This window comes from Stenotrophomonas sp. SXG-1, from assembly GCF_014083965.1.
Classification (GTDB): Bacteria; Pseudomonadota; Gammaproteobacteria; order Xanthomonadales; family Xanthomonadaceae; genus Stenotrophomonas; species Stenotrophomonas geniculata.
In genome coordinates, this window is the sequence record NZ_CP046588.1 from 1033099 (window position 1) to 1087928 (window position 54830).

The window sequence follows — 54830 nt, forward strand, 5'->3', positions numbered from 1 at the left end:
ATCAGGGTGGGGCTGGCAACGCAGCTTGGCCAGTACCCGCATGCGTGGTGTCAGTGGGAACTCGAAGGTTCTGCCAAGGCGGAGTTCATGGGGGCGGACAGATAGTGCCAATCAAGGTTGGCACCCACCGAAACCAGGATCCAACCAGGATAGACAGCCACTGGAGCCAGGATCCAACCCTGGTGGGCAGCTACCGGAAGCTGTGGCTCAGCGCTTCTGCGCGAACAGCCACGCCCACATTGCCGGGTCCGCATAGGTGGCATCCCAGGCGTTGTGGTTGCCGTCGGGGTACTCGGTATAGCGTACGTCGCGTGCGCTGGCGCCCTGGAAGGCGGCGTGCAGCCTGCGGTCGTCGTCCGGCGGCACCACGTCGTCCAGCGCGCCGTGGAAGATCCAGATCGGCGTGTGCCGCAGGCGCTGCGCGATCACGGCATACGGATCGGTTTCCTGGGCGACCTGCTCGACGAACAGGGTTGGGCGCTTCGCGCGTGGTGCAAGTACCGCGCCGCACACGGGGACGATCGCGGCAAAGCGGCGCGGGTCGTCCAACGCGATGTTCCAGCTGCCGTAGCCGCCCATCGACATGCCGGTCAGGTACTGCCGTGCCGGGTCAGCGCCGAATTCGGCGATCGTCGCGTCCAGTGCGGCCACTGCCGCACGGTTGTTGCGGCCGCTCCACTCCTCATGGCCCGGTACCTGTGGGAACACCACCAGGGCGGGGAAGTCGGGATGCTCGCGCAGGTAAGGCCCCAGCCCGGCGTAGGTCTGCTTGACGCCATCGGCACCGCGCTCGCCGGAGCCGTGCAGGAACAGGATGACCGGGAGGTGGGTGGGAGCGGCGGCCTGCACGCCGGCCGGAATGAACACCTGATAGTAGGCGGTCTCCCCCTCCACCTTCACCGCACGTGCTTCGAAGCGACCACGCGCGCTGTCCGGCAGCGAAGTGCAACCGCTCATCATCAGAAGGGCCAGCAGCGGCAGCCAGCGCGACATCGAACGGACCATGGGGATTCCCGAGGCGGCAGGTATGACCGCATCGTAGTCCGCCACACGTCAATGCGGCATCGTGCGCCGCGTCACTGCGGGCGCGGGAAACTGGCGATGATGTCCAACTGCTCCTGTGCCTCGGCGTTGCCTTCGGCGGCAGCTGCCTGCACCTGTGCCATGTCCGGATGCAGCACCACCAGCAGCGGGTTCTCGCAGACCGGGCAGTCGTACTCGGTGGCGTCCTCGTCCAGCTCCATCTCCATGGCACGCGAGCTGCCCTTCCATTCGCAGGCCGGGCAGGTGTGCTGCTGGTCGCGCCAGCCGGGCTGGAAATAGTTTTCGATCGTTGTTGCCATGGGTGTTCCAGTTGGGTGGGGTCAGCGCCCCGCGTGGCGGGGGCCGATCCTCGATGCGGTCAGTGCAGCAGCACCAGCGTGGCCAGGCCGAGGAAAGTGAAGAAGCCCATCGAGTCGGTCACGGCGGTCAGGAAGATGCCACTGGCCAGCGCCGGATCGAAGCCGAAGCGCTTCAGTGTGAGCGGCACCAGCACGCCGGCCAGCGCTGCGAACAGCAGGTTGCAGGTCAGCGCGATGGCGATCACCGCAGACAGACCGGGTGAATGGAACCAGGCCAATACGATCAGGCCCAGCACCGAGCCGAGCATCACGCCGTTCAACAGCGCAACCCGGACCTCCTTCCACAACAGGGTGCGCGCGTTGGAGGCGCCCACCTGGCCCAGCGCCAGGCCGCGCACCATCAGCGCCAGCACCTGGGTACCGGCGTTGCCACCGAGGCCGGCAACGATCGGCATCAGCACCGCCAGCGCCACCAGCTTGTCGATGGTGCCCTCGAAGTGGCCGACCACGCTGGAGGCCAGGAACGCCGTGCACAGGTTGACCGACAGCCACATCAAGCGGCGGCGCATGGCGCGCCAGACCGGGCTGAACAGATCTTCGTCCTCGTCCAGGCCGGCGGCGCCCAGCGCCTGGTGCTCGGCCTGTCCACGGATGATGTCGACCACGTCATCGATGGTGATGCGGCCGACCAGGATGTTGTTGTCGTCCACCACCGGCGCGGAGATCCAGTCATGGTCGGAGAACTGGCGGGCGACCTCCTGGTCGCTTTCGCCGACATCGATCGCCGGCTGCTCGTCGTCGATCAGGCGGTTGATCGGGGTGGTGTCCTCGTGGGTCACCAGTGCCGCCAGCGACACCCGGCCGAGGTATTGATGGCGCCGGCTGACCACGAACAGGTGGTCGGTGTGGTCGGGCAGTTCGCCACGCAGGCGCAGGTAGCGCAGCACCACGTCGACGTTGACGTCGGCGCGCACGGTCACCACGTCCGGGTTCATCAGGCGCCCGGCACTGTCCTCGGGGTAGGACAGCACCTGCTCCAGGCGCTCGCGGTTCTCGCGGTCCATCGACTTGAGGACTTCGTCGATGACCGTGTCCGGCAGGTCTTCGACCAGGTCGGCCAGGTCGTCGATGTCCAGGTCTTCGACCGCGGCGATGATTTCGTCCGGGTCCATGTCCGCGAGCAGGCTCTCGCGCACGTCGTCGCCGACGTGGACCAGCACCTCGCCGTCATCTTCCGGATCGACCAGGCCCCACACCACCTCGCGCTTGCCCGGCGGCAACGATTCGAGCAGGTTGCCGATCTCGGCCGGGGCCAGGGTGTTGACCAGGCGGCGCACCGGGCCCAGCCGACCGCTGTCCAGTGCGTCGGACAGCATCCGCAGTTGGCGTGCAGTCTTGTCGTGGCGTACAGCTTCAGCCATCGCAGCTCCCGCGGGATAAGAAAAGCCGCGATCCCGGCAAGGATGCGGCAACAGGGGTGTTCAGCGCGTCATTATCGCAAGGGGATGTTTCAACGCATAGCCGCCACGCATGGCGGCCGATGGTAGTGCCGGCCGCTGGCCGGCAACCTCACGGACCTCGATGGCGGCGATTGCCGGCCAGCGGCCGGCACTGCCCTTGGCGCTCAGGCCGTTTCGGCCACCAGCGCCAGCCAGCGCTCGATGGCGCGGCGGTCGCGTGCGGCCAGCAGCTTCGGTGCGCGCGCACGCAGCGTGGCCAGGTCGGCCTCGCGGATCGCGCGGCGCACCTCCAGCAGTGTGCCGGGGTGCAGGCTGAACTCGCTCAGGCCCAGCGCCAGCAGCAGCGGCGTCATCCGCGCATCACCGGCCATCTCACCGCAGACCGCCACCGGGATGCGATGCCGCGCACCGGTCTCGATCACCATCTGCAGCAGCCGCAGCACGGCCGGATGCAGTGGCGAATACAGCTCGCCCAGTGCCTCGTTGTTGCGGTCGGCGGCCAGCAGGTACTGCACCAGGTCGTTGGTGCCGATCGACAGGAAGTCGACCAGGTCGATGAAGCTCTCCAGTGCCAACGCCGCAGCGGGCACCTCGATCATCGCCCCCAGTGGCACATGGTCGGACACCATGTGACCTTCGCCACGCAGCTGTTCGGTCAGCTTGAGCATGCGCCGGCGCACCGCCAGCAGTTCCTCGCGGGTGCTGACCATCGGCACCAGCACGCGCAGCTTGCCGTAGGCCGAGGCCCGCAGGATCGCGCGCAGCTGGGTGTCGGCCACCTTCGGCCGTGCCAGCGACAGGCGCACGCCGCGCAGTCCCAAGGCCGGGTTCTCTTCATTGCTCAGGGTCAGGCCGGTACGGTCGGCCTTGTCCGCGCCCAGATCGAGCGTGCGGATGGTGACCGGTCGCCCGCTCATGCCCAATGCGGCATCGCGGTAGGTCTGGAACTGTTCTTCTTCGTCCGGCAGCTCGTTGCGCTGCAGGAACAGGAATTCGGTGCGGTACAGGCCCAGTCCCTGCGCGCCCAGCGCATGTGCCTGGGTGACGTCCTCCAGCGATTCGGCATTGGCCAGCAGCGCGATGTCGACCTGGTCGCGGGTACGGCTGGGCTTGCTGCGCAGGCGGCCGAGCTCGCGCTGCTCGCGCGCATGCTCTTTCAGGCGCGCGCGGTAGTCGCGCAGGTTGTCGGCCTGCGGGTTGGCGGTGATGCTGCCGTCGGCGCCATCGATGATCAGCACGTCGCCATCGGCGATGCGGCTGAGCAGCTGCGGCACGTTGACGATCAGGGGCAGGTGCAGGCTGCGCGCCAGGATGGCGCTGTGCGACAGCGCGCTGCCGGCGGCGGTGACGATGCCGACCACGCCCTGCGCCTGCAGTTGCGCCAGCTCGGACGGGGCGATGTTGTCGCAGACCAGGATCTCCCCGGCCAGGCCCTTCATCACCGGCGGCCGTTCGGGCTGCAGGAAGGCGTGGATGCGGCCGATCACATGGTCCAGGTCGTCCATGCGGCTCTTCAGATAGGCATCGTCCATGCCATCGAAGACCTTGGCCAGGCGGTCACGCTGCAGGCGCAGTGCATAGCCGGCGCTGTAGGGGCCGCTGCGGATCAGTTCGTCCAGCCCGAACAACAGCTCGGGATCGTCCAGCAGCAGGGCATGCAGGTCGAGGAACTCGCCCACTTCCTGGTTCAAGGCGCCATGCAGGCGCTGGCGCAGCTCGTGCATTTCCGTGCGCGCGGCATCCACCGCCCGGTGCAGGCGGGCCAGTTCGGCCTCGATCTGATGGGCGGCGATGCGCTGCTCGGCCACTTCCAGCGCATGCGGCAGGCGCACCCGTGCCCGGCCCATCGCCGCGCCACGGGCAGCACCGTGCCCGGCCAGCAGCTGTACCGGCCGCTGGCTGGAAGGGACCTGGGCGGCACGCGCGCGTGGCACGCTCAGCTGTCCTCGTCGAAGCGGCGTTCGAACAGGCCGACCACCGCTTCCATCGCGGCGGCTTCGTCCTCGCCGTTGATGCGCACCGTGACCGGGGTGCCCTGGCCGGCGGCCAGCAGCATCACGCCCATGATGCTCTTGGCGTTGATCTCACGGCCCTTGGCGGCCATGGTCACGTTGCAGCGGAACGGCGCCAGGGTCTGCACCAGCTTGGCGGTGGCCCGGGCATGCAGGCCCAGGCGGTTGCTCACGGTGAGTTCTCGTTCAAGCATCGTCGACTATCGCTCCATTACGGGTACCCGCCGCGGCTGTGGCGGGCAGTTGATCCAGTCCCTGTTCCGGATAATTCATCACCCGCAGCAACATCGGCAGGCTCAGCGCCGACACCCGGCGAACCGGGGTCCCCAGACGGGCCAGCTGCCCGGCAAGGTTGGCGGGGCTGGCGCCGTACAGGTCGGTCAGGATCAGCACACCTTCACCGCCATCGACCCGCCGCAGAGCGGCCGAGGCAAGCGGGAGAAGAGCATCCAGGTCTGCGTCGAACGGTACTTCGAAAGCTTCGGTTTTCAGCGGCAACTGCCGCAGGAGCCGGGTCGCCACGTCAAGCAGGGCGGTGCCGACCCCGGGATGTGTTACGAGGAGAATGCCACAGGTCATTACTGCACGTTAACAGGTCAAGGTGAATTGGCGATAGCAGCAGGAGAGGGGCACTGTGTCCCGTATTCAGTGTTGCCAGGGTCAGAGCCCTTTTCCCCTGGAAAAGGGATCCGACCCCATGCGTTTTTCGATGCCTGACCGAGATTCATCCACGCATGGCGTGGATCGTGTCGACCAAGGTCGACACCCACCAACAGCACACGGAATCTGTCAGAGGCGGGGCGGTGTGGGTAGGCAGGACCGTTGGCGCCATGGATGGCGCCATCGAGCCCCCAGGGAGGGGTTCACGGGGTGTCCTGCCTGCCCACATCGCCCCGCCATCCCACGGAATGCCGCTTTTGCTTTTGCTTTTGCTGTTGCCGGCCAGCGGCCGGCACTACCGGCGGGTGCCGGGCGCAGCCCGGCCGACCCCCTCAATCCTGTTCGCGGTGGTACGTCGCCACGTCTTCCCAGCCCATCTCGCGGGCATGCCGGGCCAGGCGCTCGGCGAGGAACACCGAACGGTGCTTGCCACCGGTGCAGCCGAACGCCACGGTCACGTAGCTGCGGGTGCCATCCCCCAGCTTCGGCAGCCAGGTATCGAGGAAATCCATCAGTTGGGCCAGGTAGCGCTGCACGTCCGGCTGCGCTTCCAGGTAGTCACGCACGCCAGGCTCACGGCCGCTGAGCGCGCGCAGGTCCGGGTCCCAGTGTGGATTGGGCAGCACCCGCGCGTCGAACACGAAGTCCGCTTCGGCCGGCACGCCGCGCTTGTAGGCAAACGATTCGAACAGCAGCGACAGGCCGGTGGCATGGTCCATCGTGAACTCGGTGATGATCCGCCGCCGCAGCTGATGCACGTTGAGGTTGCTGGTATCGATCACCGCATCGGCCTCGCGGCGCAGCGGTGCGGTCAGCTCGCGCTCGCGGGCGATCGCTTCGGGCAGCGACAGGCCCAGCTGGCTCAGCGGATGGCGACGGCGGGTGTCGGCATAGCGCTTGAGCACCGTTTCATCGCTGGCCTCGAAGAACAGCACCTTCACTTCCACGCCGGCGTCGGTGGCCAGCTGCCGCCAGTCGCCCAGCTGGCTCAGGTCGGCCTGGCCGCGCACGTCGATGCCCACCGCCAGCCGACGCGGCGCGCTGCCGTCGTGGTTGGCCAGCAGGCTGCGCACGAAGTCAGGCAGCAGGTGGATCGGCAGGTTGTCCGAGCAGTAGTAGTCCTGGTCCTCGAAGGTCTTCAGGGCGACGGATTTACCCGAGCCGGACAGGCCGCTGACGATGATCAGGGTCGGGGCGGAGGGGGTTGCGGTGCTCATGGACAGGCTCTTCGAAGGGCAGGGGAATCAGGGCGTTCGCCGTTCCAGCAGGTTGCTGTGGCGGGCGATGAACATCGCCGCCGGGTCGATGCCCTTGGTACGCAGGATATGCAGGCGGGTGGCGGCTTCGGTCAGCACGGCCAGGTTACGGCCAGGCATCACCGGCAGGGTGATCAGCGGAACATCCAGGTCCAGCACATGGCGGGTGCCCGAGTCGCCGGTCAGGCGCTCGTAGCCATGCGGGGTGGGTTCGGTCATCGGCTTGGTCAGGTGGACGATCAGCCGAAGGTACTTGTTCTTCTTTACAGCTGTGTCGCCGAACATCTCGCGCACGTTCAGTACGCCCAGGCCGCGCACTTCCAGCAGGTCCTGCAGCAGCTCGGGGCAGGTGCCGTCGAGTACGTCGGGCGCGATCTGGGTGAATTCGGGGGCATCGTCTGCGACCAAGCGATGGCCACGGCTGAGCAGTTCCAGCGCCAACTCGCTCTTGCCCGATCCAGCCTCGCCGGTGATCAGCACGCCGATCGAGTAGATCTCCATGAACACGCCATGCAGGATCACCCGCGGCGCCAGCGTACGCGCCAGGTGGTAGGACAGGTGGTTGAGCAGTTCGTGGCCGCGCTTGGGCGACAGCCACAGCGGCGTGCCGGATTCATCGGCGGCGGCGCGCAGGTCTTCCGGGCAGGCCTGGTTGCGGGTCAGCACCAGCGCCAGCGGGTGCGACTGCATGATCTTTTCGATGGTCTCCCAGCGCTGGCGCGGTTCCAGCGCATCCAGCCAGGACAGTTCCTCGGTGCCCAGGATCTGCACCTTGTTGGGATAGATGGCGTTGAGGTAGCCGGCCAGCGAGGGGCGCCGCGAGACCGTGTTGCCGGCCTCCAGCTCGCGCTTCTCGCCGGACTTGCCGGCAGCCCAGCGCAGCCCCAGCCGCTCGCGCTGCTGTTCGAACAGTTCACGGGCGGTGATGCTGGTATTCATGCGGCGCTCGCAGGTGGGGTCATGTCCAGCGCCTCGCGCAGGGCCCGGGCATCGCCCGCTTCGCGCAGGGCCTGGCGGATGTCCGGCGCGGAGAACAGCTCGGCCAGCTCGGACAGCAGCATCAGGTGCTGGTGGGTGTAGTGGGCGGGGACGGCCATGGCGAACACCAGGTCCACCGGCTCGTCGCCACCGAAGTCGACCGGGGTGGCCAACCGCAGCAGGGCGCCGCGGGGGCGGTCCAGGGTTGGCGCGCGGCCGTGGGGAATGGCGATGCCGTGACCGATCACGGTGCTGCCCAGCGCTTCGCGCTGGCACAGGTTCAGATAGATCTGTTCGGCGTTGGCCTGGCGGCAGGCCAGCAACCCGGCGGCGGCCTGCAGGACGCTGTCGCGGTCGGTGGCCGTGCAGAGCTGGGTCTGCACGGCCGCCAGGAGGTCAGTCAGGGGCATGTCTGCGGGGAACGGTGGCGATCAGCCACCATTGTCGCCCACCGGCAGCGGCGCGTGCTGCTGTTTTTTCTCCTTGTGCTTGATCACCAGGCGGTCAAGCTTGTCCGCAAGCAGGTCGATCGCGGCATACATGGTCTGGGCATTGGCCTCGGCGTGCAGGGTCTGGCCGGGAATGTTGAGGCTGGCGTCGACGTGGTGTTCGGTCTTCTGCAGCTTGAGGGTCACCCGCGCTTCGCAGTGCTGGTCGAAGTGTTTGCCGATCCGGGCCAGCTTTTCCTCTACATAGGACTGCAGGGCCGGGGTGACTTCGACATCTTTGCCAAACGTTTCGATGCGCATCGGGTTTCTCCTGTGTTCGGATGTGCCAATGAACCTCTCCGCCGGGCGCGGCGGCGCGTCAAGCGATTCTGACCCTTTCGTGCGAGGCGGAAATGTTCATGGCTTCACGATACTTCGCCACGGTGCGCCGCGCTACTGGAATTCCCGATGATTTGAGCAGGTCAGCCAGCTTGGCGTCAGAAAGCGGCTTGCGCGGGTTCTCGTCGTCGATCAGGCGCCGGATCATCGCCTGGATGGCGGTGCTGGACGCCTCGCCACCGCCCTCGGTATCGATGCCGGAGGCAAAGAAGGCGCGCAGCGGCAGGGTGCCTCGCGGGGTACGCACGTGCTTGCGGGCGATCGCGCGCGAGACCGTGGATTCGTGCAGGCCGAGCTCGGCGGCGATCTCGCGCAGGGTCAGTGGACGCAGCGCCTGCTCACCGAATTCAAGGAAGCCGGCCTGCTGCAGGATCAGGCTGCGCACGACGCGCAGCAGGGTTTCGCCACGCTGCTGCAGCCCTTTCAGCAGCCAGCGCGCTTCCTGCAGCTGGGCACGCAGGTAGCCGGCATCGGCGTCGCCACAGCGTCGGATCAGCTGTTCGTAGCCGCGGTGGATCACCACCTTCGGCCCGGCATGCGCGGCCAGCGCCGCGCGCCACACGCCGTTCTGCCGCCACACCACCACGTCCGGCACCACATAGGTGTCCTGCGACAGCGGTGCGATCTGCGTGCCCGGGCGCGGGTCCAGCGAGCGCAGCAGCGCCACGGCAGTCTCGACCTCGTCCAGCGGCTGCTTCAACTCATGGGCAAGCCCGGCGACGCCGCTGCGCGGCAACCGTTCCAAGGGGCCTGCGGCAATCTGCCGCGCCAGGATCAGGCCGGGCGTGTCGCCGGCCAGCACATCCAGCTGCAGCAGCAGGCATTCGCCCAGCGTGCGTGCAGCCACACCCACCGGATCGAAGCGCTGGATGCGATGCAGCACGGCGAGGATCTCGTCCTCGTCGGCGTGGATCGCCGGCAACAGGGTTTCAGCGATGGTGGCCAGCGGCTCGCGCAGGTACCCGTCGTCGTCCAATGCATCGATCAGTGCCGCGCCGATGCTGCGATCACGCGAGGACAGATGCGACAGATGCAGCTGCCACAGCAGATGGTCGGCCAGTGTTTCGGTTTCGGCTACGCGCTCGGCAGCGCTGCCGTTGTCGTCGTCATCGTCGAAGCTGCCACCGCTGCCGGCCGCGCTCCAGTCCAGTTCGGCCGGCGCCCAATCGTCACCGGCATCGGTGCGTTCTGCGGGGGCATCACTGTCGTTGCCATCGCCGGCTTCGTTGGCGGTACTGCTGCTGTCACTGCTGTCGGCCCAGTCCAGCAGTGGATTGCTTTCCACCGCCTGCGCGATTTCCAGCTCCAGCTCGGTGGTGGACATCTGCAGCAGCTTGATCGCCTGCTGCAACTGGGGCGTGAGCACCAGTTGCTGTCCCAACGATGTCTGCAGCCGAGTCTTCATGCCTGTGCCGAAAGGAAGGAAAGGGACCCGGCGACTGCACTCACAGCTTGAAGGAATCCCCGAGGTAGACGCGACGTACATCGGCGTTGTCCAGGATCGCTTCCGGCGAACCCTGGGCCAGCACGCTGCCCTCAGCGAGGATATACGCGCGGTCGCAGATACCCAAGGTCTCGCGCACGTTGTGGTCGGTGATCAACACGCCGATGCCACGCTGCTTGAGATGGGTGACGATGCGCTGGATCTCGCCGACCGAAATCGGGTCGACACCGGCGAACGGTTCGTCGAGCAGGATCAGGCGCGGCTGCGCGGCCAGGGCGCGGGCGATCTCGCAGCGGCGGCGTTCGCCACCGGACAGGCTGGCGCCGAGCTGGTCGGCGACATGGCCCAGCTGCAGTTCGTCGAGCAGGCTGTTCAATTCGCGCTCGCGGCCCTTCGAATCGAGGTCCTCGCGCAGTTCCAGCACCAGGCGGATGTTGTCGGCCACGGTCAGCTTGCGGAACACCGAGGGTTCCTGCGGCAGGTAGCCCACGCCCTGCTTGGCGCGGGTATACATCGGATCGCCGGTGATGTCTTTGCCATCGAGCACGATGCTGCCAGCGTCAGCCGCAACCAGGCCGACGATCATGTAGAAGCAGGTGGTCTTGCCGGCGCCGTTGGGGCCGAGCAGGCCGACCACTTCACCGGCGTCGAGGGTCAACCCGAAGTCCTTGACCACTTCGCGCTGCTTGTACTTCTTGCGCAGGCCCTTGGCGACGAGCATTACTTCCTGCTCCCGGCCGGCTGCGCCGGCGTGGTGGCCTTGGGCTGTGCCGCAGGCGCGGCCGGGGTCTTGTTCTTCGGCGGGATGACGGTGCGCACGCGGCTGCCGTCGCCACCGGAGTTCATCTCGCCGGTGCGGGTGTTGTAGACCATGCGCTGGCCGGCATTGGTGCCGCGGGCGCTGGTGACCTTGTAGTTGCCGGTCAGGGTGATGATCTCGGTCTTGATGTCGTAATCGATGCGATCAGCCAGCGCGTCCATCCAGGTGCCGTCATCGAGCTGCTGCTTCATCTTGGCCTGCTTGCCGGTGAACACCACGCGCACGGCCTCGCCGTCCTTGAGGTAGATCTCGGCCTCGGACGAGCGCAGGTCCAGCGTGCCCTGGGTGATGATCACGCCCTGCGACAGCACGGTCTTGCCGTCGCCGGTGAGCATGCCCGACTGGGCGCCGGAATCGATGTGCATGTCTTCGTTGCGGTCGGTGGACTTGGCGAAGGCGGCGCTGGGGACAAGAAGACCGAGCGCGAGTACGGCGGCAAAGGGAATCTTCATCGGGGTCCGTTCTACCGGTGAGGGCCTCCCGGGCGGGCCGGGGGCGGGCGGATGGGGCTGCCGGCCCTGCGCCTGTCCGGAGACGTCGCAGGCTGGCGGCGGAATCAGTGCTTGGGCGTGTAGCGGCCCTTGGACTGGCTGAGGAAATGATACGTGTTGTTCTTCGAATCCACTTCGAAGCCGACGCCGGACTGTTCCATGCCCGGGCGGGTCATGGTCACCAGGGCGTCGGTGCGGGCGCGGTTTTCCTTCGGGAACACGTCCAGATGATCGGTGCGGAAGGTGGTCGGCACCGTGCCCGGGCCGGCCGGGCTGTCGCCGGCGACATTGCCGCGCAGCTTCATCTCGTCGCCCTTGGCACTGAGCCAGCCGGTCTCGGCACGCAAGGTCCAGTGCTTGCCATCCTTGTCCGGCATCTCGAACAGCGGCGTGGCGATGTTGATGGTCTGGTCACCGCGCTGGCGCTCCAGCAGCGGCGCACGCAGGGTGGTCGATTCCTTGCCGTGCTCATCCAGGGCGACGATCTGGAAGTCATGCAGGATGTAATCCACGCCGACTTCCTGGCCGCCACTGGCCGGGCCCTTGTCACGGTTGCGCAGCGCCGCCCAACTGCTCAGCAGGGCGGCCAGCAGCAGGCCGATGCCGAGCACGGTGCGCCAGTTCAGGGTGGGCAGGTTCATGCGCCGAACCTCGCCAGCACGGCGTCCACGTGGCCCTGGGCGGCCAGCAGGATGTCGCACAGTTCACGTGCGGCGCCCAGCCCGCCCTCGGCACGGGTCTGCCAGTGCACGCGCTCGGCGATCCACGGATGGGCGTTGGCCGGGGCCACCGCCAGGCCGACCGCACCCAGTGGCGCCAGATCGGGCAGGTCATCGCCCATGAACGCCACCTGTTCCAGGCCGATGCCGTGCTGCGCGCACAACGCCTGCACGCTGGCCAGCTTGTCGCCCACGGCGATCTGGGTGTCGATGCCGAGGTCGGCGCCGCGCTTGAGCGCGGACTGGCTGTTGCGCGCGGTGATCAGCACGGGGTGGATACCGTGCTGCTGCAGCAGTTTCAGGCCCAGGCCATCCTGCACGAAGTACGCCTTGCTCTCGTTGCCGTCCTTGTCGTAGTACAGCCGACCGTCGGTGAGGGTGCCGTCCACGTCGAAGCAGGCCAGGCGGATACGGGCCGCGGCGGCATGCAGGTGGGCGGGGAAGACGGGCAGGGGGGACCAGGGCATCAGGGCGGCAGGCTCGTTGGGGGCAGGTGCGGCGTTACAGACTGAATGGGGTCTACGGACTGTCGGTTAAACCACCCGGGCCCGCAACAGGTCATGAATGTTCAGGGCGCCGACCGCGCGGCCCTGGCCATCGACCACGATCAGGCCATTGATTTTCTGGGTTTCCATCTGCCGGGCCGCCTCGACCGCGAGCTGGTCAGCACCGATGGTGCGCGGGTTGCGGGTCATCACATCGGCGATCTTTGCGGTGCGCACGTCCAGCGCGCTGTCCAGCGCACGGCGCAGGTCACCGTCGGTGAACAGGCCGATCAGCACGCCGTCGGCATCGACCACGGCGGTCATGCCCAACCGTTTGCGGCTCATTTCCATCAGCGCTTCGCTGAGGCTGGCGTCGGCGCCCACGCTGGGCAGGTCCTCGCCGGTGTGCATCACGTCGGTGATGTGCAGCAACAGGCGGCGGCCGAGGCTGCCGGCCGGGTGCGAGCGGGCGAAGTCATCGGCGGTGAAGCCGCGTGCGTCGAGCAGGGCCACAGCCAGCGCATCGCCCATCGCCAGCGAGGCGGTGGTACTGGAGGTCGGCGCCAGCGCCAGCGGGCAGGCCTCGGCCGGCACACTCACATCCAGATGGATGTCGGCGGCGGTGGCGAGGCTGGACTGCGGGCGGCCGGTCATGGAAATCAGCATGTTGCCCTGGCGCTTGAGCACCGGCAGCAGCATCAGCACCTCGTCGGACTCGCCCGAATAGGACAGGGCGAGCACCACGTCGTCTTCGGTGATCATGCCCAGGTCGCCGTGGCCGGCTTCGCCCGGGTGCACGTAGAACGCGGGCGTACCCGTGGAGGCCAGGGTGGCGGCGATCTTGCGGGCGATATGCCCGGATTTGCCCATGCCGGTGGCGACCACCCGCCCGCGGCTGGCCAGGATCGCCTGGCAGGCCTGCTGGAAGGCCTCGCCAAGGCGGTCGGCCACGGCATCCAGCGCCTGCCGCTCGATCTCGAAGACGCGGCGGCCGCTGGCGACCAGGCCGGCAGGGTCGACGGAACGGGGGGGCAACAGGGATTCGGCCATGCGGACGCCACGCAGCGGAAGTAGAATGGACGCACATTTTATTAGGAAAGCCCGTTGGACGCCGACACCATCCGCAATCTGATCGAAACCGGCCTGCCTGGCGCCCGCGCCGACGTGCAGGGCGACGATGGCGTGCATTTCGAAGCGACCGTGGTCTACGAGGCCTTCGCCGGCAAGATGCCGCTGGCCCGCCACCGCATGGTGTATGCCACGCTGGGCGACCTGATGGGCGGCGCGATCCACGCGCTGGCGCTGAAAACCGTGACCCCGGCCGAAGCCGGCTGAACCGCAGAAGATCCCGAATACATGGCCAAGATCGTTGTGACCGGCGGCGCTGCGCTGCACGGTGAAGTGAGCATCTCCGGCGCCAAGAACGCCGTCCTCCCCATTCTCTGCGCGACCCTGCTGGCCGATGCGCCGGTGGAGATCACCAACGTGCCGCACCTGCACGACGTGGTCACCACGGTGAAGCTGCTGGGCGAACTGGGCGCCAAGGTCACCATCGACCAGGGCACGCTGTCGCGCGGCAGCGCGATCGTGGTCGACCCGCGCTCGGTCAACCAGCACGTGGCACCCTACGAGCTGGTCAAGACCATGCGCGCTTCGATCCTGGTGCTGGGCCCGCTGCTGGCCCGCTTCGGCGCGGCCGAAGTGTCGCTGCCCGGCGGCTGCGCGATCGGTTCGCGTCCGGTCGACCAGCACATCAAGGGCCTGCAGGCGCTGGGTGCCGAGATCGTGGTCGAGAACGGCTTCATCAAGGCCACCGCCAAGCGCCTGAAGGGCGGCCATTTCACCTTCGACATGGTCAGCGTCACCGGCACCGAGAACGTGCTGATGGGTGCGGTGCTGGCTGAAGGCACCACCATCCTCGACAACTGCGCGATGGAACCGGAAGTGACCGATCTGGCGCACTGCCTGATCGCGCTGGGCGCGAAGATCGAAGGCCTGGGCACCGCCCGCCTGGTGATCGAAGGCGTCGAGCGCCTGTCCGGTGGCCGCCATGAAGTGCTGCCCGACCGCATCGAGACCGGCACCTTCCTGGTCGCCGCAGCGATGACCGGTGGCAAGGTCACGGTCAACCGTGCGCGCCCGAACACCATGGACGCGGTGCTGTCCAAGCTGGTCGAGGCCGGTGCGAAGATCGAGACCACCGACGACACCATCACCCTGGACATGCAGGGCAAGCGGCCGAAGGCGGTCAACCTGACCACCGCGCCGTACCCGGCATTCCCGACCGACATGCAGGCGCAGTTCATGGCGCTCAACTGCGTGGCCGACGGCGTGGGCGTGATCAACGAAACGATCTTCGAGAACCGTTTCATGCACGTCAACGAACTGCTGCGCCTGGGCGCGGACATCCAGGTCGAAGGCCACACCGCCATCGTGCGTGGCAGCGAGCACCTGAGCGGTGCACCGGTGATGGCCACCGACCTGCGTGCGTCGGCGTCGCTGATCCTGGCCGGCCTGATGGCCAGCGGCGACACCACCATCGACCGCATCTACCACCTTGACCGTGGCTACGAGAACATCGAAGAGAAGCTGTCTTCGCTCGGTGCCACCATCCGGCGCGTGCCATGATCCTGCGCGGGAAATTCAGCCCGCGTCGCAAGGCGCTGCTGGCCCTGGTGCTGATCGTGCTGGCGTGGCTGGGCTATGCCTGGTACGCCAACATCGCCATCACCCGGGGCATCGAGCAGAAGGACATGGACTGGAACGGCGACGGTACGGTCTCGCGTGATGAAATCATCGAGTCGTTCTATGCGGTCGCAGTGAACGACAGCCAGGACGGCAACCGTCATTGCCGCACTTTCGTCTGGCGCAGCACCGGTGAGCAGATCCGCGTGGACTGCCGCACCGAGTTCAAGGCGGCCGAAGACAAACCGGCCGAAGCGAAGAAATAAGAAAACGCCCGCGAAAGCGGGCGTTTCTTTTTGGGATACACCCATCCGCGCCATGCGTGGATGACGTGGATCTCCGGTCAGTTCATCGCCTTGATGGTCAGGTCCAGCGCATCGCGGCCGCTCTCACGCTGCAGCATGCGCGCCGGCACCGGAAACTCCGGCACGATCCACGCGATCAGTTCCTTGTTGCCGTCGGCACGCGAGACCTTGGTGGCCTCGTAGCTCTTGCCGCCCACGGTGATCGACTCCTTGCCGATCACGCGGTACGTCATGTTCTTGATGCGGCCTTCGTCGACCATGCGATAGGTCAGCGGCTTGCCGGCGGCCAGGTCACGGGCGATCGCCAGGTTGATCAGCAGCGCGTCCATGTCGCCCGCCTTCAGCGCGATGGGGCCCGCACGGTCCGGCTTGATGTCGCCGGTCCAGGTGGCCTGGTTGCTGGTCCAGTTGTAGTTGGCCTGCACGTTGCGCTTCTTCACCAGCAGCGCCGAACGGTCCTGGCTGCTGAGCGGGCGCAGCTGGCCACGGACTTCCTCGAACACCGTGCTCTGGCTGAGGTCGGCCAGCTGGTTCTTCACCTGCAGGCTGTAGCGCCACTTGTTGCTGCCTTCGCTGGCCAGGGTCATGGTGCCGTTGGCCTGCATGCCCATGTAGCTGGCCAGGTAATCCGCCTTGAACGGTTCCAGGGCCATGGCCGGCAGGCTGGCCACGGTCAGGGCAGCGGCTACGATCCAGGTGAGGGGGCGGGTCAGGGTGTTCATGCTCAGACTCCTTGGTATTCGATCAGGCGCAGATCGACGCGATCTTCGCCGTCTTCGCGTTGCAGGATGCGCACCGGGGTGGGGACACCGTTGGCGATCCAGAGAATGGTTTCGTTTCTGCCGCCGTTGGTCCGGTAGACCCGCAGCGCGTTGTAGGACAGGTCGCCGACCTCGACGTTCTCGGTCTGCGGCGCGGCCTGGTAGTCGTGTTCGCGGACCTTGCCCATGTCCACGTAGCGGTAGTGCATGGCGGCGCCCGGGCGGGCATCGCGCATGATCGCCAGATTGATCAGCAGCGCGCTCTGGTCGCCCGCCTGCAGCGGGATCGGCTGCGCGCGTTCCTTCTTGACGTCACCGGTCCATTGCGCGGTGCCGGCCTGCCAGTTGTAGGTACCGACCGCCTTCTTGCCCAGGAACAGGCCCTTGCGCACCGTGCTCTGGCTGAGCGGCGCATACACGCCGCTGCGCTCCTCGAACACTGTGCTCTGTTCGATGTTCAGGCCCAGCACGCTGGCAAAGCCGCGGCGGCCGACCACCTGCATGTCCACCCGCCACTGGCTGCCGCCGGTGTGGGTGACCTGCATGCTGGCATCGCCCGCTTCCTTGCCCTTGTAGAAGGCCTGGTAGGTGGCGCTGAACGGCTGCAGCGGCGGTGGCTCCCAGGCCAGTGCCGGTGGCATCGGTACGACCGGCGCCTCGGCAGGCGGCTGCGCTGCGGGCACCGGTGCCGGCGGGGTTGCGGGCGCCGGTGCCTGTCCCCAGCCCACGCCGGGGAACACGGCAAGCGACAGCAGCAATGAAGTGGACAGCAGGGTCGTGGTCTTCATGGAGGACAGGGACCGCAGGAGGGGGCAGGATGCCAGCCCCGCAGTCAGCAGGGCGTGTGCAAGGGCGTTACCGGTTCAGGTTTCCGGCGGAATCTAGGGCCAAGGGGCTAAACAGGGGGTGACCGTCCAGCCAGGGCTGACCCTCCCGTTCAGCCAGGCGGCCCTCGCACAACAGCTGCAGGGTGGCGATCAGCAGCGGATGCTCCACCGCCAGCACGCGCTCGGCCAGGCTGTGCGCGTCATCACCTGGCTGCACCGGTACACGTACCTGCGCCAGCACGGCTCCGGCATCCAGCTCCGGCACCACCAGGTGCACGCTGGCGCCGTGCTCGGCATCGCCGGCCTGCAGCGCCCGGGCATGGGTGTCCAGGCCCTTGTGCAGCGGTAGCAGCGACGGATGGATATTGACCAGCCGGCCATTGAAGCGCTGTACGAAGGCCGCGCCGAGGATGCGCATGTAGCCTGCACAGACGATCCAGTCCGGCTGTACTGCGGCAAGCGCATCGCCCAGTGCCTGCTCGTAGCTGGCGCGGTCACTGAAGGACTTCGGTGCGTGTGCCCAGCGCAGGTTCGGTGCGACGCGCTGCAGGGCCTCCGCGGCGGGGCGGTCGGAAAACACGCCGACCACCTCGGCCGGCAGGCGGCCGCTGCCGATCGCGTCGAGGATGGCCTGCAGGTTGCTGCCGCGGCCCGAGGCGAGCACGGCGATGCGGGTTGGGGCGGTCATTGCAGGGAACTCCGGCGGATCAGTGGCCACGTCAGCAGGCTGCCGACGGTCGCCATCAGCATGTCGGCATGCGCATCCCACATGTCACCCTGCTGGCCGTTGTAGGCTTCGGCAGCATCCGGCGACAGCGCCAGCGCGATGGCCCATTCGAACCATTCGTAGACCAGGCTGGCGCACATCACCGTCATCACTGCCAGAGTGAAGGCCTGGCCCAGCCGCAGCGCTGGCCACGCATGGCGCGCCAGCTGCAGCAGCGCGGGAGTGAAGCAGACGCCGAACAGGAAGTGGATGAGGCGGTCGAAGTGATTGCGCTGCCAGCCGAAGGCCGCATTCGGCGACCAGCCGGTCAGCGCCTGCGCCCAAGCGTCGTAGGGCACGTTGGAATACAGCCAGCGCGCCGCCACGCAGTGCAGCGCGATGAAGCCACAGATGGCGATGAAAGCGCCGTTGCCCAGCCAGCCACCGCGGCGGTCGACCCACAGCAGCGCGGCCAGCCCGATCACGGTCAGGGTGCTGTGCAGGGCCTGTTCGGTAGGCCACAGCGGGTGGACCCAGCTGATGGCGAACACCGCCAGTACGGTGGCAAAGGCCAGCTTCTTGGGGCCCGAGAAGCGGTGGGTGGTGGGCGAAGTGGACGTCGGGAGGGCAGGCGCGGACATGGGAAATCGATCAGGACAGGACGGGGCGTCTGCCGGCAGGTTCAGACACTGAGGTGGTCGCCGCGGTCGAACAGCGCGGCCATTTCAGGCTTGGACAGGAACACCCAGGCATAGGCGGCCAAGGCCATGCCCAGCGGGCCTGCCAGTACGCCCAGCCAGGCTGCGCGCTGGCACCAGGCCAGCCCCGTGCGATGTGACAGCTGGCGCGCGGTGTGCAGCTGCACGAACCCCAGCACGGCGGCCAGCCCGGCGATCGACGCATAGACCGTGGTCAGCATCCAGGCATCGTCCAGCCCGCGTGACTGGGCCACCCAGCCGCTGAGGCCGAGGAACGCCACTGTGGCGACCCAATGGAAGCCGGCCAACGCGTAGAACAGCACTTTCAGCGTCTGCAGATGGCTGACCAGCTGCAGCTGCGCCAGGGTCTGATGTGGCAGCGGCGGCGGATTGCCGGAGGCAGTCATGCGGTCGTGGCGGGAAGGTCGAAGGCGGCCTTGACCTGCGGGCGCAGCAGGGTGATCAGGCTGAACACCCCCAGTGCGGTGCCGATCGGCGTGAACAGGCAGGCCAAGCCGGCCACGATCAGGCACAGCAGGTAGCGGCGGCGACGGGTCAGGCAGCGGCCGGCGTAGGCCACGAACGCGCCCAGGGTCACGCCGCCGAACACGATGACGCAGCCGACGATGGTGAACATCCAGCCGAACAGGCGTTCCTCGGCCGGCGATGACGGCTGGCCGCCGGAATTCATCGGCAGGTTGCCAGTGAGCGCGGTGATGCCCAGCACGATGTGGATGATGAAGATCAGCGAGAACAGCGCGATCAGGGCGCCGACCACGTAGTGCGCGATGGCCAGCATGCGCAGGTGATCGGCATCCTGCGCGCTGAACACCGGTACCGTCGCCAGCGGCGGCGGCACGGGGGCGGGCGACAAGGGGGGCGTTGCGTCCATGCGGGCTCCTGGGTTGCCGGGATCAGCCGATGTGGACGCGCTCGGCGCCTTCGGCGGTGACCACCTGGCCGATGGTCCAGTGCTCCAGGCCCTGCGCCTTGACCGCGTCGGACACTGCAGCCACCTGGTCCGGCGCCACGATCAGCACGAAGCCGATGCCGCAGTTGAAGGTGCGCCACATTTCACTGTCGGCCACCGCGCCTTCCTTCTGCAGCCACTGGAACACCGGCGGCAGGGTCCACGACGAGGCCTGGATGTCCAGGCCCAGGCCTTCGGGCACCACACGGATGATGTTCTCGGTCAGGCCACCACCGGTGATGTGGGCCATGCCGTGGATGGCCTCGCCGTGCGACTTCAGCAGCGACAGGATCGGCTTGACGTACAGGCGGGTCGGCGCCATCAGCGCATCGACCAGCTTCACGCCGCCTTCCAGCTCCAGATCGGCCGGGCGACCGGCGCGGTCGTAGATGCGGCGCACCAGTGAGTAACCGTTGGAGTGCGGGCCGGACGAGGCGATGCCGATCAGCACGTCGCCGGCGGCCACGCTGGCGCCGTCCTTCAGCTCGCTCTTCTCGACCGCAGCGACCGTGAAGCCGGCCAGGTCGTACTCGCCCGGGGCATACATGTCGGGCATTTCAGCGGTTTCGCCGCCGATCAGCGCGCAGCCGGCCTCGGTGCAGCCGTTGGCGATGCCGCCCACGACCGCCGCGGCGGTGTCGATGTCCAGCTTGCCGGTAGCGAAGTAGTCCAGGAAGAACAGCGGTTCGGCACCCTGCACCAGCACGTCGTTCACGCACATGGCGACCAGGTCGATGCCAATCGTATCGTGGCGGTTCAGCTGGTGGGCCAGCTTCAGCTTGGTGCCCACGCCGTCGGTACCGGACACCAGCACCGGCTCGCGGTACTTGTTGGACAGGTCGAACAGGGCGCCGAAGCCACCCAGGCCACCCATCACTTCCGGGCGGAAGCTGCGCTTGACCAGGGGCTTGATCCGCTCGACCAGCTCATTGCCGGCGTCGATGTCGACACCCGCGTCACGGTAGGTGAGGGGGGAGGGGGCGGAAGACGGGGTGTTGGTCACGGGCGTCGGCGCTGGCAGGGGTTGAACGGGCGATTTTAACAGGCCGCATTGGCGCAAAGGCCGTATTCGGGCAACAATTCCCCCGGATACGTCGAGCCAATGGATGTCCTGATGCGCCGCAGCCTGATTCTGACCCTGCTCCTTGCGCTGAGCCTGCCGGTGGCCACGATGGCCCAGAGCGGCCTGCGCACCGAGGGTGATGTTGCCACCGCCACTGGCGCGTACGAGGCCGAAGTGCCCGTCAACAGCCAAGCCGAAGCCGACCGCAACGGCGCCCTGGCCCGCGCCTTGAGCGTTGTACTGGGCAAATTGTCCGGCGATCGCAGCGTGATGTCGCGCCCTGGCGTGGCGCAGGCGCTGCGCAATGCCAAGGATTACGTGGCCAGCTACGACTACAAGCAGGACCAGAGCGTGAGCGCCAGTGGCGCCCCCAGCTTCCGTACCCTGCTGGTGGCCCGCTTCCGCGAGGACGATGTCGATTCGCTGGTGTCGGCGCTGGGCCTGCCGCTGTGGCCGCAGCCGCGCCCGAAGCCGGTGCTGTGGCTGGCCGTCGACGACGGCAGTGGTCCGCGCCTGGTCAGCGTGCAGCAGGCCAACGCCGCCCGCCCGTTGCTGAACCGCGCCATCGAGCGCGGCTACAAGCTGGGCCTGCCCAGCGGTGGTGCCGCCGAACAGGCACTGGCCGGTGCCATCTGGCGTCAGGACAGCGCCGCCGTGGCCCGCGCCTCTTCGCGCTACTCGCCGCCGATGCAGCTGATCGGCAAGCTCTACCGCGCCAACGGTGGCTGGCAGGCGGACTGGGTGTTCGTCGACAACGGCCGTGAGCTGAACAAGTGGACCAGCAAGGACGCCAACGCCATGCGTGCGATGGCCGCCGGTGCCGATGGTGCCGCCGATGCGCTGGTCAAGCGCTATGCCAAGGCGGGCGCCGCCGTCGGCCAGGCCGGCACCTACCGTGTAGTGGTCACCGGCATCAACAGTGCCGATGACTACCTGCGCCTGGCTGCCGGCCTGCGCGAGGTGCCGGTGGTGCGCAACGTCACCCCGCTGCACGCCTCGGCCGGCCAGCTGGAGCTGAGCCTGGAGATGACCACCGGCCTGGCCGGCTTCAACCGCATGCTGGGCGACAACGGTGTGGTGGTGCCGAGCGCACCGCTGCCGGCCCTGCCGACGCCGATCGATGACACCACCGGTACTCCGGTGGCCGCCCCGGTCAGCAACGAGTACCGCCTGCGATGACTCTGACCCCGGAAGCGGAAATCGCGCAGTTCCTGCGCCGCCTGAAGTACATCCTGTTCGCCGGCCTGGTCGGCTGGGTGGTGTGGCTGCTGGCGCCGATCCTGACTCCCTTCGTGCTGGCGCTGGCGCTGGCCTGGCTGGGCGATCCGCTGGTGGACCGCATCGAGGCCACCGGCCGCTCGCGCATGACCGGCGTGGTGCTGGTGTTCGCCGCGATGGTGCTGGTGATCGTGGCGCTGCTGCTGGTGCTGGTGCCGATGATCGAGCGCCAGATCACCACCCTGATCGCGGTCGCGCCGCAGGCACAGGCGTGGTTGATGGAAAAGGGCATTCCCTGGTTCGAGCAGAAGACCGGCCTGGAAGTGATGCAGTGGCTGGACCCGGACCGCCTGATCGAATGGGTGCGCAGCCACTGGCAGCAGGCCGGCGGCTTCGCCACCACGTTCATGGGCTACGTCTCGCGCTCGGGCTTCGCGATGGTGACCTGGGTGGTCAACATCCTGCTGCTGCCGATCCTGGCGTTCTACTTCCTGCGTGACTGGGACAAGCTGGTCGAGCGGGTCGCGTCGGTGATTCCGCGCAACCAGATCGGCACCATCAGCGCGCTGGCGCGCGAATCCAACGAGGTGCTGGGCGCGTTCATCCGCGGCCAGTTCCTGGTGATGCTGGCGCTGGGCGTGATCTATGCCGGTGGCCTGTCGCTGGTTGGCCTGAAGCTGGGCCTGCTGATCGGCCTGATTGCCGGCCTCATCAGCTTCATCCCTTACCTGGGCGCGACCACCGGCATCCTGATGGCGATCATCGCCGCACTGGTGCAGGCGCAGGGCTTCGACCTGAAGCTGCTGATCCTGGTCGGCGTGGTGTTCACCGTGGGCCAGCTGCTGGAAAGCTACGTGCTGACCCCGCGCATCGTCGGCGACAAGATCGGCCTGCACCCGGTGGCGGTGATCTTCGCGGTGATGGCCGGCGGCCAGCTGTTCGGCTTCCTCGGCATGCTGCTGGCGCTGCCGGTGGCGGCGGTGACCAACGTGCTGCTGCGCTATGCGCACCAGCGTTATCGCCAGAGCGAGCTGTACGTGGGCGAGAAGCCTGCGATCGTGCTTGATGGCGTGGTCGATGCCCCCCATATCATCATTCCGAATGACAAGGGCCCCGACCTGAAGTGATGGGTGTGCCGCAACTGCCGCTGGCCCTGCATTACCCGCGGGACCAGCGCCTGGAGACCTTCATCGGCGCGCCGGACGGCGCGCTGGCGCAGCTGCGCGCGATCGCGGTGGGCGCCAGCCACGACTGGGTCTACCTGGAAGGGGCGGCGGGCACCGGCAAGACCCATCAGGCGCTGGCGATGTGTTCCAGCGCCGAGCAGGCCGGCCGCCTGCCGACCTACGTGCCGCTGGCCAGCGCCGCCGGTCGCGTGCGCGCGGCGCTGGATGGGCTGGAGGTGCGCGAACTGGTGGCGCTGGATGGCCTGGACGAGGTTGCCGGCAACCGCGAGGACGAGATCGCGCTGTTCGATTTCCACAACCGTGCGCGCGCTGCGGGCGTTACCGTGTTGTACACGGCGCAGAAGGCGCCGGAAGAGCTGGGCCTGGTACTGCCCGACCTGCGCTCGCGCCTGGGCCAGTGCGTGCGCGTGCTGCTGCAGCCGTTGGATGAGGAAGGTCGCGCGGCGGTGCTGCGTGAGCGTGCACTGCGGCGTGGGCTGGCGATCGACGAGGCGGCCATCGAGTGGCTGCTGTCGCACACCGGGCGCGAGCTGGGTGGATTGATCACGCTGCTGGACTGGCTGGACCGCGAGTCACTGGCGGCGAAGCGGCGGATCACCGTGCCGTTCCTGCGCCAGGTGCTGGAAGAAGGCCGGCCTCGTTACTGAGGGTGGGGTTTGTTTGCAGGGCTGCGCCCTGCACCCGCCGAAGCCGAAGCAACATCAACGTCAACGTCAAAAGCGGGCTATCCGTGGGATGGCGGGGCGCTGTGGGTTTGCGGGGACGCCGTGAACCCATCCATGGGGGCTTGGTCGCCGCATCCATGCGGCTCACACCCCGCAAACCCACAGCCCCCTGCCTTCGACAGGTTTCCGCGGCTGTTGGTGGATGCCGACCTTGGTCGACACCAGAGCAAGCGCAGCGAAGCGACCCGCTTTTGCTTTTCTTTCTCTCTTCCGTGGTTGGACGCCCACGGAAACTGTCAGAGGCCGGGCGGGTGGGCCATGCAGGGGCGTTGGCGCCATGGATGGCGCCATCGAGCTTACAGGGACGTACTTGCAGCGTCCCCTGCATGGCCCACCCGCCCGGCCAAACACGCGATCCGCTCTACGCGACCAACCACGAGGGGCTCAGCCGTTCGCCGCCAACTCAACATCCAGCGCGCGCAGGCGATCCACGGTACCCACATCGGTCCAACGCCCGCGATGGTGCTGCCCCGTCATCAACCCCTGCGCCATGAAATGCTTCTGCAGCGGCACCACCGAGAACTTCGGCGGAACACGCTCGCTACCCGGCGCATCGCCGATCACCGTGCGCCAGTCGGCCACGATCGAAGGGCGGTAGATACCGATGCCGGCATAGGTCAGGCACGGTCCTTCGCGGTCGTGATGCAGCAGCCCCTGCGCATCGAGGCGGTAATCACCTTCGGGGTGTTGCGCCGGGTTGTCGACCAGCACCAGGTGCGCCTGGCCCTGTGGTTCGCGTGGCAGCGTGGCGAAATCGAAATCAGTCCAGATGTCGCCGTTCACCACCAGGAACGGGGCGTCGCCCAGCACCGGCAACGCGTTGAGGATGCCGCCGCCGGTTTCCAGTGGGGTCTGCCCTTCGTACATGAAATGCAGGCGCAGGCCCCATTGGCTGCCATCGCCCAGCGTCGCCGGGAACTGTTCGGCCAGCCATGCGGTGTTGATCACCACCTCGCGCACGCCGAGCGCGGCCAGGCGTTCCAGGTGCCAGACGATCAGCGGTTTGCCAGCCACTTCCAGCAGCGGCTTGGGCGTGTGCAGGGTCAGCGGGCGCATGCGCTCGCCGAGGCCAGCGGCAAAGACCAGCGCCTTCATCGGGCCACGCGCAGCGGTGCGGCCAACTCGGCCAGTGCTGGCTTGATGCGGTCGTCCAGCAACTGCTGCAGCGGCGCCAGTTCGCGATAGCGCGGCAGCACTTCATCCAGATAGGTGATGAAGCGCGGCGCATCGTCCAGGTAGTGGCCCTTGTTGTCGCGGTAGCGCAGGCGGCAGAACAGGCCGAGGATCTTCACGTGGCGCTGGATGCCCATCCAGTCGGCATCGCGCAGGAAGATGGCGCGGTCGGGCACCGGCAGGCCGGCATCGCGCGCGCGCTGGTGATACTGCGACAGCCATTCGTCCACGCGCTGCAGCGGCCAGCTCAGGAAGGCGTCCTTGAACAGACTCACTGCGTCGTAGGCGATCGGGCCACGCACCAGGTCCTGGAAATCCAGCACGGCCGGGCCGCCGTCCACCGGCATCAGGTTGCGCGGCATGTAGTCGCGGTGGGTCATCAGCTGGGCCTGGCCCAGCGCGTTGTCCATCAGCCGGCGGTGGACCAGCTGCAGGCCTTCGATCTCGCCGCAGTCCAGTTCAAGGCCAAGATGGCGCTGCAGGAACCACTCATCGAACAGGCCGGCGTCACGCTGCAGCAGCGCTTCGCCGAACTGGCCGAAATCGGCCGGCACCGGGATGGCCTGCAGGCGCAGCAGCTGTTCGATGGAGCGGCTGAACCACGCGTCGGCATTGCGTTCGTCGAGGATCTTCGCCAGCGTCGGGCCGCCCAGGTCTTCCAGCAGCAGGAAGCCGGCGTCGAGGTCCTGGGCAAGCAGCGCGGGCACGCGCAGGCCGTGATCGTGCAGCAGGCCGCGCATGCGCAGCCACGGCGTGGGGTCTTCCAGCCCCGGCGGGGCGTCCATCACGATGTGGCTGCCACGCTGGCTGGTGGTGCGCCAGTAGCTGCGCATGCCGGCGTCGACCGAGGCGCGTTCGACCACGGCGTTGCCGTCGTCGAGCTGGGTACGGGCCCACTGCAGGCGCTGTGCGCTGCGCTGGGGATCAGAGGCGGGTTCGGTCATGCAGGCATATCCGGGCGCGCCGGGCGCGCCAACGTCGGGGCAGAATGAAAAAGGAGGTGGCGGCTCAGCGGCGGCCGCTGAACAGGCGCAGGATCGCCAGCACGACGACCGCGCCCACGACCGCGCCGAGGAAGCCGGCCGGTTCACCGGGCGCGTACCAGCCCATGTACTGGCCGAACCAGCCGGCCAGCAGCGCGCCGATGATGCCCAGCACGATGGTCAGCAGGCAGCCCATGCGGTTGTTGCCGGGCATGAAGAAGCGTCCCAGCAGGCCGACGAAGAAGCCGACCAGGATGATGTAGAGCCAGCTGGTGCTGCCAAACAGACCGTTCATGCAATCAGTGCCCTCGAAGGATGGACGCAGCCTAGCAAGGCCGGGCTGCGTCCGTCACTGCGTGCTGGATCAGCAGCAGCCGTGGTCGCCGTGGCGGGTGCCGCTGTCGGCGGCCACCGGCGAACCGCTGGTCTCGCCACGCAGGCTGGCCGCGTAGTGCTCGCTGATCACCTTGGACACGCACGAGGTGACCTTCTTGCCCATCGGAATGTGCAGGAACTCGTTCGGGCCGTGGGCGTTGGAGTGCGGGCCGAGCACGCCGGTGATCATGAACTGGGCGCCCGGGAACTTCTCGCCCAGCATGCCCATGAACGGGATCGAGCCGCCTTCGCCCATGTACATCGCCGGCTTGCCGAAGAAGGTCTGGCTGGCATCGTCGATGGCCTTGGTCAGCCACGGTGCCATCGCCGGCGCGTTCCAGCCGGTGGAGGCCTTTTCCAGGTCCAGGGTGACCTGCGCGCCGTTCGGCGGGTCACGCAGCAGTGCTTCCTTCAGCAGTTCGCCGCAGGTCTTGCCATCGGCGGTCGGCGGCAGGCGCAGCGACAGCTTCACCGCGGTATGCGGGCGCAGCACGTTGCCGGCCGATTCCAGCGGCGGCATGCCGCCGATGCCGGTCACCGACAGAGCAGGGCGCCAGGTACGGTTGAGCACCAGCTCGGTCAGGTCGTCGTTCATCGGCTTGAGGCCATCGACCAGCGGGAATTTCTCGAAGATCGCGGTATCGACCACGTCGGCGGCACGCTTGGCCTGTTCCAGGCGCTCGGCCGGAATCTCCACGTTCATGCCCTCGATCAGGATGCGGCCGGTGTCCTGGTCCTCGATGCGCGACAGCAGCTGGCGCAGCAGGCGGAAGCTGGACGGCACCACGCCGGAGGCATCGCCGGAATGCACGCCTTCGTTGAGCACCTTCACGGTGAAGTTGCCGCCGGTCAGGCCGCGCAGCGAGGTGGTGCACCACAGCTGGTCGTAGTTGGCGCAGCCCGAATCCAGGCAGACCACCAGCGACGGCTTGCCGATGCGGTCGGCCAGGTGGTCGACGTAGGCTGGCAGGTCGTAGCTGCCCGATTCTTCACAGGCTTCGATCAGCACCACGCAGCGGGCGTGCGGCAGGCCCTGGGCCTGCAGCGCCAGTACGGCGGCCAGCGAGCCGAAGATGGCGTAACCGTCGTCGGCGCCGCCGCGGCCATACAGCTTGTCGCCGCGCAGGACCGGGGTCCACGGGCCGAGGTCGTCGTCCCAGCCGGTCATTTCCGGCTGCTTGTCCAGGTGGCCGTAGAGCAGGATGGTGTCGTCGCCGGTTTCGGCGCCGGTAGCCGGAATTTCCAGGAAGATCAGCGGGGTACGGCCTTCCAGGCGCACCACTTCAACCTTCAGGCCGGGCAGCTGCTGGGCCTTGGCCCAGTTCTCCATCAGCGTGACCGCCTGTTCCATGTAGCCGTTCTGCACCCAATTGGCGTCGAACATCGGCGACTTGTTGGGAATGCGGATGTAGTCGACCAACTGCGGGACGATCTCGCTGTCCCACTTGTCATTGACGAATTGGCCGAGCTTGGCGCTGTCCATCTGAAACTCCGATTGCATGGGCTGTGATCGCGACATTCTACGCCTGTGCCGTGGGTAGGGTTTTTCCTACATCACGTCGGGTATTTGGCTGGCTTTTAGAAATCCAGGAAACCGATAGGCTGTGTGCATGTGGTGACGGACACTGTTCCTACCGACGGGATTGCCGGTCGGGACGGTCAGAACCACAAGGAGATACACGTCGTGCCTTGGAGTGTCGTGTTGAGGGCACTGGTGCTGGTCGTGTGGATCGCAGGGGCGCATGCCGCCGAACCGATCGACATCAACCGCGCCGATGCCCAGGCGCTGCAGCAGGGATTGACGATGGTCGGAGCCGCCAAGGCCGAGGCGATCGTCGAGCACCGGCGCAGACACGGCCCGTTTCATTGCGTCGAGGACCTGGCGCAGGTGAAGGGGATAGGGAAAGCAATCGTCGAACGGAATCGACAGCGGATCACCGTAGGCAACAGGTTGTTGCCGGCGGATCCGGTACCCGGATCGGTACCGGTGCGAACCGTACCGAGGCGCTGACAGCAGGAATCGTCGGAACCGGCAGGAGGCTGGTTCACCGGTCACGGACAGGAAGGCCGTGACCACCGACCGCCGCAGGACGCGGCACCACTCACCAGGATGGTGGCATCACAGACCTGTGGAAGGGGCTGAGATACAAACAGGACAGACGCGGCCGCGTGCAGGATGCAACGCTACCCCCACAGCGCAGGATGCGAGGGGGCGGCAGCAGGCCGACAAGGACGTAACGATTGCCCGGTACGACACATGGCTGTGTCGCCGGGCAGTTTCATTTCCGGCGCCTGGTTTTGCCGCGGCCACCACGGGCCGATGGTGTACGGTGGCCGCTCCGCATGGAAAGGACCCCCGCTGGATGCTTCCGCACCGCCCCACGACCCTGATGCTCGCCCTTGCACTGGCCCTGCCGCTGCTGGCCCATGCCGCTGCGCCTACGCCGGCCGCCAAGCCTGCAGCTGCCGCTGCGGCCACCGCCGAGGTACGCGGACCGACCGACCTCAAGCCGGGCGAATACCTGTGGCATCCGGAAATCTCGCCGACCGGCCCGATCGTGCTGGTGGTCAGCCTTGATGAGCAGCGCGCCTATGTCTACCGCAACGGTATCGCCATCGGCCTGACCACGATCAGCTCGGGCAAGGCCGGGCACGAGACGCCGACCGGTGTGTTCACCATCCTGCAGAAGGACAAGGACCACAAGTCCAACCTCTACAACAGCGCGCCGATGCCGTACATGCAGCGGCTGACCTGGGACGGCATCGCCCTGCATGGCGGCAGCCTGCCCGGGCATCCGGCCTCGCACGGCTGCGTGCGCCTGCCGCAGGCCTTCGCGCAGAAGCTGTTCAGTGAAACCCAGCGCGGCGATACCGTGGTCGTGGCCGATGCCAAGAGCTCGCCGATGACCCTGGCCTATCCGTCGGTGCTGGCGCCGGTGAACGCGCGCGGCCAGGCCCTGCCGGAGACCGAGGGCGGAGCCCCGGCACAGGCCTGGTGGAACGACGCCGCGGCGCCGGCCGGGCAGGTCGGCATCCTGGTCAGCCTGCACGACCAGCGCCTGTACGTGCTGCGCGACGGCGTGATGATTGGCGAGTCGCCGCTGAAGGCCGACGCCTTGCCGGCCTTCCAGGGCACCACGCTGTTCGTGATGGGGCAGGGTTACAGCGACACCCCCAGCCCGCTGGACGTGAACCAGCGGCTGCACCAGTGGACGGCCTATCCGTTGCTGGGCCAGGACCGTGCCCAGGCCACGCCGGACCTGCTGGCCACGCCCTCGCTGCCGATGGCGCTGCCGACCGATTTCGCTCGCCAGCTGTACCAGGTGCTGGTGCCGGGCACGACCCTGCTGGTCACCTCGCTGCCGGCGGTCCGCCCAAGCCCGGCTGAATCCGGAATGCAGCCGGTCTTGGAATCTGAGCCGCCAGGGTCCACCCTCAAGGGCAACTGAGTCCCCTCGTTGTGCCCATGACTGCATCCCGCCTGTGCCGGCTGGCCGCGTTCGGCCTGCTGGCGACCTCGGCCAGCGCCCCGGCGCTGGCACAGACGCCCGCCCTCGCCACCTCTGCCGATGATCTGGCTGCCCTGCTGTCGCGCAGTGCGCCCAAGGCCGACCGCCACGTGCTGCAGCTGGCGGCGCACGCCATGCGCTGTGCGTTGCAGCGGCCGGAACTGGGCATCAATGGTGATCGCCTCAGCGTGATCGATTACTCGCGCCCGTCCACCGAGCCGCGGCTGTGGGTGTTCGACCTGGCCCATCAGCGCCTGTTGTTCGAGGAATGGGTGGCGCATGGCCGCAACAGCGGCGAGAACCGCACCGAGCACTTCTCCAACCGCGACGGCAGTTTCATGTCCAGTCTCGGCGCGTTCACCGCGCAGGAGACCTACATGGGCGGCAATGGATATTCGCTGCGCCTGGCCGGCCTGGAACCGGGCTTCAATGACCGCGCGCGTGACCGAGCGATCGTCATCCATGGTGCGCCGTACGTGAACCCGGCTACCGCGCAGCTGCAGGGGCGGCTGGGACGCAGCCTGGGTTGCCCGGCGGTGCGGCTGTCGGTGGCCAAGCCGCTGATCGATGCGTTGCGTGGTGGCACGATGGTGTTTGCTTACTACCCCGACCAGGATTGGCTGAAGCACTCGCAGCTGCTGGCCGGCGGGTGCGGTGGACAGGGCACGCTCGCCACGCGGTGATGCACGACGGCGCGCGGCATGATGCAATGCGTGGATGAACATCGACTCCCTGCTGCACACTCCGAGCCAGGTCATTTCCAGCCTGGACTATCGCCGCGAACGCTGGCGGAATGGACTTGGCTGGACCCGCGAGATCCTGCGCCTGCCTGCGCAGGGGGATGACTGGGCGCTGCGCCTGTCGGTGGCCGAGATCGAGCAGGACGCCGCGTTCTCCGCCTTCCCCGGCGTGGAGCGCGAACTGGTACTGCTGCAGGGCAATGGCGTGCGCCTGCGCTTCGACGATGGCCGTGTTGCCGAGGTGCTGCCGCCGCATGGACGGGTGCGCTTTGCCGGCGAGGAAACCCTGCACGGTGAACTGGTCGATGGCACCACCCACGACTTCAACCTGATGTGGAAGCGCGAGTTGCTGCAGGCCGAACTGCTGCACCGGCCGCTGGTGGGCGCGATGTTCTTCTTCTGCGAACCGGGCGTGGCCTGGGCGCTGCATCTGCTGTCCGGTCAGGCAGAGTTCGGTGCCGACAGCGGCCTGCCCGCGCTACGGGCCGGCGATACCGCGTGGTTGGCGGCCGGCGAACGTCAGCGGCACGCGTTGCAGGGCGGTGGCGAGTTGTTGGCGATACGGGTCAGTGCGGCGGCGGGATGATTCCTGGGCGCCGGTGGCTCAATCCACGCATGGCGTGGATCTACTGGGGTGTAGTTGCCATGCCTGGACACGCCGCGCAGTAGATCCACGCCATGCGTCGATACGGCCGCCAATGCTGCGTCATGGTGCGAACCAAGGTTCGCACCCACCAGAAGGCGGTTCGCAGGCGTCGGTGCGTTCAGTAGATCCACGCCATGCGTGGATGCGGCAACCTCAATACACATCGCGCCGGTAGCGACCGGCCAGCAACAGCGCTTCCTTGCCCGCAACACCCAGCACCTGTTCGATCACCGCATCCACCGCCGGGGCCATGCCCTGCAGGCTGCCGCAGACCAGGATCGTGGCGCCTTCATCCACCCACTGCCGCAGCGTTGCCGCTTCGGCCAGCAGCCGGTCCTGCACATAGCGATGCGCGCCGCCGTCGCGGCTGAACACGGCATCCAACCGTGCCAGTGAGCCGTCGGCCAGCCTTGCCTGCAGTTCTTCACCGAAGTGGAAGTCGTGGGCGGCGGTGCGCTCACCGAACAGCAGCCAGGTACGGCGCGCGCCACGCTGGGCACGTTCGTGCAGATGCGCGCGCAGGCCGGCGATGCCGGTGCCGTTGCCGATCAGCAGCAGCGGTACATCGGCGGGCACGCCATGGAAATTGTCGTTGCGGCGCAGGCGCAGCTGCACCGGTTCGGCGATGGCCGCGTGGTCGCACAGCCAGCCGCTGCCGATGCCAGGCGTGCCGTCCGCGCGCAGCTGTCGGCGCAGCAGCAGCTCGACCGCACCGTCGGCCATCACCGAGGCGATCGAGTACTCGCGATGGGGCAGCGGTTGCAGGGTCGCCAGCAATGCGGGCAGATCACCCGGGGGAACCAATGAGGGCAGGTGCGAGCGCGCGACGCGTGCCAGCAACGTCTGCCCGTCATCCAGCACGGTATCCGCATCGAAGCGTTGTGCGTCCAGCCAGGCACGCACGGTGTGCGGTGCGTGCTGCGGGCCGATCTCGGCGATGTCACCGGCCTGCCACTGCGCATCTGCATCGGCCGGGGGCTGCAGGCGCAACCAATACACGGGGGCGCCGGGGCTGCCCGGGTTCAGATGCTCACGTTGCAGCAGCGTCCACGGCTGGTACTCGGCCGGGCTCCAGTCGGGCAGTTCGCTGGCGCCGCCGCCGAGCTGGCCCAGCAACTGCTGCCAATGGCGCAGCGCGGCCGGATCGGCGTTGTCGACCTCGATCGCATCGAACAGCGGATGCGCACCGTGCTGGCGCAGCCACTGGTCGAGCTGGTGGCCGAATCCGCAGAAGTGGCCGTAACTGCGGTCGCCCAGTGCGAGCACGCCGTACTGCAGGTGCTGCAGCGCAGGCGGTGAGGTCATCACGCCGCGCAGGAACGGCAGCGCATGATCGGGTGGGTCGCCTTCGCCAGTGGTGCTGGCGATGAACAATGCACGCTGGCTGTCGGCCAGCAGCGTGGCGTCGACCTCATGCAGGCCGCGCACACGCACCGGCACGCCGGCACCGCGCAATGCCTCGGCACTGCGTTCGGCCAGTTCGCGGGCAAAACCGGTCTGGCTGGACCAGACCAGCAGGATCGGTGCGACGTCGCCACAGGCGGCATCGTCGCGCGGTCGCCCACGCCACCACAGTGCGGCGCAGGCCAGCGCATACAGCGCGGTGGCGATGATCGCGATCTGCGTTTGCCGTGCCGGCGGCGCGCCCTGCCACCAGGCTTCACCCAGATGCAGCCGCAGCAGCGCCCAGCCGATCACTGCCAACAGGAACAGAGCCAGTGCGTTGCCGAGCCACGCGCGCGATGGACGTGCGCTCATGCGTCCTGCTCGTCGAGCAGGCGCTGGAAAGCGCTGCTGAGGAATTCGCGGGGGCCTACGGCGGCCCGTTGCAGGTAACGCACGGCCAGCCCTTCGCGTTCGGCCAGCGCCATGCCCTGTTCGTGGCCGAGCACGGTCAGTGCGGTGGCCCAGGCATCGGCGTGCATGGCGTCGTCGGCCACCACGGTGACCGCTGCGGCGACCAGCCGCACCGGTCTGCCAGAGCGCGGGTCCAGGCTGTGACTGTAAGCCTCGCCATCGGCCTGGTACTGGTGCCAGCGATCACCGGAGGTGGCCACCGCCTTGTCCTCCAGCGCCAGCACCCGCGGTGGTGTTTCGGTGTGCGCGTCTTCTTCCGGTGCGGATTCCACCAGTACGCGCCAGGGGTGGCCGTCGGGCTTGCGGCCGTAGCCGGCCAGTTCGCCACCGACCTCGATCAGTGCAGCAGCGATGCCCTGATCGCGCAGCCAGGCGGCCACGTGATCGACGCCGAACCCCTTGGCGATCGCCGACAGGTCCAGTTCCAGTCCGCCCGGTTGCAGCAGCGCATCGCTGCGCAATTGCAGGCGCTGCCAACCGCAGCGCTCACGCGTTGCCTGCAGGGTAGCGTCGTTGGGCTGGCGGCGTTCGCCGGCATGTGCACCGAAACCCCACAGTGCCACCAACGGGCCGACGGTGGGATCGAATGCACCATCGCTGGCGGCGGCGATGGCCTGTGCGCAGGCCAGCACCTGGCGGGTCTCAGCCGGCAGCACGCACCATTGGCCAGCGTTGGCGCGGTTGTAGCGGCTCAGGTCCGAGCCGGGCTCCCAGGTGCTCATCTGCGCGACCACCTCGTCCAGCCGCGCCTGGATGCCGGCATGCAGCGGGTGCAGGTCGCGCTGGCGCGGCGCGACCAGCGACACGCTCCAGGTGGTGCCCATGGTGGTGCCACCGAGGCGGGCGCTGTCGAGCTGGGGATCGGTCATGGTGGTGTGCTGCAGATGCGATGCCGGGGCTGCCCGGCATCGCGGTCCACGTCATTACTGCGGCAGCACTTCCAGCGTGGCCACGTAGCTCAGGCGGCGCTTGGCGGCCTGCTTCACCGAGGTCTTGTTGTCCTCGGTGCCGGTTTCCAGCCAGTACATGCCAGCTTCCGGCCAGGTCACCTTGATCTCGCCCTTGGCATCGCTGGTGACCTTCAGTTCGTCCTGCGCGTTGCGGTAGCGGGTACCGCCACGCACGATCTCGAACTCCAGGCCGGTGGCCGGCTTGCCGTCGACCAGCACGCGGAAGGTGGCTTCCTCGCCGGCGAACAGGTCGTTCGGGTGGCCGACGGCGACCAGCTCGATGCCACGGTTGGTGGGCTTCAGCGCGGTGTCGTTCGGCGCACCGTTGGTGACGAAGGTCTCCACGCGGCCGACCGACTGGCTCACTTCCAGCTTCTTTGCGTCCTTGGGCAGTTCGCCGAAGGTGGCGACGCTGCCGCGCCAGCGCTTGCGCTCGCCGTTCTGCTCGTAGGTGGCGAACAGGCCGTCGTTGACCGACGCGATGCGGTAGGTGCCCGGCTGCTTCAGTTCGATGTCGAACACGCTGCGGTACTTGCCGGTGGAGGCGTTCTGCGGCTGCACGGTGCTGCCGTCCGGCGCGGTGATCACCAGCGATTCCAGGCGCAGCGGCACGTGGTTGAAATAGAACAGGTCGTTGGAGACCGCACCGTCGACAGTGATCCACGGCGCGTTGCCGGCGATCACGGTCTGCGAGGGCAGCAGCCAGGCCTTGTGGGCCAGGGCGGAGAAGGGAAGGGCAGCGGCCAGGGCGGCGGCGAGGACGAGCGTGCGCTTCATGCGGAGGACTCCAGTGGATGCGGGTGATGCGGCAAGGAAGAGGGGGCTACGACTTGATCCCCTCCGTCCCCTCTCAGGGTTTGACGGCGAGGGTGACCTGGCCCAGTTCGGTGGCGCCCTGCGCCTTGCCGTTCTGTGCGGCGGTGGCCGGCCAGGTGAAGGGAATCTTCAGCAGTTCACGGCCGCCGACTTCGCGCACCGCTTCCACCACCAGGGTGTAGTTGCCCGGGGCCAGCTGCTTCAGTGCCGGCTGCTTGTCGTTGAACGACAGCGCGTGCTTGCCGGCCGGGCGGGTCGGGCCGGTCACGCCGTCCACCGGCACCTGCAGGGTGCGGCCGCTCTTGCGCCACCACTGGCGCAGGTCGGGCAGCCACTTGGTGCCATGGCCTTCGCTGTTGCTGGTCTGCTGGTACCAGACCGACAGGTTGGCCGCGACCTTCTGGTCGGCGCCTTCCAGCCACACCGCCACGTACGGGCGGTGGTACTCGGCCACGTTGAGCTTGGGCACTTCGACGTTGATGTCGAGCGTGGTGGCATAGGCCGGCGAAGTGGCCAGCAGGCCGCTGAGGGCGATGGTCAGGGTGACGCGCATGGGGCGGCTCCAGGAACGAAGGAAAGTCAGTGGATCAGCAGCAGGGCGATCAGCAGCGGGATCATCAGGCCGAGGCCGACCAGCGGCCAGGTCATGCGCCGCTGCCGCGCATGCAGGTGCAGCAGGAACAGGCCGGTGATGCAGAACACCAGGCAGGCCACGGCGAACAGGTCCAGAAACCAGCCCCACGCCGGGCCGGCATTGCGGCCCTTGTGCAGGTCGTTGAGGTAGGACACCGCGCCGCGCGAGGTTGATTCGTATTCCACCGCGCCGGTCTGGCGATCGATGCTCAGCCAGGCATCGCCACCGGGGCGCGGCAGCGACAGGTAGATCTCTTCGGCCGACCATTCGGCCGGGCGGCCGCCAATGGCGATGCCCAGCTGCGTATCCAGCCATTGCCGCGCCGGGCGCGGGATCGGCGCGTTGCCGTCTTCGCGGGTGCCCAGTTGGCCCAGCAGTTCGGCCGGCAGCTCCAGATGCTGGTTCTGCACCTCGGGCTTGGCCTCGATCTTCGCGGCATGGTTGAGGGTCAGGCCGGTCACCGCGAACAGCAGCATGCCGATCAGGCACACCGCCGAGCTGATCCAGTGCCACTGGTGCAGCGTCCGCAGCCAGAAGCCACGGTTCTGTTGCTGCTGCACGGTGGAAGAGGCAGGACGGCTCACGGCACGGTTCGGGGCGGACGGGGACTGCCCATTACATCATTGATGAGAATAGCTCGCAATTGCGTGTCGTTCTGTATCCCGGAGGGGGGGTATCGGCTGCCGGCCAGCGGCAGGCACTACCGCTACCGCGGGTCGGTAGATCCACGCCATGCGTGGATGAAGCGGTGCCGACCAAGGTTGGCACCCACCAGAGCAGGGCGGTGCCGACCCAGGTCGGCCCTCACCAGATCAGGGCGGTGCCAACCAAGGTTGGCACCCACCAAGGCGGTGCGCGGCGATCAGAACTTCGCGTTGAGCGAGATCCAGTAGCTGCGGCGCTGGTCCTTGGTCGCATAGTCGTCCACGCAGTTGAATTCGCTCTGGCTGATCAACAGGCACGACTGCGAGACGAAATCCTTGTCGAGCAGGTTGTTGACCCGTGCGTTCACCGTCAGCCAGGGCGTGGCCTTCCAGCTGCCACCGAGATGGAAGATCGTGTAGTTCTCGTAGTAGCGGGTGTGGCTGGCGCCGCTGGCATCCAGCAGCGTGTCGCGGTAGCGGTCGTAGCGGCCCTCACCGATCAGCGACAGGCTGACCGCTTCATTGATCTGCCAGTTGAGGCTGGCGTTGGCCATGTGTTTTGCCGGCATGGTGCCGCTGATCGGCAGCCCCTTCTGTGCGCCACTGGTCTGCTCACTCTTCGTCCAGGTGTAGTTGCCGCGCAGCTGCAGGGTGTCGAGCAGGTCGACATGCGCGGCCAGTTCGGCGCCGCGGGTCTCGGCCTTGTCGATGTTCACGCTCTGGGTGAAGGTGCTGTAGCCCAGTGCTGCCCAGCCTGGGCCGATGTCCACGCAGTAGCCGCTGCCGGCGCGGGCCACTTCGCAGTTGGGGAAGGTGCCGCCGCTGGCGATCTTGTCCTCGAATTTGTTGAAGAAGCCGGTCACGTTGAAGCCCCAGCGCTGGCCCTCGTAGTAGGCGGCCAACTCGTAGTTGGTGCTGGTTTCAGGCTTCAGGTTCGGCGAACCCACCAGCGGCAGCACGCCCTGGCCACCGAAGCCGGTGATGCCCGGGAACAGCTGGTCCGGACGCGGGGTCTTGTAGCCGGTGCTGACGCCGCCCTTGAAGGTCCACGCGTCGCTGGCGTTCCACACCAGGTAGCCGCGCGGGCTGACGTGGCTGCCGAACACGTTGTGGTCGTCGTAGCGCAGGCCGAAGGTGGCGGTGAGGGTATCGGTCAGCGCCCAGTTGTCCTCGGCGAACAGGGCCCACATGCGGTGCTTCTGCTTGGTGTTGCTGCGGTAACCGGCGCCATCCATGCCGAACACGCCATCGATCATGTCGGTGTCGTTGTACTGGCCGCCGACGGTCAGCTTGTGCGCGCCGAAGTCGAGGTCGAGCATCGTGTCGAGCACGTAGCCTTCCAGTTCCATCGTGCGCAGCGGGCGCGGCAGGAACGCCTGCAGGCGCGCCATCTCGCTGGGATTGAGTGCGGTCAGCGCATTGCCGCGGCCGGCCGCACAGTTGTTGGCGGCACCGGTGCGGCGGCAGACGTCATTCCACAGCGTCTGCAGGTTGGCGCGCTCGTCCAGGGTCAGCGGCAGCGAGCGGCCGAGATTGCTGCTCTTGCTGTGGGTCAGCGAGGTCTGCCAGGTGCCGAAGCTGTAACGGCCCTGGTGGGTCAACGACAGCTGGTCGCGCTCGTAGCGCTGGTAGGCGGTGTAGCCCACGCGCGGCTGCACCACGCGGCGGGTGACGGTGCCGCTGCCGTTCGGGTTGGGGATGACCGAGTTGCCGACGCGCCAGAGGCTGGCCAGGCTGTCCAGCGTGCCGGTCTGTCCTTCGCTGTTGTCGTACTTCTGCCGCGACACGTCGTAGTCCAGCCACAGTTCGTGATCATCGTTGACGCGGAAGTCCAGGCGTACGCCGGTGTTCCAGTTGGTGTTGGCCACCGACTTGCCACCGCCGCCGAAGCCGATGCTGCGCTCCCACAGGCTGCCGTCGGGCAGGGTCAGTGCATCCCACTCCGGATTGGAGGCCTTGGCGTCGTAGTAGCTGCCGCGCACCGCCAGGCTGAGGCGGTCCTTCAGCAGCGGGCCGCTGAGGTACAGGTCGGTGGTGCGTGCATCACCGAACTGGTCATCCTGCTGCACGGTGAAGCCCTGGGTCACGGCGCCGTGCCAGCTGTCTTGGTTGCGTCGGGTGATGATGTTGATGACGCCACCCATTGCATCCGAGCCATACAGCGTGGACATCGGGCCGCGCACCACTTCGATGCGTTCGATCGCGTCCAGCGGCGGCAGGTAGGCGAACTGGCCGCCACCGAAGTTGTTCGGATACAGCTGGCCGACATTGCTCTGGCGGCGGCCGTCGATCAGCACCAGCGTGTACTCGGACGGCAGGCCGCGCATGGAGATGGTGGCACGACCGTTCTTGTCGCTGGCTTCCAGGCCGACATCGATGCCTTCGACGTCGCGCAGCGCGTCGACCAGGTTGGTGTAGGGGCGCTTGCTGAGTTCTTCGCGACTGACCACGCTGATGCTGGCCGGTGCATCGACCACCTTCTGCTCGAAGCCGGAGGCGGTGACCACCACTTTGTCCAGCGTCTGCGGCGCGCCGGAAGCGTCACCGTGGGCGAAGGCAGGGGCGGTCATGGCCGCCAGTACGGCACTGGTCAGCAGGGTACGGGACAGGGACGAACGGACACGATGGCGCTGGGCCATGGCAGTAACCTCGAAGGATGCAGGGTGGTGCAATGCCAGGCGCGAGTGGCGCGGCATGCACGGGGAGGCCCGGTCAGGGGCGGCAGGGAGGAAGCAGGCAGCGGCGCGCTGACGCGACCGCGCAGGCGGTCACGCGGGGCCGTGGATCAGGCGAGCGGCGGCGCCTGGCCGCGTTGCTGGCGGCGCCCGGGCGCGTCGGCCCAGGGCGTGTCCGGAGCGGCCAGCGGCCAATCCGGGCGCACACCGGGCATGGCCGGCGTGGCGGGTACGAGTTCACGTTCGGTACGCAGCCACTGGCTGGCCAGCAGCAGCGGCGGGTGTGCCTTCTCGGCTGATTTCACCGGCGCGGCAGCACAGCGACGCAGCTTGGCCGGGGCTTCTTCCTGCAGCGGGGCTTCGCCGCCACGCTCTTCCAGCGGCGGCTGCACTGCCTGCGCGGCGTTGCCGGCGTGGGCCTCTGGGAGCAGCGGCAGAGTACCCATCAGCAGTACCAGCATCGCCACCCACGCCAGCAGGCTGGCCAGCGCAGGACGCTGGCCGCGCATGGCGGTGCCCATCTTGCGATGGATGAGTGGGCGAGGGCGAAGCGGGCGCAGCAAGCAGGGGTCCCCAGGGGTCTGCCGGCAGTGGCCGGCATCAACGGGGCGTGATTGTAATGAGAGCTGTTAGCTGTTGCAAATGAGAATGATTGCCAAAATGTCGCAGACTGGTCGGATGGGGCTCAGACTTCGCTCCAGCGCCGCAGCAGGTTGTGGTACACGCCGGTCAGCTGCAGCACCGCTTCGGCGTCGCCGCCGGTCTGCCGCAGGCGCTCGATCGAACCGTCCATTTCCCACAGCAGGCGGCGCTGCACATCATCGCGGATCATGCTCTGCACCCAGAAGAACGAGGCCACGCGCGCGCCGCGGGTGACCGGCCGCACCTGGTGCAGGCTGCTGGACGGGTACACGATCAGGTCGCCCGCCGGCAGCTTCACTTCATGCTCGCCGTAGGTGTCGCTGATGATCAGTTCGCCGCCCTCGTACTCGTCCGGCGCCGACAGGAACAGGGTGCAGGAGATGTCCGAACGCAGCTGTTCGCCGTTGGCCAGGTTCATCACCGCGCCGTCGACATGGAAGCCATAGGTGCCGCCGCCGCTGTAGCGGTTGAAGCGCGGTGGCAGGTACTTCAGTGGCAGCGCGGCGCTGAAGAACAGCGGGTGCCGGGCCAATGCGACGAGGACGATCTCGCCCAGTTCGCGGCGCAGCGGTGAGGCCTCGGGCAGCTGCTGGTTGTGCTTGGCCTGTGCGCCCAGATGGCCGACCGTCTCGCGGCCATCGGTCCAGTCGGCGGCATCCAGCCGGCGGCGGAAGTCGGCCACCTGGTCGGCGCTGAGAATGTCGGGGATGTGCAGCAGCATGCGGGACTCCTCAGAGGGACGGCGGTGCGACCAGGGCGCGCACCTGTGGATGCGGCGATGCGGCCAGTTCCGGGACGATGTGCGCCATGAACGCCGGGCTGCCGTGGGCCAGTGCAAGCCGCAGCCAGTGCACGGCCTGCTCGATCTGGCCGGCCTGCAGCAGGATCGAGGCGTAGTTGGCCTGGCCGCGGAAATCGCCGGTCTCGGCCGCGCGCCGGTACCAGCCCAGGGCGGCCTGCGGATCGCGCTCGATCTCCAGGCCATCTTCGAGGTGGCGGGCCAGCAGGTTCATCGATTTGGCATGGCCCAGGTGTGCGGCACGGGTATACAGGGCCAGTGCCTGCGCGCGGTCCTGGGTCACGCCGCGGCCGGTGGCCAGCAGGTTGGCCAGGTTGTACAGGCCCCAGTCCAGGCCGGTATCGGCGGCGCGCCGGTACCAGACGGCTGCCAGCGTCGGGTCGGCGACGGTGCCCTGGCCCAGTTCGTGGCAGCGGCCCAGCATGTTCATCGCCATCGGCGCGCCGTTGTTGGCGGCGGTTTCGTACCAGAGCAGTGCCGCCGAGGCGTCCTGCGCGGTGCCTTTGCCTTCCATGTGCATCTGCGCGAGCAGCAGTTGTGCCTCGACCTGCCCGGCCTGCGCAGCGTCGCGCACGCGTGCGAACGCGGCTGCCGGGTCGTGCTGCAGCAGTTCGGCCAGGGCGTCGCTGTCGATGGGGGTAAGGGTCGCCATGGGGTGAGTATCGCCGGAAACAAAAACGGCGGCAGGAGAGCCTGCCGCCGTGGTGGAGCGAAGTTACATCAGAACTTCACGTTCAGTGCCAGGGTGGCCGAGCGACCCGGGGCGATGCTCGCGTAGTGCGAGGCATAGGCCTTGGTGAAGTAGGTCTTGTCGGTCAGGTTCTGCACGTTGAGCTGCAGGCTGATGTTGTCCTGGATCGCGTAGCTGGCCATCGCGTCGAAGCGGGTGTAGCTGGCAATCCACTTGGTGTTGGCCACATCACCGTACTGCTTGTCCGAGTAGAACGCACCAGCGCCGATGGTCAGGCCGATCGGGAAGCGGTAGGTGGTCCACAGGTTGGCGCTGTGCTTGGCGGTGTTCGGGAACACGTTGCCGTTGTTCGGCGACGGCACGTAGACGTTGGACGGGCAGGTGCGGCCCACCGGTGCGCCACAGACAAAGCCATTGTCCTTCAGCTCGGAATCGAGGTAGGTGTAGCCGCCGTACAGGCTCCAGGCGTCGGTCAACTGGCCGTTGAAGCCCAGCTCGAAACCGTTGATCTCTTTCTTGCCGGCGTTCTGGCTGGTGCCGTTGTCGACGGTCACGCGCGCGTTGTTCATCACGGTGTGGAAGATCGCAGCAGTCAGGTTCAGGCGGTTGTCCAGCAGGTCCCACTTGGTGCCCAGTTCGAGGTTCTTCGTGTCCTGCGGCTTGAGGTCGGCAACGGCCGCGCTCAGGCCGTCCGAACCGTCACCACCGTCCATGCCCGGCGGAGTCGAGGAGGTGCCCCAGGACAGGTAGATGCTGCCATTGGCGGCCGGCTTGAACACGACGCCGGCCTGGTAGTTCAGGAAGTCGTTGCTGTTGCGCACGCGGGTCGGTGCCTTGCCCGCCACCGGAGTGGTCAGGGTGGTACGGAAGTCGTCGTAGCGCAGGCCGAGGTTGATCATCCACTGCTCATTGAGCTCGATGGTGTCGAACACGTAGGCCGAGGTGGTCTTGGTGCGCTGCTCGACGTCCAGCGCCTTGTCGCTGCGATAGACGATCTGACCGGCCGCCCACGGATCGTTCGGGTTCGGATTGTTGAAGTCGGTGCAGTTGTAGCCGGTGGCCGCGCCAGACACCTGGCAGCGAGTGCTGTTGGCGCTGTTTTCAAGGGGATTGGCGGTGCCCGGCGACATCAGGTAGCTGCCACGGGTCATCTTCTCGTCGCTGTACTCCACGCCCGCGCTGTAGCTGTGCTTGAGCGCGCCGGTCTGGAAGGCGCCGGTCAGGCCCAGCTGGTCCGCGAAGCTCTTGACGTCGACGGCGCGGCTGTTGGTGCGGCGCCACAGGGTGCCGTAGTTGTTCGGGTTGCCCTTGCTGTCGTCGGGCTGGGTCCACAGGTAGTCGTTGCTGGTGTTGCCCAGGCGCGCGATGTTGCGCAGCTTGTGGCCGCCGAAATCGTAGCTGGCGTCCAGGGTGCTGATATCGGCGCGGGTACGCTGGAAATCACGGTCGACCAGGCCGTAGTAGTTGTTGCGGTCCGGCACCATCGGGCGGCCGTCGCCGTTCTTGGCCACGTTCGGGCCGCTGGTGAACGGGTTGTTGTACGGGAAACCACCCGCGTCCGGCAGGTCATCGCTCTGCATGTGGTAGTGGCTGGCGATCAGCTGCGCCGGGCCGTTCAGGCCGAACGCGATCGACGGCGCGATGCCCCAGCGGCTGACGTTGGCGGCGTCGCGGCCGGCGATGTCCGATTCGTGCTTCATCAGGTTCAGGCGGGCGGCGATGCCATCGCCCAGCACGTAGTTGGCGTCCACGGTGCCGCGTGCGTAGCTGTCGGTACCGATGCCCATGCTGGCGCTGGTCTCGTTCTTCAGCTTCGGCGTCTTGCTCACCAGGTTCAGGCTGCCACCACCGGAGTCACGGCCGCCGTAGGCCGAGCTCGGGCCCTTGACCACTTCCACCTGCTCCAGGTCGAAGATTTCGCGAGTCTGCGAGCCGACGTCGCGCAGGCCGTCGACGAACACGTTGCTCTGCGAATCGAAGCCACGGATGAAGGGGCGGTCACCGGTCGGGTTGCCGCCTTCGCCGGCACCGAAGGTGATGCCCGGCACCATGCGCAGCGCATCCTGCAGGTTGGTCGCACCGGTTTCGGCGATCAGCTTCTCCGACACGATCGACACCGACTTCGGGGTGTCCAGCAGCTCGGCGGTGAACTTCGGCGAGGACGGATTGAACCAGCTGCCGCGCACCTGCACCTTGTCCAGGTCGGTGGCGTTGCGGGAGCTGGCATCGGCGCTGTCGGCGGCCTGTGCGACCAGCGGTGCGAAGCCGGCGGCCAGGGTGGCGGTAGCGAGCAGGGAAACGCGCGGGGCGTGCTTGCGGGACGTGATGTGGGTCATGGTCTGGGTGGCGGTGGCTTGGATCGGGAAAGGGCGAGGGCCGAAGCGCAGGCAGCGCGACGACACGTAGAGGGCTTCTTCTGTAGAGCCGAGCCGATGCTCGGCTGGCAGGAAACGCAATCAGGCGCACGGCAACAGCCGCAGGGCGCCTCAGCTGGCGTCCGGTGCGGGCGGTGCGTGGCCGGGGTTCAACCGCAGTGCGGGATCGTGCAGGTGCCAGCGCAGGGCGTCGGAGCGCCACAGCGGAACATGCGCGACCATGGCGGCGCGCGCGGGAGCCAGTCCGGTACAGGGCGTGGCGCCCTCGCCATCCAGCGGCGGCTCCGGTGCCGGTGCGGCATGGTGCGGGCACTCGTCCGCCGGCGCGGCCGGCATCGGCATGACCTGCTGCAGATCTTCAGCCTGTGCCTGCCAGCCGTGGGCGGCAGGGCCGTTGCCGCGTCCCTCGTGCAATGCCGACCAGCCCAGCAGCAGCGTCAGCAGCGCGGCCACGAGCAGCGGCCACCCTTGACGGGCAAGCTGGCACAGCGTGGCGGTGGGCGCGGGCGAAGCCATAGCGCGGGGGCGGAGTCGTTACGAAGATGTTACGTAGAATAACATCAACGATAATGATTCGCATATGCGGGGCGTGGCGGGCCGCCGGGGCCGCCCCGGAACGGCCTGGGGAGGCCCTCATGGCCTTCCGGTAGATCCACCCCATGGGTGGATGCTCTCCCGCGGGGCGCCCTCTGGGGGATCTCTCCGGGCGGAGCGCAGACTCAATCCCGGTCGTCGCGCGTCCAGACCGCGTCATGTTCCCGCTTCACCGGGAACTTGGGCACCGGGCTGTAGGCCGGGGCGCACAGGGCGCGCCCGTCACGCACGTCGAAGCGCGCGCCGTGCAGTACGCACTCCACACTGCCCTCGGTGGTGTTGAACTCGCCCGAGGACAGCTCGAACTCTTCATGCGTGCACTGGTCTTCAAGGGCGTACAGCTCGCCGTCGAGGTTGAACACCACGATCGGCGTGCCGGTCACCTCGTCGAACACGCTCTTCATTTCACCCGGCAGCAGTTCGTTGCCGGCACAGACAAAAGTCCAGGCCTCGCTCACGCGGCGGCTCCGGCCAGCGGCTTTTCCAGGATCTCGAAGCGCAGGTCGTCGCGCTTGGGAATGCCGAAACGCTCGTCGCCATACGGGAACGGCTTCTTGATGCCGGTGCGGCTGTAGCCACGACGCTCGTAGAAGGCGATCAGCTCGTCGCGCACGTCGATCACCGTCATCTGCATCACCGGCACGTTCCATTCGCGCGCGGCATGTGCTTCGGCGGCATCCATCAGCTGCTTGCCGACGCCGCCGCCCTGCTGGGCCGGGTCGACCGAGAACATGCCGAAGTAGCCCTTGCCGTCGACATCGGCGACATGGGCGCAGGCCACCAGCTGGTCCCCGCGCTCGGCCAGCAGGATGGTGGAGCGCGGGCGGTCCAGGTCGGCCTGGATGCCCTCGGCGTCGATGCGGGCGCCGTCCAGCAGGTCGGCTTCGGTGGTCCAGCCGACGCGGCTGGCGTCACCCCGGTAGGCCGAGGTGACGAGGGCAATGAGGGCGGGGATGTCGGCCGGCGTGGCGGCGCGGAAGGTCAGGGTGCTCATGAGGACATTCTAGGTGGAGCGGGGAAGGGCGCGGGAGGCTGCTGGTTGACGTGACTTTGCCGAGTGTGGCCAATACGTGGACTTGACGCCATCTTCATTATTCGTTCATATCTGTGACCAGCACCCGCCCACCGTGAAGCAACGCGTGGCTATCTGCCGGCGTGGGTGCCGCCTGGTCGAAGGCCAACTGCCGTTCGGCGCGGGTGGGGCACACAGGGACGTCGATCCAGGGAGGATCTGCATGCAGTCTGGCCTCATTTCTCATCCGCGCGCCGCAACGGCTGCCAAGGGTCTGTTTCTCGGTTTCATTGCCCTGTGTGTGCTGGCACCGGTCAGCGTTTCCGCCCAGATCGTTCCCACCTGGCGCCAGGAGTACGACAAGCGGCTGAAGTACGGGGACCTTGTCGAACCGCTGAAGGGCGAGATCTTCGGCGAGCAGGTCAACCTCTATGACGGTTCGATCAGCTTCAAGGCTACGGATGTTTCGATTCCGGGCAATGGTGGGCTCGCGGTTTCGCTCAGCCGCAGTTATGGGGATGTCAGCGGCAGTGCAAATGACAAGGAGTATGGAAACTGGGATCTCGACATTCCGTCGCTTTCAGGCACTTACGGAGATCAGCCGGAAACTGCGATCGCCGGGCATTGGACGCCAAGCGCCCGTTGCTCGACAGTTTCCGCACCTCCGTCGCTGGATGTCTGGAACTACAAGCATACCCAGACCATCAATTTTTCTCCCCACACCTATTGGGATGGGGTGAGGCTTTCATTGCCGGGCGGAGGCGGTGAAACCGTCCTGGCGGGTAGCGGGGACGCGCGCCAGCCAACGCCCCAGGTCGGCACGCCAACGCCCTGGAACACAAAAGGGGGATGGTTCTTCTCCTGCCTCAGTGCGCTCAAGAGCGGCCAGCCGGGCGAAGGATTCCTGGGCCACGCGCCAGATGGAACCAAGTACTACTTCGACTGGATGGTGGCGCGCGAGAACGAGTCTGCCGTTCTCCAGCCCTACGACACCATCACCCATGCCACGCTGAAACGGAAAAAGGTCTTCCTCTATCCATCCCAGGTTGTCGATCGTTTCGGTAACTGGGTCCGCTACGAATGGAGTGGCGGGCGGCTGGATCGAATCGTTGCCAACGATGGCCGCAGCATCAGCCTTGCCTATGACTCCCAGGGCCGCATTGCAACGGCAACGGCAGCGGGCCGCACCTGGACCTATGGCTACACCCCGGCTGGTGTGTTGCAGTCGGTGACGCTGCCGGATGGCACCGCCTGGCGTTACGACCTGCCTCCGGTCCACGTGACGAAGAAGTACGCCGAATACACAGGGCAGGATCCTTCAGCCTACATGGACTTCCCCGGGCTGTGCGCGAAGACGAACAAGATTGTGCAGACCGAGGTCACGGCTACTGTCACACATCCCTCTGGCGCACTCGGTACTTTTGTGTTTCGACCGTTCCGGCACGGGCGCAAGAATGTTCCGTTCAACTGCCAGACCTCCGGCGACGAACAGTTGCTGGCCGACGGATGGAATCTCACGCCCCTCTATCGGGACGCGATGTCTTTGGTGGCAAAGCGGATAAGCGGCCCGGGGATGCCCACCGCGCAGTGGAGCTATCAGTACACCAATCTAGGGTGGCAGTACGACAGGAGAGTCGACCAGGCCGGGTGGCCGATGATTCCGGTGGGGCAGGCAGAACCCAAGATAACGATTGAAACCCTACCCGATGGGGTTATCCGGACCTACGAATTCGGTAAGGAAGTCGGCTACAACGACGGTCTATTGCTGTCCACGACTACCAGCTCTGGTGGCGCGGTGGTTCGCACCGAGCGCAGCAACTACTACCCGGACGCGCAGCTTGCGAGCGCGCCATTCCCGCGCGAGGCGGGCCGGAATCTCAAGTACGGGGCCAGGGAGCTGGGGGAGCATCTGAATCGCCCAGTGCAGAGCACAGTCGTGAATCAGGATGGCGTGCAGTTCACCCGTACGGTCCAGGCCTTTGATGCCTTCGTCCGCGAAGTCAACGTTGCAGAAGCGAACTCCGCTGGCCAGAGTCGCACCAGCAGCACCAGCTACTACGACAATCCCGCGCTGTGGGTGAACGGCCAGACGGCGCGCAGTGTGCTCAATGGCATCGAACAGTCCCGCACCGAATTCGATACGGCCAAAGCACTGCCGCTGCGCGCCTACGCATTTGGCCGCCTGGCGCAGCAGTTGACCTACGCAGCCGACGGCACGGTTGCCTCGGTGGCCGATGGCCGCGGCAATACCAGCCATCTGTCGGGATGGAAGCGTGGCGTTCCGCAGCAGCTGCGCATGCCGGCCACGCCCGAAGCGCCCAATGGCGCGGTGCGCACGGTTGCCGTCGACGATAACGGTTGGATCGCCTCGCTGACCGACGAAACCGGCGCAACCACCAGCTTCAGCTACGACAGCATGGGCAGGCTGCGCAGCCAGCAGTTCCCTGGCGGCGACAGCGTGAACTGGAATGGCGTAACCATGGACCTGCAGCGGCTGGGTGGCGCGCAGCTGGGGGTGCCCGCTGGTGCGTGGAAGCACTCCCGCACGCAGGGCGGACGGCGCACGGATACCTACCTGGATGCGATGTTCCGCCCGGTGCTGGTGACCGAAAACGCCAACAACGTGCTGGACAGCGCCGTGGTGACCCGCTACGACACCAGCGGCAAGACCGTGTTTGCCTCGTATCCCACGCGGCAGTTCTCCGATATCAATGCCGCCTTGACCGGCACCACGACGCAGTACGACGCGTTGGGCCGCCCCACCGTGGTCAGTCAATCGTCCGAGCTGGGGGCACTGGTTACCCGCACCGAGTACGTGGGCAATCTGTCGGTGAAGGTGACCAACCCGCGAGGCCAGGCGACGACGACACGCCATCTTGCCTACGACCAGCCCAGCTACGAGATGCCGCTGACGCTGCAGCACCCGGAAGGCGTGGTGACCGAGATCCAGCGAGATACGCTGGGCAAGCCGCTGGCGATCACCCGCCGCAGTGCAGACGGCAGCCAGTCGCTCACCCGCCGCTACGTCTATGACGGCTACCAGCAGCTGTGCAAGACCATCGAACCGGAAACCGGTGCGACCGTGCAGGACTACGACGCGGCAGGCAACGTGCTGTGGTCGGCGGCCGGCACGGGTTTGACCAGCACCACCGACTGCAACCGCAGTGACGCCCTGGCCAGCGGACGTGCGGTGAAGCGCAGTTACGATGCCGCCAACCGCTTGTCGACCCTGATCTTCCCGGATGGGCGCGGAAATCAGAACTGGTCCTACGCGCCTGATGGTCTGCCTGCCGAGATCAGTACGCAGAACGATCCGGCCCGGCCGATGGTCGTCAACCGCTACCAGTACAACCGCCGCCGCCTGCTCAGCGGCGAAACCCTGCAGCATCCGGATCTGGGAAGCCTGAGCCTGGCCTATGGCTACGATGCCAACGGCACACTGGCCAGCAATACCTATCCGGGTGGGCGTGTCGTCAGCTATACGCCGGACGCACTGGGTCGGGCGACGACGGTCGGCGGCTATGCGAAAGAGGCCAGTTACTTCGCCAACGGCGCGTTGGCCCGCTTCGTCTATGGCAACGGGATCGTGCACACGTTGACCCAGAATGCCCGCGGGCTGCCCGACCGCAGTCGCGATGCCACTGCAGCGGCCGCAGTGCTGGATGACAGCTACGACTACGATGCCGGCGGCAACGTGATGGCCATTTCCGATGGCCTGCCCGGGGCGCCCGGCAACCGGGACATGACCTATGACGGCCTGGACCGGTTGCGGACGGTCACTGCACCGGGCTTCGGCAATGCATTGTATGAGTATGACGCGCTGGACAACCTGCGCCGTGCCAAGGTCGGCAGCCGCGATCGTACGCATTACTTCGATCCGACCAATCGGCTGGTCAACGTGATCGAAACCGGAACCGGGGCAACCGTGACCGGTCTTGGCTATGACGTGCAGGGCAATCTATCGGTGCGCAATGGCCAGGCTTTCGCGTTTGACTACGGCAACCGGCTGCGTGCGGCGGGTACAGCAGAGAGCTACGAGTACGACGCCCACGGGCGCCGGGTGAAGGCCAGCGCCCGTGGCAAGGGGGCGATCTATTCGTTCTACGACAACGGCGGTGTGCTGCGATTCCAGCGCAACGAACGCACCGGCAAACAGACCGACTATCTCTACCTGTCAGGCAGCCTGGTGTCCCAGGTGCATGGCGAAGCCGCACCCAGCGTTCCCGCGCTGAGTGCGCCGGGCTACATCACCCAGGGCAGCGTGAACCTGACCTGGAGTCCGGCCGGTGGTGCCAACCGCTATGAGCTGCAGCGTGCCCTTGCAGGCACCTGGAGCACGGTCTTTGATGGCGCGGCGCAATCGTTCACCAGCACCGGCCTGGTCACGGGAACCTATCAGTTCCGGGTGCGCGGCTGCCGGGCGGTGTGCGGCGGATGGAGCAATGTCGCATCAGTGGCCGTGGCATTGGCGCCATCCACCGTGCCGACCTTGAACCTGCCTGCCACGGCCTTCAACGGCAGCTACAACGTGGCTTGGTCTGCGGCTTCCGGTGCCGAGCGCTATGAGCTGGAGGAAAGCGCCAATGGTGGCGCATGGGCCCAGGTGCACAACGCCATTGGCCAGTCCAAGGCCTTCAGTGGCAAGGCAGCGGGAAGCTACAACTACCGGGTTCGCGCATGCAATCCGGTGGGATGCACGGGATACAGCGCCACGGCCGCAGTGACGGTGGTGTATCCGCCTGCTACTGCGCCAGGTCTCTCTGCGCCGGCACGCGCTGCGCCGGGCAGTATCGGCATTGGCTGGAACGGGGTGGCTGGTGCCACGCGTTACACCTTGCAGGAAAGCAGCAATGGTGGCGGATGGGTCACGCTGTTCGACGGCAACGCGGGTTCCTATGCCACCGCTGCGCGCGGGGTCGGCAGCTATGGCTATCGGGTTGCCGCCTGCAATGGCGCAGGCTGCGGACCGTGGTCGGCCACGGCGACGGTAGCGGTGATCGGGCCGCCGACGATCGAGCCGGTGATCAACGCGCCGGGCCTGGTGAACGTGCCGCAGTACAGCCTGAGCTGGTCGGTGCCGGCCAACAGCGAGAGCTTCGTGCTGGAGGAGAGTGCCAACGGTGGTGGCTGGACGGTGGTGCATAACGGCGGCGGAAACAGCTTTGGTGTCAGCCGTGGCAAAGGCAGCTACGCCTATCGCGTGAGGGCGTGCAATTTCGCGGGGTGCAGTCCGTACTCGGGCATTGCGACGGTTGTGGTCGCACTTCCGCCAGGGACACCTTACTTCAATGTGGCCAACTGGCTCAGTACGCGCAAGGCACCCTATCAGATCCAGTGTGAGGTGGGCTGGAGCCAGGTGCCCGATGCTACCGAGTATCAACTTGAGAGTGGCGGCGGTGGCAAACGTCTGTATACCGGGCCCAATACCTATGTGAGCGCCAACGGCAACGCCTACTGCGCTGGAGAATATCGCGTACGTGCCTGCAATGCAGGTGGTTGCTCACCGTGGTCGGCCGAACGGCCGGTCACCCGCGGCGTGCTGAGCTGGGACTAAGCCATGAACGGACTCTCTTCGCTGTTGATTCGGGCGGTACTCGCGGTGGTGGTGCTGGTGGCCTGTGTGGCTCCGGCGGTCGCACAGGAAGTCGTCGAGTACATCCACACTGATGCACTGGGTTCACCGGTGGCGATCACCGATGCCAGCGGAAATGTCATCGAGCGTACGGTGTATGAGCCGTATGGGGCGGTGGTGAATCGGCCGTTGAAGGATGGGCCGGGATATACGGGGCATGTGACGGACTCGGAGACCGGGCTGAGTTATATGCAGCAGCGGTACATGGATCCGGCGTTAGGCGCTTTCCTGAGCGTTGATCCAGTGACCATCTATAGCAAAGGGGACATGCGGCACTTCACTCCCTACGCGTATGCCTACAACAACCCGTACAAATTTACTGATCCGGACGGGCGGTGCGGAGCGTGTGATCGACACAGTGATCAATTCGCACGTGATGCCGCTGTCGGAAAAACGGATGTTTATAGTCCAATGGTAGAGCCGGCCTCGGCAATAGCTGTGGCAGCTCTACCGGCTGCGCCGGTTGTTAGAGCAGTTATTGCTATCGCAAGATCAGTAACTGCGCCAAACAGAAATAAAAGTTCGGAAGGAGCGGGAGCATCGCCAAAGGGGGACCCGCATGCTCCCGGAGATGTGCCCAATGCCAATGTGATTGTGCGAGGTGGGGCTGGCGAGATGCCTGCGCAAGGAAGCGCCTTTTCTGCTTCTCAAGGACGCTCCGTTCAAGAAGCAGGGGCTGGAGTTCCGCACGGGACCATTCGAACCTCCACCGCAGGGGAGATTCGAGCGGGTGGAGGAAAGGTGGATGTCGCGCCTGAGCCTACTCGCGCTGGAAATGTTAACTTCCAACACGTGAATGTTGCGGAGGGTCGTGGCGCGCCAAGTAGTTTCAGTCCCCCTCAGTCAAACCCTGTTCAAAAAATAGATCGCATAAAATGAATATTCCACAAGGTAAATTCACTGTATGTGAGTATCGGGATTTTTACGACATCCCGCGACTAATGGTGGCAATGGATGAGTTCGGTCGAGTATGGGTGCTCGACTGCGAGTTCAATGAGAGCTTTGATGATTACGAAGATTACTATCGCGTCTACCTGCTAGGCCCAGGTGCGTTCCCCGAAGAGGCTATCTCAAATCACTTGGATGGGGAGCGCGGTGCTGAAGCAGTACTGATCCCAACTTCATCTGTTCAATTCGACGTAACCAGAAGAAGTTCATTCGTATTGGGGGGGGCTTGAATAGAGTCGCTCCACCGACGATCGAGCCGGTGATCAGCGTGCCGGGCTTGGTGAACGTGCCGCAGTACAGCCTGAGCTGGTCGGTGCCGGCCAACAGCGAGAGCTTTGTGCTGGAGGAGAGTGCCAACGGTGGTGGCTGGACGGTGGTGCATAACGGCGGCGGGAACAGCTTTGGTGCCAGCCGTGATAAGGGTAGCTACGTGTATCGGGTAAGGGCGTGCAATTTCGCGGGGGCAGTCCGTACTCGGGAGTCGTGTTCAAAAATCCGGCCGGGCGCTGCCCCCGGTGCTTGTGGGGCGCGCCAATAGGCGCAGTTGTGAATATCGGTGTTCAGATGGCTATGGCTGAAGGGTCGATGGGCGAAAGATTCTCCCAAGTAAAATGGGGGCAAGTTGCTGTCGCAACATCGGCTGGCGCGCTAAGTGGTGGAGTAAGTGCCGTTGCAAGCACAGCTGCCACTACTGGTGGAACCATTGCCGCAAACGTGGTTGGAAATGCAGCCGTCGGCGCAGTTTCAGTTCAAGCAAATGCACAGCTTGAAGGTAAGACCGCTTCTATGTCCGAGGTTGCGAAGGGCGCAGCCTTGAGCGGAGGAACGGCTGGCTTAGGGGTAGCTGTTTCTGCTGCGCCTGGTGTAGCGGCTAGAAGTGCGAGTGCTGGGATGACACAGACTGGGCGAGCTGCGACAGGAAATCTGATGCAGGGTATAAAGGAAGCCACTCCTGGGTTTAAATACTCCAATCCCACCCAAACAGCGGCCAATGCCGTCGGTACGGCGGTCAGTTCATTAGGCGATCTAGAACCACTTGTGAACGATAAGTTGAAGTAGGAAAAGTTGAAGTAGGATATGAAGATCAAATTGATCCTGAAGGGCGTCGCCGTCTATTACGCAAAAGCTGCCGTTTTCACGATTGCCAGCTATGGGTTGCTGCGTCTCGTTTACGGTCATACAGGGATTTCATTCATTGAATGGACGCTCATACTTCTGGCGGCGTTTACGGTGGCTTACATACCGCTTTTCGTTGGCTTGCTGCGCGCGAAGAGTTCATAGCTGTCTTAGGCAGAAGCGGTAAATCAGCCCAGTGCTTACCGTCCTTTAATGATCCTCTGAACAACCATTTCGGTAGTGCCGGCCGCTGGTCGGCCGCATGAGAGACAATGGCGGCACACGTTGAGAAGCTATCCATGCAGCTGATATTTGATGATGCCGAGGGTCTGGGCAAGCGTGAGCAGACCAGACGCGAGATCTGGACCGGCCAGATGCGTCGACAGACGATCTACTTCTTGGCGGAATCCATGCTCCGCTTGATGTCTGATTTCTTCGGGTCCCCGGCCCAATGCCACGTGGCGCCTTTGAGGAAGTGGCGCTGGATCTGGAAGACTTGAAGTGACTGCAGGGGTTGTGAGGTGGCCCTTGGATGAATACTGTCCATAAACCTGCAGTAGTGCGCAGCGTTTGTACCTTTTCCCGATTGAAGCGCATGCGTTGATCGGGTGGGCGCGCAACCGCCCCTTGGGGGACTCGTGTGGTTGCAAATGCAGGAGACTCCTGGTGGCGGAAGATGAATTGCTGCTTGAACGGCTTTACAAAATTTCCGGGATTCTCACAGATGACCCCGATTCCCCAAGCTACATGTTGGTGTCGAGGTCGTTGTTTCATTGTGATCCGGAGATCCGAGAGAGGGCCATTTTCATCGGCGGGTTGCGCTGGGCAGATCCACTGATTCTTGGTTTTTTCATAGGAATTATTACGGTGGGGCAGGAGCCTGTTGATGATAATCGGAGGCTTATGGTTGAATCGCTTGTTTCTGCAGTGCTTCGGGGGAGGCTTGATGCAGCTTCAATCGAGGAATGGCTCAGGGCGGTGCTCGGTTCTAATAATTATGAGTCGCTCCTGGCGAAGACAGCCTACATTGGCTTGCTGCGCATTCAGGGGAAGATGTCGGTTTCTGAGTTTGCATCTATTGATTACGATGATGTGTCTGTTGATTCATCATTGGTTTCTTGACGCCCGCATTTCATTTTTCGCTTTGAAGAAGGCAGTGTCGCATGATGGTGGTTGGGGCTCGTTCGTCGATCAACCGTTAGGGACGGTTATGTCACTGGCTTCCAACTGGAGAGCGGTGCCGATGGCGGGGAGATGCATTCCGGTTCAGGCCTATGTCGGCTCCAGCTGCGATGTCTGCCGCGCTGGTGATTTTGCAGGTCTTCAATCGTAGCGTGCTGAGCCGGAACCTTTCCTGCTGATTCGCGCGAGGAGAGTGCCAACGGTGGTGGCTGGACGGTGGTGCATAACGGCGGCGGGAACAGCTTTGTTGCCAGCCGTGGCAATGGCAGCTACGCCTATCGCGTGAGGGCATGCAATTTCGCGGGGTGCAGTCCCTACTCGGGCATCGCCAGTGTCTCCGTCGTGCTTCCTCCTGCAGCCACTCAGATCTGCGTGGCGGAGTGGCTCAGCACGCGCAAGGCGCCCTATCAGGTGCAATGCAGCGTCGGCTGGCGCGCGGTTCCGGGGGCAACGGAGTATCAGCTTGAGCCTTCCGGAGCTGGACGGCGCCTGTACACCGGCCCCAATACCTACGTGCAGTCGAGCGGCGGGACCTACTGCGCCAGTCTCTACATTGTCAGGGCCTGCAACGCCGGTGGCTGTTCGGCATGGTCCGCAGACTTCTCCGTCACCCGCGGCGTATTGAATTGGGACTAAGCCATGAATGGACTCTGTTCGCTGTTGATTCGGGCGGTGCCCACGGTGGTGCTGCTGGCGGCCTGTGTGGCTCCGGCGGTCGCACAGGAAGTCGTCGAGTACATCCACACTGACGCACTGGGTCACCTGTGGCGATCACCGATGCCAGCGGAAACGTCATCGAGCGTACGGTGTATGAGCCGTATGGGGCGGTGGTGAATCGGCCGTTGAAGGATGGGCCGGGATATACGGGGCATGTGACGGACTCCGGGACCGGGCTGAGTTACATGCAGCAGCGGTACTATGACTTCCAAACTGTCGCATTTCTGGGGGCTGATCCAGTTGCAGCTAGTTCGGAAGGGGCTTCATTCAATCGCTATCGCTATGCTTCTGCCAATCCCTATAGGTTCAAAGATCCGGACGGCAGGGCAGACATGAACGTGTTCGGTGAAGCTGATCCGAACGGGCTGAGAGCGGCAGGAGATGCGCTCAATATTCCGGGCAAGTTCACGGTCGCAGGGCACGCCAATAACATGGTCATTCAGGACCAGCGAGGGGGGCGCATGGAAAATTACTACACAG

At 66.2% G+C, this 54830-nt stretch carries 58 protein-coding genes (2 of these 58 only partly in view); 18 read left to right on the forward strand and 40 right to left on the reverse strand.

The window, feature by feature from the left end:
- Positions 1 to 105 carry the end of an REP-associated tyrosine transposase gene (locus GOC52_RS04700; RefSeq protein WP_191850740.1) on the forward strand. 384 nt of this gene lie to the left of the window's left edge, so only the last 105 of its 489 coding nucleotides appear in the window; its start codon lies off the left edge, out of view; its stop codon occupies positions 103 to 105.
- 102 nt (positions 106 to 207) lie between these two features.
- Here the strand turns inward: GOC52_RS04700 and GOC52_RS04705 are convergent, their stop codons facing one another.
- The 16 genes from GOC52_RS04705 to GOC52_RS04780 all read right to left on the reverse strand — a co-directional run bounded on the left by GOC52_RS04705 (position 208) and on the right by GOC52_RS04780 (position 13545).
- Positions 208 to 1005, reverse strand: a complete 798-nt coding sequence (locus GOC52_RS04705) for a carboxylesterase family protein (protein WP_191850741.1) — start codon at positions 1003 to 1005, stop codon at positions 208 to 210.
- Between the two features lie 71 nt (positions 1006 to 1076).
- Positions 1077 to 1343: a hypothetical protein gene (locus tag GOC52_RS04710; RefSeq protein ID WP_010483664.1), complete on the reverse strand. Its 267-nt coding sequence runs from the start codon at positions 1341 to 1343 to the stop codon at positions 1077 to 1079.
- A gap of 59 nt (positions 1344 to 1402) precedes the next feature.
- Positions 1403 to 2764: a magnesium transporter gene (gene mgtE, locus GOC52_RS04715; protein ID WP_010483662.1), complete on the reverse strand. Its 1362-nt coding sequence runs from the start codon at positions 2762 to 2764 to the stop codon at positions 1403 to 1405.
- 203 nt (positions 2765 to 2967) lie between these two features.
- Positions 2968 to 4737, reverse strand: a complete 1770-nt coding sequence (gene ptsP / locus GOC52_RS04720; protein ID WP_010483659.1) for a phosphoenolpyruvate--protein phosphotransferase — start codon at positions 4735 to 4737, stop codon at positions 2968 to 2970.
- 2 nt (positions 4738 to 4739) lie between these two features.
- Positions 4740 to 5009, reverse strand: a complete 270-nt coding sequence (locus tag GOC52_RS04725) for an HPr family phosphocarrier protein (protein ID WP_005408385.1) — start codon at positions 5007 to 5009, stop codon at positions 4740 to 4742.
- On the reverse strand, positions 5002 to 5394 hold the full coding sequence (locus GOC52_RS04730) for a PTS sugar transporter subunit IIA (RefSeq protein ID WP_010483657.1): 393 nt from the start codon (positions 5392 to 5394) through the stop codon (positions 5002 to 5004). Before GOC52_RS04730 ends, GOC52_RS04725 begins: the two co-directional genes overlap by 8 nt.
- A 413-nt stretch (positions 5395 to 5807) precedes the next feature.
- Complete coding sequence (gene rapZ, locus GOC52_RS04735) at positions 5808 to 6692, reverse strand: RNase adapter RapZ (protein ID WP_010483655.1); 885 nt, start codon at positions 6690 to 6692, stop codon at positions 5808 to 5810.
- Positions 6693 to 6719: 27 nt separating this feature from the next.
- The gene (hprK, locus tag GOC52_RS04740) at positions 6720 to 7670 is read right to left on the reverse strand and encodes an HPr(Ser) kinase/phosphatase (RefSeq protein ID WP_005408388.1); all 951 of its coding nucleotides are present in this window, start codon (positions 7668 to 7670) and stop codon (positions 6720 to 6722) included.
- Positions 7667 to 8119 carry a PTS sugar transporter subunit IIA gene (locus GOC52_RS04745; RefSeq protein ID WP_010483653.1) on the reverse strand — a complete coding sequence of 151 codons (453 nt, stop codon included), beginning with the start codon at positions 8117 to 8119 and terminating at the stop codon, positions 7667 to 7669. Before GOC52_RS04745 ends, hprK begins: the two co-directional genes overlap by 4 nt.
- A 21-nt stretch (positions 8120 to 8140) precedes the next feature.
- Complete coding sequence (hpf, locus tag GOC52_RS04750) at positions 8141 to 8458, reverse strand: ribosome hibernation-promoting factor, HPF/YfiA family (protein ID WP_004147311.1); 318 nt, start codon at positions 8456 to 8458, stop codon at positions 8141 to 8143.
- A 58-nt stretch (positions 8459 to 8516) separates the two neighbouring features.
- Positions 8517 to 9941: an RNA polymerase factor sigma-54 gene (locus GOC52_RS04755; RefSeq protein WP_134958584.1), complete on the reverse strand. Its 1425-nt coding sequence runs from the start codon at positions 9939 to 9941 to the stop codon at positions 8517 to 8519.
- A 40-nt stretch (positions 9942 to 9981) separates the two neighbouring features.
- Entirely contained in the window at positions 9982 to 10701 is a 720-nt protein-coding gene (gene lptB, locus GOC52_RS04760) for an LPS export ABC transporter ATP-binding protein (RefSeq protein ID WP_010483646.1), read from the reverse strand.
- Complete coding sequence (gene lptA, locus GOC52_RS04765) at positions 10701 to 11252, reverse strand: lipopolysaccharide transport periplasmic protein LptA (protein ID WP_005408392.1); 552 nt, start codon at positions 11250 to 11252, stop codon at positions 10701 to 10703. Before lptA ends, lptB begins: the two co-directional genes overlap by 1 nt.
- Positions 11253 to 11356: 104 nt before the next feature.
- Positions 11357 to 11932: an LPS export ABC transporter periplasmic protein LptC gene (gene lptC, locus GOC52_RS04770; protein WP_010483644.1), complete on the reverse strand. Its 576-nt coding sequence runs from the start codon at positions 11930 to 11932 to the stop codon at positions 11357 to 11359.
- Positions 11929 to 12477 carry a KdsC family phosphatase gene (locus tag GOC52_RS04775; protein ID WP_191850742.1) on the reverse strand — a complete coding sequence of 183 codons (549 nt, stop codon included), beginning with the start codon at positions 12475 to 12477 and terminating at the stop codon, positions 11929 to 11931. The genes lptC and GOC52_RS04775 overlap by 4 nt, the downstream gene beginning before the upstream one ends.
- Before the next feature lie 66 nt (positions 12478 to 12543).
- The gene (locus GOC52_RS04780) at positions 12544 to 13545 is read right to left on the reverse strand and encodes a KpsF/GutQ family sugar-phosphate isomerase (RefSeq protein ID WP_191850743.1); all 1002 of its coding nucleotides are present in this window, start codon (positions 13543 to 13545) and stop codon (positions 12544 to 12546) included.
- 54 nt (positions 13546 to 13599) lie between these two features.
- On the opposite strand from GOC52_RS04780, the gene GOC52_RS04785 reads away from it, so the two are divergent.
- The 3 genes from GOC52_RS04785 to GOC52_RS04795 are packed head-to-tail and all read left to right on the forward strand — an operon-like array spanning position 13600 to position 15446.
- Positions 13600 to 13830: a BolA family protein gene (locus GOC52_RS04785; protein ID WP_010483639.1), complete on the forward strand. Its 231-nt coding sequence runs from the start codon at positions 13600 to 13602 to the stop codon at positions 13828 to 13830.
- Positions 13831 to 13851: 21 nt separating this feature from the next.
- A complete protein-coding gene (gene murA, locus GOC52_RS04790) occupies positions 13852 to 15123 on the forward strand; it encodes a UDP-N-acetylglucosamine 1-carboxyvinyltransferase (RefSeq protein WP_010483637.1) in 1272 nt (423 codons plus the stop codon).
- Positions 15120 to 15446, forward strand: a complete 327-nt coding sequence (locus GOC52_RS04795) for a hypothetical protein (protein WP_010483634.1) — start codon at positions 15120 to 15122, stop codon at positions 15444 to 15446. The genes murA and GOC52_RS04795 overlap by 4 nt, the downstream gene beginning before the upstream one ends.
- Before the next feature lie 77 nt (positions 15447 to 15523).
- On the opposite strand, the gene GOC52_RS04800 is transcribed toward GOC52_RS04795, so the two are convergent.
- From GOC52_RS04800 to purM, 7 genes are all read right to left on the reverse strand, one after another.
- Positions 15524 to 16207, reverse strand: a complete 684-nt coding sequence (locus GOC52_RS04800; protein ID WP_191850744.1) for a DUF3108 domain-containing protein — start codon at positions 16205 to 16207, stop codon at positions 15524 to 15526.
- A 2-nt stretch (positions 16208 to 16209) separates the two neighbouring features.
- Positions 16210 to 17034, reverse strand: a complete 825-nt coding sequence (locus GOC52_RS04805; RefSeq protein ID WP_010483630.1) for a DUF3108 domain-containing protein — start codon at positions 17032 to 17034, stop codon at positions 16210 to 16212.
- A 67-nt stretch (positions 17035 to 17101) separates the two neighbouring features.
- Positions 17102 to 17761 carry a phosphoribosylglycinamide formyltransferase gene (purN, locus tag GOC52_RS04810; protein ID WP_010483627.1) on the reverse strand — a complete coding sequence of 220 codons (660 nt, stop codon included), beginning with the start codon at positions 17759 to 17761 and terminating at the stop codon, positions 17102 to 17104.
- A complete protein-coding gene (locus tag GOC52_RS04815) occupies positions 17758 to 18420 on the reverse strand; it encodes a DUF2238 domain-containing protein (RefSeq protein ID WP_010483625.1) in 663 nt (220 codons plus the stop codon). Before GOC52_RS04815 ends, purN begins: the two co-directional genes overlap by 4 nt.
- A gap of 41 nt (positions 18421 to 18461) precedes the next feature.
- Entirely contained in the window at positions 18462 to 18884 is a 423-nt protein-coding gene (locus GOC52_RS04820; protein ID WP_010483624.1) for a hypothetical protein, read from the reverse strand.
- The gene (locus GOC52_RS04825; RefSeq protein ID WP_019336866.1) at positions 18881 to 19369 is read right to left on the reverse strand and encodes a hypothetical protein; all 489 of its coding nucleotides are present in this window, start codon (positions 19367 to 19369) and stop codon (positions 18881 to 18883) included. The genes GOC52_RS04820 and GOC52_RS04825 overlap by 4 nt, the downstream gene beginning before the upstream one ends.
- 22 nt (positions 19370 to 19391) lie before the next feature.
- Positions 19392 to 20450, reverse strand: a complete 1059-nt coding sequence (purM, locus tag GOC52_RS04830) for a phosphoribosylformylglycinamidine cyclo-ligase (RefSeq protein WP_010483620.1) — start codon at positions 20448 to 20450, stop codon at positions 19392 to 19394.
- Between the two features lie 99 nt (positions 20451 to 20549).
- On the opposite strand from purM, the gene GOC52_RS04835 reads away from it, so the two are divergent.
- From GOC52_RS04835 to hda, 3 genes are read left to right on the forward strand one after another with little or no spacing between them, the layout of a single operon-like run.
- Positions 20550 to 21689, forward strand: a complete 1140-nt coding sequence (locus GOC52_RS04835; RefSeq protein ID WP_071306288.1) for a DUF2066 domain-containing protein — start codon at positions 20550 to 20552, stop codon at positions 21687 to 21689.
- Entirely contained in the window at positions 21686 to 22855 is a 1170-nt protein-coding gene (locus GOC52_RS04840) for an AI-2E family transporter (protein WP_010483616.1), read from the forward strand. The genes GOC52_RS04835 and GOC52_RS04840 overlap by 4 nt, the downstream gene beginning before the upstream one ends.
- A complete protein-coding gene (hda, locus tag GOC52_RS04845) occupies positions 22855 to 23562 on the forward strand; it encodes a DnaA regulatory inactivator Hda (RefSeq protein WP_010483615.1) in 708 nt (235 codons plus the stop codon). The genes GOC52_RS04840 and hda overlap by 1 nt, the downstream gene beginning before the upstream one ends.
- Before the next feature lie 462 nt (positions 23563 to 24024).
- Here the strand turns inward: hda and murU are convergent, their stop codons facing one another.
- The 4 genes from murU to GOC52_RS04865 form a co-directional block, all read right to left on the reverse strand.
- A complete protein-coding gene (gene murU, locus GOC52_RS04850; protein WP_054171164.1) occupies positions 24025 to 24735 on the reverse strand; it encodes an N-acetylmuramate alpha-1-phosphate uridylyltransferase MurU in 711 nt (236 codons plus the stop codon).
- Positions 24732 to 25757: an aminoglycoside phosphotransferase family protein gene (locus GOC52_RS04855; protein WP_191850746.1), complete on the reverse strand. Its 1026-nt coding sequence runs from the start codon at positions 25755 to 25757 to the stop codon at positions 24732 to 24734. The genes murU and GOC52_RS04855 overlap by 4 nt, the downstream gene beginning before the upstream one ends.
- Before the next feature lie 64 nt (positions 25758 to 25821).
- Positions 25822 to 26091: a GlsB/YeaQ/YmgE family stress response membrane protein gene (locus GOC52_RS04860; protein WP_089239335.1), complete on the reverse strand. Its 270-nt coding sequence runs from the start codon at positions 26089 to 26091 to the stop codon at positions 25822 to 25824.
- 69 nt (positions 26092 to 26160) lie between these two features.
- Entirely contained in the window at positions 26161 to 27654 is a 1494-nt protein-coding gene (locus tag GOC52_RS04865) for a M20 family metallopeptidase (RefSeq protein ID WP_191850747.1), read from the reverse strand.
- Positions 27655 to 27870: 216 nt separating this feature from the next.
- Here GOC52_RS04865 and GOC52_RS04870 point away from each other — a divergent pair, with 216 nt between their 5' ends.
- The 4 genes from GOC52_RS04870 (at position 27871) to GOC52_RS04885 (ending at position 31006) form a co-directional block, all read left to right on the forward strand.
- Positions 27871 to 28182 carry a helix-hairpin-helix domain-containing protein gene (locus GOC52_RS04870; RefSeq protein ID WP_238794441.1) on the forward strand — a complete coding sequence of 104 codons (312 nt, stop codon included), beginning with the start codon at positions 27871 to 27873 and terminating at the stop codon, positions 28180 to 28182.
- 352 nt (positions 28183 to 28534) lie between these two features.
- On the forward strand, positions 28535 to 29620 hold the full coding sequence (locus GOC52_RS04875; protein WP_191850749.1) for a L,D-transpeptidase: 1086 nt from the start codon (positions 28535 to 28537) through the stop codon (positions 29618 to 29620).
- A 17-nt stretch (positions 29621 to 29637) separates the two neighbouring features.
- Positions 29638 to 30363, forward strand: coding sequence for a murein L,D-transpeptidase catalytic domain family protein (locus GOC52_RS04880; protein ID WP_010483599.1), 726 nt, complete (start codon positions 29638 to 29640; stop codon positions 30361 to 30363).
- A gap of 34 nt (positions 30364 to 30397) precedes the next feature.
- A complete protein-coding gene (locus GOC52_RS04885; protein ID WP_019337109.1) occupies positions 30398 to 31006 on the forward strand; it encodes a HutD/Ves family protein in 609 nt (202 codons plus the stop codon).
- Positions 31007 to 31219: 213 nt separating this feature from the next.
- Here GOC52_RS04885 and GOC52_RS04890 read toward each other — a convergent pair whose 3' ends face one another.
- The 13 genes from GOC52_RS04890 to GOC52_RS04950 all read right to left on the reverse strand — a co-directional run bounded on the left by GOC52_RS04890 (position 31220) and on the right by GOC52_RS04950 (position 44737).
- Positions 31220 to 32824 carry a sulfite reductase subunit alpha gene (locus GOC52_RS04890; RefSeq protein WP_191850752.1) on the reverse strand — a complete coding sequence of 535 codons (1605 nt, stop codon included), beginning with the start codon at positions 32822 to 32824 and terminating at the stop codon, positions 31220 to 31222.
- Positions 32821 to 33792 carry an FAD:protein FMN transferase gene (locus GOC52_RS04895; RefSeq protein ID WP_191850754.1) on the reverse strand — a complete coding sequence of 324 codons (972 nt, stop codon included), beginning with the start codon at positions 33790 to 33792 and terminating at the stop codon, positions 32821 to 32823. Before GOC52_RS04895 ends, GOC52_RS04890 begins: the two co-directional genes overlap by 4 nt.
- A 54-nt stretch (positions 33793 to 33846) precedes the next feature.
- Entirely contained in the window at positions 33847 to 34650 is an 804-nt protein-coding gene (locus GOC52_RS04900; RefSeq protein ID WP_191850756.1) for a DUF4198 domain-containing protein, read from the reverse strand.
- A gap of 73 nt (positions 34651 to 34723) precedes the next feature.
- Entirely contained in the window at positions 34724 to 35242 is a 519-nt protein-coding gene (locus tag GOC52_RS04905) for a DUF2271 domain-containing protein (RefSeq protein WP_004147429.1), read from the reverse strand.
- A gap of 26 nt (positions 35243 to 35268) precedes the next feature.
- A complete protein-coding gene (locus GOC52_RS04910) occupies positions 35269 to 35907 on the reverse strand; it encodes a PepSY-associated TM helix domain-containing protein (protein ID WP_010483588.1) in 639 nt (212 codons plus the stop codon).
- A gap of 278 nt (positions 35908 to 36185) precedes the next feature.
- Entirely contained in the window at positions 36186 to 38606 is a 2421-nt protein-coding gene (locus tag GOC52_RS04915) for a TonB-dependent receptor domain-containing protein (protein WP_191850759.1), read from the reverse strand.
- A 146-nt stretch (positions 38607 to 38752) separates the two neighbouring features.
- Entirely contained in the window at positions 38753 to 39163 is a 411-nt protein-coding gene (locus tag GOC52_RS04920) for a hypothetical protein (protein ID WP_049413405.1), read from the reverse strand.
- A 164-nt stretch (positions 39164 to 39327) separates the two neighbouring features.
- Positions 39328 to 40005: a Fe2+-dependent dioxygenase gene (locus tag GOC52_RS04925; protein ID WP_049434489.1), complete on the reverse strand. Its 678-nt coding sequence runs from the start codon at positions 40003 to 40005 to the stop codon at positions 39328 to 39330.
- Positions 40006 to 40015: 10 nt separating this feature from the next.
- A complete protein-coding gene (locus GOC52_RS04930; RefSeq protein WP_191850761.1) occupies positions 40016 to 40735 on the reverse strand; it encodes a tetratricopeptide repeat protein in 720 nt (239 codons plus the stop codon).
- Positions 40736 to 40803: 68 nt separating this feature from the next.
- A complete protein-coding gene (locus GOC52_RS04935) occupies positions 40804 to 43110 on the reverse strand; it encodes a TonB-dependent receptor (protein ID WP_191850764.1) in 2307 nt (768 codons plus the stop codon).
- A gap of 150 nt (positions 43111 to 43260) precedes the next feature.
- A complete protein-coding gene (locus tag GOC52_RS04940) occupies positions 43261 to 43665 on the reverse strand; it encodes a hypothetical protein (RefSeq protein ID WP_191850767.1) in 405 nt (134 codons plus the stop codon).
- A gap of 203 nt (positions 43666 to 43868) precedes the next feature.
- Positions 43869 to 44201, reverse strand: a complete 333-nt coding sequence (locus GOC52_RS04945; RefSeq protein WP_005412525.1) for a non-heme iron oxygenase ferredoxin subunit — start codon at positions 44199 to 44201, stop codon at positions 43869 to 43871.
- Positions 44198 to 44737 (reverse strand): GNAT family N-acetyltransferase, encoded by a 540-nt coding sequence (locus GOC52_RS04950; RefSeq protein WP_054171175.1) that lies wholly within the window; start codon positions 44735 to 44737, stop codon positions 44198 to 44200. Before GOC52_RS04950 ends, GOC52_RS04945 begins: the two co-directional genes overlap by 4 nt.
- Before the next feature lie 241 nt (positions 44738 to 44978).
- On the opposite strand from GOC52_RS04950, the gene GOC52_RS04955 reads away from it, so the two are divergent.
- The 7 genes from GOC52_RS04955 to GOC52_RS04990 form a co-directional block, all read left to right on the forward strand.
- Positions 44979 to 50309 carry a wall-associated protein gene (locus tag GOC52_RS04955; protein ID WP_191850769.1) on the forward strand — a complete coding sequence of 1777 codons (5331 nt, stop codon included), beginning with the start codon at positions 44979 to 44981 and terminating at the stop codon, positions 50307 to 50309.
- A 3-nt stretch (positions 50310 to 50312) separates the two neighbouring features.
- Positions 50313 to 51266, forward strand: coding sequence for an RHS repeat domain-containing protein (locus GOC52_RS04960; RefSeq protein WP_100051464.1), 954 nt, complete (start codon positions 50313 to 50315; stop codon positions 51264 to 51266).
- Positions 51263 to 51565, forward strand: coding sequence for a hypothetical protein (locus GOC52_RS04965; RefSeq protein ID WP_191850771.1), 303 nt, complete (start codon positions 51263 to 51265; stop codon positions 51563 to 51565). Before GOC52_RS04960 ends, GOC52_RS04965 begins: the two co-directional genes overlap by 4 nt.
- Before the next feature lie 316 nt (positions 51566 to 51881).
- On the forward strand, positions 51882 to 52394 hold the full coding sequence (locus GOC52_RS04970; protein WP_191850773.1) for a hypothetical protein: 513 nt from the start codon (positions 51882 to 51884) through the stop codon (positions 52392 to 52394).
- A gap of 18 nt (positions 52395 to 52412) precedes the next feature.
- Positions 52413 to 52616 carry a hypothetical protein gene (locus GOC52_RS04975; protein ID WP_054171178.1) on the forward strand — a complete coding sequence of 68 codons (204 nt, stop codon included), beginning with the start codon at positions 52413 to 52415 and terminating at the stop codon, positions 52614 to 52616.
- A gap of 501 nt (positions 52617 to 53117) precedes the next feature.
- The gene (locus GOC52_RS04985; RefSeq protein WP_191850775.1) at positions 53118 to 53573 is read left to right on the forward strand and encodes a hypothetical protein; all 456 of its coding nucleotides are present in this window, start codon (positions 53118 to 53120) and stop codon (positions 53571 to 53573) included.
- 824 nt (positions 53574 to 54397) lie between these two features.
- A protein-coding gene (locus tag GOC52_RS04990) for an RHS repeat-associated core domain-containing protein (protein ID WP_238794422.1) crosses the window boundary here: on the forward strand, positions 54398 to 54830 show its 5' portion. It continues 401 nt past the right edge of the window; only the first 433 of its 834 coding nucleotides appear in the window; the start codon lies at positions 54398 to 54400; the stop codon falls past the right edge of the window.

Excerpts from the sequence above, each read along its gene's own strand:
- GOC52_RS04975 (WP_054171178.1), top strand. The coding sequence starts at position 52,413 with ATGAAGATCAAATTGATCCTGAAGGGCGTCGCCGTCTATTACGCAAAA.
- lptC (WP_010483644.1), bottom strand. The coding sequence starts at position 11,932 with ATGAACCTGCCCACCCTGAACTGGCGCACCGTGCTCGGCATCGGCCTG.
- GOC52_RS04875 (WP_191850749.1), top strand. The coding sequence starts at position 28,535 with ATGCTTCCGCACCGCCCCACGACCCTGATGCTCGCCCTTGCACTGGCC.
- purN (WP_010483627.1), bottom strand. The coding sequence starts at position 17,761 with ATGACCGCCCCAACCCGCATCGCCGTGCTCGCCTCGGGCCGCGGCAGC.
- GOC52_RS04955 (WP_191850769.1), top strand. The coding sequence starts at position 44,979 with ATGCAGTCTGGCCTCATTTCTCATCCGCGCGCCGCAACGGCTGCCAAG.
- GOC52_RS04825 (WP_019336866.1), bottom strand. The coding sequence starts at position 19,369 with ATGGACGCAACGCCCCCCTTGTCGCCCGCCCCCGTGCCGCCGCCGCTG.
- GOC52_RS04805 (WP_010483630.1), bottom strand. The coding sequence starts at position 17,034 with ATGAAGACCACGACCCTGCTGTCCACTTCATTGCTGCTGTCGCTTGCC.
- rapZ (WP_010483655.1), bottom strand. The coding sequence starts at position 6,692 with ATGAGCACCGCAACCCCCTCCGCCCCGACCCTGATCATCGTCAGCGGC.
- GOC52_RS04940 (WP_191850767.1), bottom strand. The coding sequence starts at position 43,665 with ATGGCTTCGCCCGCGCCCACCGCCACGCTGTGCCAGCTTGCCCGTCAA.
- hprK (WP_005408388.1), bottom strand. The coding sequence starts at position 7,670 with ATGAATACCAGCATCACCGCCCGTGAACTGTTCGAACAGCAGCGCGAG.
- GOC52_RS04930 (WP_191850761.1), bottom strand. The coding sequence starts at position 40,735 with ATGGCGACCCTTACCCCCATCGACAGCGACGCCCTGGCCGAACTGCTG.
- GOC52_RS04880 (WP_010483599.1), top strand. The coding sequence starts at position 29,638 with ATGACTGCATCCCGCCTGTGCCGGCTGGCCGCGTTCGGCCTGCTGGCG.
- GOC52_RS04755 (WP_134958584.1), bottom strand. The coding sequence starts at position 9,941 with ATGAAGACTCGGCTGCAGACATCGTTGGGACAGCAACTGGTGCTCACG.
- GOC52_RS04835 (WP_071306288.1), top strand. The coding sequence starts at position 20,550 with ATGGATGTCCTGATGCGCCGCAGCCTGATTCTGACCCTGCTCCTTGCG.
- GOC52_RS04960 (WP_100051464.1), top strand. The coding sequence starts at position 50,313 with ATGAACGGACTCTCTTCGCTGTTGATTCGGGCGGTACTCGCGGTGGTG.
- GOC52_RS04920 (WP_049413405.1), bottom strand. The coding sequence starts at position 39,163 with ATGGGCACCGCCATGCGCGGCCAGCGTCCTGCGCTGGCCAGCCTGCTG.
- GOC52_RS04860 (WP_089239335.1), bottom strand. The coding sequence starts at position 26,091 with ATGAACGGTCTGTTTGGCAGCACCAGCTGGCTCTACATCATCCTGGTC.
- GOC52_RS04745 (WP_010483653.1), bottom strand. The coding sequence starts at position 8,119 with ATGCCCCTGACTGACCTCCTGGCGGCCGTGCAGACCCAGCTCTGCACG.
- GOC52_RS04890 (WP_191850752.1), bottom strand. The coding sequence starts at position 32,824 with ATGAGCGCACGTCCATCGCGCGCGTGGCTCGGCAACGCACTGGCTCTG.
- GOC52_RS04840 (WP_010483616.1), top strand. The coding sequence starts at position 21,686 with ATGACTCTGACCCCGGAAGCGGAAATCGCGCAGTTCCTGCGCCGCCTG.
- GOC52_RS04925 (WP_049434489.1), bottom strand. The coding sequence starts at position 40,005 with ATGCTGCTGCACATCCCCGACATTCTCAGCGCCGACCAGGTGGCCGAC.
- hpf (WP_004147311.1), bottom strand. The coding sequence starts at position 8,458 with ATGCGCATCGAAACGTTTGGCAAAGATGTCGAAGTCACCCCGGCCCTG.
- GOC52_RS04820 (WP_010483624.1), bottom strand. The coding sequence starts at position 18,884 with ATGACTGCCTCCGGCAATCCGCCGCCGCTGCCACATCAGACCCTGGCG.
- hda (WP_010483615.1), top strand. The coding sequence starts at position 22,855 with ATGGGTGTGCCGCAACTGCCGCTGGCCCTGCATTACCCGCGGGACCAG.
- mgtE (WP_010483662.1), bottom strand. The coding sequence starts at position 2,764 with ATGGCTGAAGCTGTACGCCACGACAAGACTGCACGCCAACTGCGGATG.
- GOC52_RS04800 (WP_191850744.1), bottom strand. The coding sequence starts at position 16,207 with ATGAACACCCTGACCCGCCCCCTCACCTGGATCGTAGCCGCTGCCCTG.
- murA (WP_010483637.1), top strand. The coding sequence starts at position 13,852 with ATGGCCAAGATCGTTGTGACCGGCGGCGCTGCGCTGCACGGTGAAGTG.
- GOC52_RS04905 (WP_004147429.1), bottom strand. The coding sequence starts at position 35,242 with ATGCGCGTCACCCTGACCATCGCCCTCAGCGGCCTGCTGGCCACTTCG.
- GOC52_RS04915 (WP_191850759.1), bottom strand. The coding sequence starts at position 38,606 with ATGGCCCAGCGCCATCGTGTCCGTTCGTCCCTGTCCCGTACCCTGCTG.
- GOC52_RS04965 (WP_191850771.1), top strand. The coding sequence starts at position 51,263 with ATGAATATTCCACAAGGTAAATTCACTGTATGTGAGTATCGGGATTTT.
- GOC52_RS04705 (WP_191850741.1), bottom strand. The coding sequence starts at position 1,005 with ATGGTCCGTTCGATGTCGCGCTGGCTGCCGCTGCTGGCCCTTCTGATG.
- GOC52_RS04730 (WP_010483657.1), bottom strand. The coding sequence starts at position 5,394 with ATGACCTGTGGCATTCTCCTCGTAACACATCCCGGGGTCGGCACCGCC.
- GOC52_RS04865 (WP_191850747.1), bottom strand. The coding sequence starts at position 27,654 with ATGGACAGCGCCAAGCTCGGCCAATTCGTCAATGACAAGTGGGACAGC.
- GOC52_RS04855 (WP_191850746.1), bottom strand. The coding sequence starts at position 25,757 with ATGACCGAACCCGCCTCTGATCCCCAGCGCAGCGCACAGCGCCTGCAG.
- GOC52_RS04885 (WP_019337109.1), top strand. The coding sequence starts at position 30,398 with ATGAACATCGACTCCCTGCTGCACACTCCGAGCCAGGTCATTTCCAGC.
- GOC52_RS04710 (WP_010483664.1), bottom strand. The coding sequence starts at position 1,343 with ATGGCAACAACGATCGAAAACTATTTCCAGCCCGGCTGGCGCGACCAG.
- GOC52_RS04815 (WP_010483625.1), bottom strand. The coding sequence starts at position 18,420 with ATGTCCGCGCCTGCCCTCCCGACGTCCACTTCGCCCACCACCCACCGC.
- lptA (WP_005408392.1), bottom strand. The coding sequence starts at position 11,252 with ATGAAGATTCCCTTTGCCGCCGTACTCGCGCTCGGTCTTCTTGTCCCC.
- lptB (WP_010483646.1), bottom strand. The coding sequence starts at position 10,701 with ATGCTCGTCGCCAAGGGCCTGCGCAAGAAGTACAAGCAGCGCGAAGTG.
- GOC52_RS04900 (WP_191850756.1), bottom strand. The coding sequence starts at position 34,650 with ATGAAGCGCACGCTCGTCCTCGCCGCCGCCCTGGCCGCTGCCCTTCCC.
- GOC52_RS04795 (WP_010483634.1), top strand. The coding sequence starts at position 15,120 with ATGATCCTGCGCGGGAAATTCAGCCCGCGTCGCAAGGCGCTGCTGGCC.
- GOC52_RS04780 (WP_191850743.1), bottom strand. The coding sequence starts at position 13,545 with ATGGCCGAATCCCTGTTGCCCCCCCGTTCCGTCGACCCTGCCGGCCTG.
- GOC52_RS04950 (WP_054171175.1), bottom strand. The coding sequence starts at position 44,737 with ATGAGCACCCTGACCTTCCGCGCCGCCACGCCGGCCGACATCCCCGCC.
- GOC52_RS04895 (WP_191850754.1), bottom strand. The coding sequence starts at position 33,792 with ATGACCGATCCCCAGCTCGACAGCGCCCGCCTCGGTGGCACCACCATG.
- GOC52_RS04725 (WP_005408385.1), bottom strand. The coding sequence starts at position 5,009 with ATGCTTGAACGAGAACTCACCGTGAGCAACCGCCTGGGCCTGCATGCC.
- GOC52_RS04775 (WP_191850742.1), bottom strand. The coding sequence starts at position 12,477 with ATGCCCTGGTCCCCCCTGCCCGTCTTCCCCGCCCACCTGCATGCCGCC.
- GOC52_RS04935 (WP_191850764.1), bottom strand. The coding sequence starts at position 43,110 with ATGACCCACATCACGTCCCGCAAGCACGCCCCGCGCGTTTCCCTGCTC.
- murU (WP_054171164.1), bottom strand. The coding sequence starts at position 24,735 with ATGAAGGCGCTGGTCTTTGCCGCTGGCCTCGGCGAGCGCATGCGCCCG.